Origin of the sequence: Enterobacter cloacae complex sp. P16RS2, from assembly GCF_014982155.1 — a bacterium.
Classification (GTDB): Bacteria; Pseudomonadota; Gammaproteobacteria; order Enterobacterales; family Enterobacteriaceae; genus Enterobacter; species Enterobacter cloacae_M.
Genome location: NZ_JADCKW010000023.1, coordinates 1 through 41,567, shown reverse-complemented (window position 1 = coordinate 41,567; position 41,567 = coordinate 1). Strand labels below are relative to the sequence as shown.

The following is a 41,567-nucleotide window of genomic DNA, read 5'->3' as shown; positions in this document are numbered from 1 at the left end:
CCCAAAAACAGTTTCCCACAGCTTTCCCCCTTCCCCCGCTCTACCCTATCCCCAACTCATAGCAGGACCCCTAAAAGTTTCCTGTTCTAAGACGAACTGCGACCTGTAAGAAGCGCCTTTGGCGGTCAGCCCGCCGGTCGATCAGGGAACGAAGCGTGGTCTGAAACTGACCTCCTGTCTCGATACAGGTGACCACCCCCTTTATCGCTACCCTGTTGCAAGCGTAGCGACAGACAGAACGCTGTAGAGAAGTCGGACGGCATTTCCGAAGGCTTTGCGTCCGTACTTCCTGCTGAATGTGCAAAACGCGGCGTCACTTTTAAGAGCGTAAGCGAGTGAAAGTGACGCCAGCGCGCAGATCAGCTTCAACCAAGCTACTGCCTGCAAATTCACTGCAACAAACAGGCTGACACTCAAACAGATGTTAGAAATTCACTTACCAGGAGGAGAAACCAGCACTACCGAACCGATACCGGAGGACAGGTCATTTTACCTTTGGGGATATACCTGCCTGAGCAGGCGGCTGCATTCGTGCATCACCGTACCCCGTCATACCTCATCCGCGCATTCTCCGGCGCACTGGTATCGTTCAGCACAGCACGCTGTTTCCAACCGCGCATCGGAGAATTGAGTGGAGAGCCGCTATGTCGAAACTAACAAAACGCATGGAAAAACTCGCCCTACTGGCTGGCGGCAGTTTTAAAACAATCCATGATAGCCTCCGTATCGACGGGCGTTTAAGCCAGCATATTATATTTTCATAGATCGCTAGCTACGAGGGGCAATCTTGCACACAATCATTGCTCAGACCGGACCTGAAAAATTAGCCCAATCGGAGCACATCAGAAATAAAACGTTATGGTGATTTCCTCCAAGGAAATCACCATTGTCCAAATGGCAACTCGCTTAATCCCTTTTCACCCCCTATCCTGCATGCCTGCATCTATGGGGGGTTTATGGCGCGTTTTTTGTTTTGTAGTTTCGCATTAGTTCTGCTTTATCCGTCCGGCATTGATATGTATCTGGTGGGATTGCCGCACATCGCCCGCGATCTGGGCGCCAGCGAGGCGCAGCTGCACATCGCGTTTTCGGCCTACCTCGCGGGGATGGCGTCGTCTATGGTCTTTGCCGGGAAGATCGCGGATAAGGCAGGCCGTCAACCCGTCGCGATAAGCGGCGCCATCATTTTTGCCCTGGCCTCTCTTCTCTGCTCACAGGCGCAAAGCAGCACCTTGTTCCTGGCCGGACGGTTTATCCAGGGCATTGGCGCCGGTGGCTGCTACGTCGTCGCTTTTGCCATTTTGCGCGATACCTTAAGCGCCCAGCGTCGCGCTAAGGTACTTTCGATGCTGAACGGTATTACCTGTATCATCCCGGTGCTGGCCCCGGTCGTGGGATATCTGATCATGCTGAAATTCCCTTGGCAGAGCCTGTTCTGGACCATGGCGGCGATGGGCGCGCTGGTGTTTATCCTGTCCATCGCCGTGCTGAAAGAGACCCACCCGGGCTCGCAGAATACCGGTCATACCGCAACCATTCACCCAGCCGAGAAGCTGCTTAACCGCTTTTTCCTCAGTCGTCTGGCCGTGACCACGTTAAGCGTGGCGGTGATCCTGACCTATGTAAACGTTTCCCCGGTTTTACTGATGGAAACCATGGGCTTCGATCGGGGTGAGTATTCAACAGTGATGGCATTAACCGCCATGGTCAGTATGGCAGTCTCGTTCTCCACCCCGTTTGCGCTAAATGTTTTCAGCCAGCGCACGCTGATGCTGACCTCACAGGTTTTATTCCTCACGGCTGGCGCGATCCTGGCAACCACCAGCTCGCATGCGGTGATGCTGGCGGGTATTACCCTTATTTGTGCCGGGTTCTCGGTTGGCTTTGGCGTGGCGATGAGCCAGGCGCTTGGCCCCTTCTCGCTGCGGGCAGGCGTGGCAAGCTCGGTGCTGGGAATTGCGCAGGTCTGCGGCTCGTCGCTGTGGATTTGGCTGGCGGCGGTCATCGGGCTTAACGCGCTGAATATGCTGATCGGGGTTCTGATTGGCTGTAGCATACTATGCATCACCTTACTTATGGTCATCCAGCCCGCGGCGCATTATGAAGAAGCCCATCAGCAGTCTCGATCTTAACCTGTTGCTTTGCCTGCAGCTTTTGCTGCAGGAGCGCAGCGTCACCAAAGCAGCTAAACGGATGAACGTGACGCCGTCTGCGGTGAGTAAATCGCTGGCCAAGCTGCGCGACTGGTTTGACGACCCGCTGTTTGTCAAAACGCCGCTGGGGCTGCTGCCGACCCCGCTGACGGTAAGCCTGGAGCAGGATCTGGCTGACTGGATGCAAATCGGCAACCAGATCCTCGATAAATTCCACCATGATTCCCCGGGCGGGCTAACGTTTGTGCTGGCCGCCGAAACGCCGTTGATGCTGATCCGCTTTAACGCCCTGCTGGAGCAGGTGAACCAGCGCTATCCGCAGGCTACGGTGAAGATGCGTCACTGGGATTATGACTCGCTGGACGCCATTACGCGCGGAGAGGTGGATCTGGGATTCACCGGACGCGAAACGCACCCGCGATCGCGTGAATTGCTGAAGCTAATGCCGTGGTTCATCGACTATGAGATCCTGTTCAGCGACCGTCCGTGCGTGTATCTGCGTGAGGATCACCCCGCGCTACAGGACGAATGGAATCTTGAGACCTTCCTGCGCTACCCGCACATCAGCATCTTCTGGGAACGCAGCGACACCTGGGCACTGGACGAAGTGCTAAAGGAGATGGGTCGGGAGAGAAACATTGCCATGAGCGTGCCGGGCTTTGAGCAGTCGATGTTTATGGCAGCGCAGCCCGGTCACAACTATATCGCCACGGCTCCGCACTACTGCCATCACTACAATCAACTCCACCAGCGGAAGCTGATCGCGCTGCCCATTCCCATTGACGAAGCGCAGGCTGAAAAGCTTACCGTTCCCTTCACGCTGATCTGGCATAAACGGAACAGCCATAATCCGAAAATCCTTTGGCTGCGGGAAACCATCAAGGCGCTGTACGGTGCCAGCGATCCAATTTTTGCCTAAGAAAATGTAAAGTTCGGTCCTGAGGCTTCTCTTACTCCCATTTACTGATTAAAACAGGAGTCAAGTTAAGCGATAATCATGTAACCGTTTAACCGATTACGACCATTATCAAGGAGCGAAAAATGGCTACGCACTTTGCAAGAGGGATACTTACGGAAGGACGTCTCGTATCGGGAAGAATTTCTTCAGCCTGTCACAGGGAAGCACTCACTCTCCCGGAACACCGCAGAACGCGGTTTTTAGCGTCCAGAGCGCTTCTCGCAGAACTGCTGTTTATGCTGTACGGCACCAGCGAGCTACCGGACATCATTACCCAACCCGAAGGCCGCCCGGTCTTTGCCGACCCGGACCTCCCTCGTTTTTCGATTGCCTACGCGGGCAATATCATTGGCGTCGCGCTGACCACTGAAGGGGATTGTGGGCTGGATATGGAACTCCAGCGCGCGACGCGCAGCTTCCATGGCGGTAATGCGCATGAAGACTATCCGCTCTCCAGCAATGAGAAGCTGTGGGTACGCAACCAGAACGATCCTGTCGAAGCCCGAGCTCAGCTCATTACCCTGCGCCAGAGCATTCGCAAGCTCTGTGGATGCGCCTCAGACGACGCCAGCCTGCTGCAGCTGCTGCCAGGCTCCGGACGTCTGCGTGCCGCTCAGGCCACGCTGGTAGAGGCGCTCAGCGACGCAGAGGATGTGCTCATTTGGTCCATTGCGGTTACCCCCGCCATCGAACGCATGAAAATCTGGGAATTTGACAGCCAACAGGGATGGCGTAGCCTTCCTGATGTGCCCGAGCGTGCCAACGAGCCCGCCGCACGCCTGATGCGTTTAACCAGTTTACCGGCAGAAAAAGCATTCACCCTTAGCTGATCCGATCAGGGTCATCATGATGAAACAGGAGTAATCATGTCTGATACGTTGAAAGTAGTTACGTTACTGGGAAGCCTGCGCAAAGGTTCATTTAACGGGATGGTTGCCCGCACGCTGCCACAGCTGGCACCGGCAGGAATGGAAATTAGCGCCCTGCCGTCTATTGGCGATATTCCGCTGTATGACGCTGACGTACAGCAGGAAGAGGGTTTTCCGCAGAGCGTTGAGGCGCTGGCAGAGCAGATCCGCCAGGCTGACGGCGTGGTCATCGTCACGCCGGAGTATAACTATTCGGTTCCGGGTGGCCTGAAGAATGCCATCGACTGGCTGTCCCGCTTACCTGAGCAGCCGCTGTCAGGCAAACCGGTGTTGATCCAGACCAGCTCAATGGGCGCGATTGGCGGCGCGCGCTGCCAGTATCATCTGCGCCAGATCCTGGTGTTCCTGGATGCGATGGTCATGAACAAGCCGGAATTTATGGGTGGTGTGATTCAGAACAAGGTCGACCCGCAAACGGGTGAAGTGGTGGATCAGAGCACGCGCGATCATCTGTCTGGCCAGCTGACGGCGTTTGGGGATTATATTAAGCGGGTGAAGGCGTAGACCGGAGCGGCCTGATGCCCTCACCCCAGCCCTCTCCCACGGGAGAGGGTGCAAACACTAAAGCCCTTTTCTTCGAAAAGGGCTTGCTGTTTATTTGGCATCAATAAACACAATCTTGAGCACAAACAGCAGCGCCACAACGATGACGCACGGGCTGAGGTCGCGGAAGCGGCCGGTACCGATCTTCATTACGCAGTAAGAGATAAAGCCCAGCGCGATGCCTTCGGTAATCGAGAAGCTGAACGGCATCATCACGGCGGTAATAAACGCTGGCACCGCTTCGGTTAAATCATCCCACTTCACGCGTGACAGGCTGGAGGTCATCAGCACACCCACATAGATCAGCGCGCCGGCTGCCGCATACGGTGGAACCATACCCGCCAGCGGAGAGAGGAAGATCACCAGCAGGAACAGAATACCCACGACCACCGCAGTCAGGCCGGTACGGCCGCCCACGGACACGCCGGAAGACGATTCAATGTACGCGGTAACGGACGAGGTTCCGATAAAAGCACCGGTCACAGAGGAGACGCTGTCCACAAACAGCGCCTGCTTCATGCGCGGGAATTTCCCTTTCTCATCCGCCAGACCCGCTTTGTCGGTCACGCCAATCAGCGTGCCGGAGGAGTCAAACAGGTTGACCAGCATGAAGGAGAAAATCACGCCCGCCAGGCCCAGGTTCAGGGAACCCGCCAGATCGACGTGACCAATCACGGTAGAAACGCTCGGTGGCGCTGAGACAATACCGTTATAGTGAACGTCGCCCAGCATCCAGCCCAGCAGGGTGGTGACCACGATGGAGACCAGTACCGCCGCGTGAATATTGCGGGAAGCCAGGATCGCGATGATAAAGAAGCCCAGCACGCCCAGCAGCACGTTATGAGAGGTCAGGTGACCGATGCTCACCAGCGTTTCCGGGTTCGCCACGATAACGCCGGCGTTTTTCAGCCCCATCATACCGATGAACAGACCGATACCGCTGGTGATGCCCACGCGCAGACTCACGGGAATGTTCGCAATCATCCAGTAACGTACGCGGAAAATGGTCAGCAGCAGCAGGCCAACCGCGCCCCAGAAGATGGCGCCCATGCCAACCTGCCACGGCAGACCCATCGCCTGAACCACCACGAATGCGAAGAACGCATTCAGGCCCATCGCCGGTGCCAGCGCAACCGGCAGGTTAGCGAACACGCCCATCAGAATGCTGCCAAGGGCCGCGATCAGACAGGTTGTTACGAAGACGGCGCTGGTATCCATGCCAGCAACGCCCAGAATTTGAGGGTTCACAAAAACGATATAGACCATCGTCAGGAAGGTGGTGAAACCAGCGATCACTTCGGTGCGTGCCGTTGTGCCGTGCTCGCGCAGTTTAAAAACGCGCTCAAGCAGACCCTGACCAGACGTCTGGGTAGTGTGTTGTTGACTCATCATCAATTTCCGAACAAGGAGGGAAAATTCGTCGCTATCCTATACCAAAATGCGACAATAGTGGCGGTTACGTGATACTTTTTTCATTGATTTTGCTTATACGGCAACGATTGCGTCCCGGTGAACTGCCGTACGTAAACGTTAAACTTGTTAAAAGGGAAAGGCATGTCCGGAATTGAAGCGGTATTTTTCGACTGCGACGGTACGCTGGTCGACAGTGAGGTCATTTGTTCCCGCGCGTATGTCACTATGTTCCAGGAATTTGGCATTACGCTGGAACTTGAAGAGGTGTTTAAACGCTTTAAGGGCGTGAAGCTCTACGAGATCATCGACATCATTAACGAAGAACACGGTGTGGAGCTGGCGAAAGCGGATCTGGAACCGGTGTACCGCGCCGAGGTCGCACGCCTGTTTGATTCGGAGCTGGAGGTCATTCCGGGCGCAAACGCGCTGCTGGATGCGATGACGGTGCCAGTCTGCGTCGTCTCTAACGGCCCGGTCAGCAAAATGCAGCACTCGCTGGGCAAGCTTGAGATGTTGCACCATTTCCCGGAAAAGCTGTTCAGCGGCTACGATATCCAGCGCTGGAAGCCAGACCCGGCGCTGATGTTTCATGCGGCAAAAGCAATGAACGTCAACGTAGAGAACTGCATTCTGGTGGATGACTCGTCTGCGGGCGCGCAGTCGGGGATTGATGCGGGGATGGAGGTGTTTTACTTCTGCGCCGATCCGCACAACAAGCCGATCGATCATCCGAACGTGACGACCTTTACCGATCTGGCGCAGCTGCCAGCGCTGTGGAAGGCACGCGGGTGGAATATTACTCGCTGAGTTTTCCCCCTCATCCCGACCCTCTCCCCAGGGGAGAGGGAGAAAACCGAATTGTCCTCTCTCCCTGTGGGAGAGGGTTAGGGTGAGGGTAAAATCACTCTTTCGGATCTTTACCCGCCAGCAGTTTGTCCAGCTCGTCGCCGCCCACGTGACGGAAGTCCTGACCTTTCACGAAGTAGAAGATGTATTCGCAAATATTCTGGCAGCGGTCGCCGATACGCTCAATAGAGCGCGCGCAGAACAGGGCGGTCAGTACGCTTGGGATCGTACGTGAATCTTCCATCATGTAGGTCATCAGCTGACGCACGATGCCTTCATACTCCTGGTCGACCTTCTTGTCTTCACGGTAGATGCGCACCGCTTCGTCCAGGTCCATACGCGCAAAGGCATCCAGCACATCGTGCAGCATCTGCACGGTGTGGCGGCCCAGCGACTCCAGGCTCACCAGCAGGGGCTGGTGCTGTTGAGAGAATTTCTCCAGCGCGGTGCGGCAGATTTTATCCGCAACGTCACCAATACGCTCCAGCTCGGCGATGGTTTTGATGATCGCCATCACCAGACGCAGGTCGCTCGCCGTTGGCTGGCGTTTCGCGATAATGCGCACGCAGGCCTCGTCGATAGCGACTTCCATCATGTTGACGTTTTTGTCGCCTTCAATGACGCGCTTCGCCAGCTCGCTGTCCTGGTTGTGCATTGCCGTAATCGCATCAGAAAGCTGCTGCTCGACCATGCCGCCCATGGTCATTACCTGGGTGCGAATGCTTTCCAGCTCTGCGTTGAACTGGCCGGAAATATGTTTATTAAGATTGAGGTTGTCCATGGTTTCTCCACATGCACTAAGGCAAATCAACCGTAGCGGCCAGTAATATAATCTTCGGTTTGTTTCTTCGCGGGCCTGGTGAACAGCGCGTCCGTATCGCTGAACTCAATCAACTCGCCCAGGTACATAAACGCCGTGTGATCGGAACAACGTGCAGCCTGCTGCATGTTATGGGTCACGATAACCACGGTGTAATCCTGCTTCAGCTCGGTGATAAGCTCTTCAATACGGCCGGTTGAGATCGGGTCCAGCGCTGAACACGGTTCATCCAGCAGCAACACTTCCGGGCGGATAGCGATACCGCGCGCAATGCACAGACGCTGCTGCTGACCACCGGAGAGAGAGTAACCGCTCTGGTGCAACTTATCTTTGGTTTCGTTCCATAATGCGGCCTTGGTCAACGCCCACTGCACGCGCTCGTCCATATCGGCACGGGAGAGCTTTTCAAACAGGCGAACGCCAAACGCGATGTTGTCGTAAATGGACATCGGGAACGGCGTTGGTTTCTGGAACACCATCCCCACTTTCGCGCGCAGCAGGGCGATATCCTGCGCCTGGGTCAGAATGTTTTCACCGTCCAGGATGATTTCACCTTCAGCGCGCTGCTCCGGATAGAGCGAATACATTTTGTTAAAGGTACGCAGCAGCGTGGATTTTCCGCAGCCGGACGGACCGATAAATGCCGTGACCTGGTTCTTCGCGATATCCAGGTTGATGTTCTTCAGGGCATGGAATTTGCCGTAGTAGAAGTTCAAATCACGAACCTGAATCTTACCCGGGGCAGTATCAACCATACTCATTGACTCATTTCCTCATTCGGCGCCGCGAGCTGCCGCGCCGTAAAAAATTAACCGTGTTTCTTCTTCGCGAAAATGACGCGCGCCAGAATGTTCAGCAACAGTACGCAAAGGGTAATGATCAGCACCCCGGCCCAGGCCAGCTGCTGCCATTCCGCGAATGGGCTCATCGCAAATTTAAAGATCGTCACCGGCAGGTTTGCGATCGGCTGCATCATGTCCGTGCTCCAGAACTGGTTGGAGAGAGACGTAAACAGCAGCGGCGCCGTTTCACCCGCGATACGCGCAACCGCCAGCAGGATACCGGTCATGATCCCGGAGACGGACGCCTTCAGCGTAATCGCAGAGATCATCTTCCATTTCGGCGTACCCAGCGCATAAGCCGCTTCGCGCAGGCTGTCCGGCACCAGTTTCAGCATGTTCTCGGTGGTTCGAATAACAATCGGCACCTGCAGCAGCGCCAGGGCAATCACGCCCGCCCAGCCGGAGAAGTGTTCCATCTGCGCCACCACCACGGTGTAAACAAACAGACCCACGACGATAGAAGGTGCAGACAGCAGAATGTCGTTGATGAAGCGAATGACTTCGGCCAGCCAGGATTTACGACCGTATTCTGCCAGGTAGATGCCCGCCATGATGCCCAGCGGGGTGCCGAAGACCGTCGCCCAGAGGATCAGCAGGCCGCTGCCCGCCAGGGCATTCGCCAGGCCACCACCCGCCGTGTTCGGCGGCGGCGTCATTTCGGTGAACAACGACAGTGACATCCCGTCAATCCCGCGAACGACCGTCGAGAAGAGGATCCAGACCAGCCAGAACAGGCCGAATGCCATCGTCGCCATAGAGAGCGACAGGGCAATACGGTTTTTCATGCGGCGTCTGGCCTGCATTTTACGGCGGGATTCCGCCAGTTCAGCGGTAGCTTGCATTTCGAGAGTTGCCATTAGCGTGCCCCCTCATTTTTAGCGAGGCGCATAATCATCAGCTTGGAAATCGCCAGAACAATGAAGGTGATAACGAACAGAATCAGACCCAGCTCCATCAGCGCCGCCACGTGCAGCCCCGATTCCGCTTCCGCAAATTCATTCGCCAGCGCCGAGGTAATACTGTTACCCGGCATGTAGAGCGACGCGCTGTCGAGCTGGTAGGTGTTACCGATGATAAAGGTGACCGCCATGGTTTCACCCAGCGCACGACCTAAACCCAGCATCACGCCCCCGATCACCCCATTTTTGGTGAACGGAAGGACAATGCGCCAGATAACTTCCCAGGTGGTGCAGCCGATGCCGTAGGCCGACTCTTTCATCATCACCGGCGTTTGTTCGAAGACATCGCGCATGACCGCCGCAATGTAAGGAATAATCATGATGGCGAGGATCACACCTGCCGCCAGAATGCCAATACCGAAAGCCGGGCCAGAGAACAGGGCCCCCACAAACGGAATAGCGGAAAGCACGTTACCGACCGGTTCCTGGAAATACGTTGCGAACAGCGGAGCAAAGATGAACAGACCCCACATGCCGTAAACGATACTTGGAATAGCCGCCAGCAGTTCGATGGCAATACCCAGCGGGCGTCGCAGCCAGCCCGGCGCCAGCTCCGTCAGGAACAGGGCAATACCAAAGCTCACCGGAACCGCAATCAGCAGGGCGATGAACGAGGTCACCAGCGTGCCGTAAATCGGCACCAGGGCACCGTAGATATCGTTCGGCGCGTCCCACTCTTTAGTCCACAGGAAGGAAAAACCGAATTTCTGGATGCTCGGCCATGAGGAGAAAATCAGAGACACGATAATGCCGCCCAGCAGCAATAGCACAATCAGCGCAGCCAGTTTGACCAGCGCGCTGAAAATCATGTCACCTTTTTTACCCGGAGGGTTAAATGCAGGCTTGGTTGCAGCCATAAATTACTCTTCTGTTTGAGACGTTTTTACGAATATGCCCGGTGGCGCTAACGCTTACCGGGCCTACAGCTTAAACCGTAGGGCGGGTAAGCGCAGCGCCACCCGCCATCTTCGTTAAATATATCCTGTTAGTACAGCGCTTTACCGCTGCTGTCTTTCACGTTGGTTTTCCATGCAGCACGAATCTGCTCAACCACGTTGTCCGGCAGGGTAGCGTAATCCAGGGCGTTAGCCTGTTTGCCGCCGTTTTTGTACGCCCAGTCGAAGAACTTCAGCACTTCGGCGCCCTGCTCAGGTTTCTTCTGCTCTTTGTGAACCAGGATGAAGGTGGTAGAGGTGATTGGCCACGCACCTTCGCCTTTCTGGTTAGTCAGATCCTGCGCGAAGGATTTGCTCCAGTCAGCGCCTTTCGCCGCGTTAGCAAAGTTCTCTTCGGTCGGGCTAACCGGTTTGCCGTCGGCTGAAACCAGTTTGGTGTAGGACAGGTTGTTCTGCTTGGCGTACGCATACTCTACGTAACCAATTGAGCCAGGCAGACGCTGTACGAACGCGGCTATACCGTCGTTACCCTTACCGCCCAGACCGGTTGGCCAGTTAACGGTAGAACCGGAGCCGACTTTAGATTTCCACTCTTCGTTCACTTTTGCCAGGTAGCTGGTGAACACGAAAGAGGTACCGGAACCATCCGCGCGGCGAACCACGGCGATGTTCTGAGAAGGCAGCTTCAGGCCTGGGTTGAGTTTAGCGATCGCTTCGTCATCCCATTTTTTGATTTTGCCCAGGTAGATGTCACCCAGAGTTTTGCCGTCCAGCACCAGCTCACCCGACTTCACGCCCGGCAGGTTGATGGCCAGGACCACGCCACCGATCACGGTAGGGAACTGGAACAGGCCTTCCTGAGCCAGTTTGTCATCAGACAGCGGAGCGTCTGATGCGCCGAAATCAACAGTGTTCGCGGTAATTTGTTTAACGCCACCGGAGGAGCCGATACCCTGATAGTTAACCTTGTTACCGGTTTCTTTCTGGTAGGTATCTGCCCATTTGGCATACACCGGCGCAGGGAAGGTTGCACCAGCGCCAGTCAGGCTTGCTTCTGCAAATACAGAGAACGCGCTCAGAGATAAGGTCGCGGCGACAACAGTTGCGACAGTGGTACGCATAACTTTCATAATGTCTCCTGCAAGATTTTCGTAAATCGTTGTTTAGTGGCTACGATGAGCAAAATAGGACAAACAGGTGACAGATAAATGTACGAATTATGACAGTTTTATGACAACGTTAATTTCACTTAAAAAAAAGCAAAAGAAAGCTTAATTTTCATCTAGTTAGCCACTTTTATGACAAGGCGTTTTCAGAAATATTTTCTTTATGTGACACTGAAAAAAGTAGCTGAAGATGACAAATTGTCATTATTAAAAACGAGAAAGGATTGATGAAAAACAAACCGGGCGGGATAAAAAAGCTCCACCCGAAGGTGGAGCCTGAAGGGATTATTCTACGGTAACCGATTTCGCCAGGTTACGCGGCTGGTCAACGTCGGTGCCTTTGATCAGGGCAACGTGATAGGCCAGCAGCTGCAGCGGAACGGTGTAGAAGATTGGTGCAATCACCTCTTCCACATGCGGCATCTCGATGATATGCATGTTGTCGTTGCTGACAAAACCGGCATCTTTGTCGGCGAAGACGTACAGAACACCGCCGCGGGCGCGCACTTCTTCGATGTTAGACTTCAGTTTTTCCAGCAGTTCGTTGTTTGGTGCCACAACGATGACCGGCATATCCGCGTCAATCAGCGCCAGCGGGCCGTGCTTCAGCTCGCCTGCCGCATAGGCTTCAGCGTGAATGTAGGAGATCTCTTTCAGCTTCAGCGCGCCTTCCAGCGCAATCGGATACTGATCGCCACGACCCAGGAACAGGGCGTGATGTTTGTCGGAGAAATCTTCCGCCAGAGCTTCTATGCGTTTGTCCTGAGACAGCATCTGCTCAATACGGCTCGGCAGCGCCTGCAGGCCGTGAACGATGTCGTGCTCAACGGACGCATCTTCACCTTTCAGACGCGCCAGCTTCGCCACCAGCATCAGCAGAACGGTCAGCTGAGTGGTAAACGCTTTGGTAGAGGCCACACCGATTTCGGTGCCCGCTTTGGTCATCAGCGCCAGATCGGACTCACGCACCAGCGATGAGCCAGGAACGTTACAGATAGCCAGAGAGCCCAGGTAACCCAGCTCTTTAGACAGACGCAGCGCTGCCAGGGTATCCGCCGTTTCGCCAGACTGGGAAAGGGTGATCATCAGGCTGTTACGACGCACCGCGGATTTGCGATAGCGGAATTCAGACGCGATTTCCACATCGCACGGCACGCCAGCCAGGGATTCAAACCAGTAGCGAGAGACCATACCGGAGTTGTAAGACGTGCCGCAGGCCACGATCTGAATGTGCTCAACCTTGCCGAGCAGTTCGTTCGCGTTTGCGCCCAGCTCGCTCAGATCCACTTCACCGTGGCTGATGCGCCCGGTCAGGGTGTTTTTGATGGCGTTTGGCTGCTCGTAAATCTCTTTCTGCATGTAGTGACGGTAAGCGCCTTTGTCGCCCGCGTCGTACTGCAGATTCGATTCGATCTCCTGACGTTTCACCTGCTCGCCTTTGGTATCGAAGACGGTCACGCTGCGACGGGTCACTTCCGCGATATCCCCCTCTTCGAGGAAGATAAAGCGACGGGTAACCGGCAGGAGCGCCAGCTGGTCAGAAGCGATGAAGTTTTCACCCATGCCCAGACCGATAACCATCGGGCTACCGGAACGCGCGGCCAGCAATGTGGACGGATCGCGGGAATCCATGATCACCGTACCGTACGCACCGCGCAGCTGAGGGATAGCACGCAGCACCGCATCACGCAGCGTGCCGCCCTGCTCCAGCTCCCAGTGCACCAGGTGAGCAATCACTTCGGTGTCAGTTTCAGAGACGAAGGTGTAGCCGCGCGCTTTCAGTTCTTCGCGCAGCGGTTCGTGGTTTTCGATAATGCCGTTGTGCACGACCACGATGTGTTCAGACACATGCGGGTGCGCGTTACCTTCAGACGGTTCGCCGTGCGTCGCCCAGCGGGTGTGAGCAATACCGGTCCCACCGTGCAGCGGATGTTCTTCCGCGGCCTGGGCCAGCATCTGCACTTTACCGAGACGACGCAGACGGGTCATATGACCTTCTGCATCGACGACAGCCAGACCGGCTGAGTCGTAACCACGGTATTCCAGACGACGTAAACCTTCGAGAAGGATTTCAGCAATATCACGCTGCGCAACTGCGCCAACAATTCCACACATAATTTTAGATTCCGAATTTAGGCATTATGCCTGCGTTGTCGCTGACCTGTATTTACCCTTTCCGGGCGCCCCGAGCCTTGTAGAGAGTGGGGTTATTTTTATGGGTACTGCTTGTGGGGGGAAATATATATTTATCTCCTCTCCCGGGTTTGCCTGATGACGGCTACGCCTATCAGGCCTACTCAATCGTAGGGCGGGTAAGCGTAGCGCCACCCGCCTTGTTGTTACTTTTTCTTCTCCGGGCGTTTCCAGCCCTGCTTGCTGACCTGCGGAACGCGGCTTAACACCAGCTCGTTCTCGGCCACATCGCGCGTAACGGTTGTTCCCGCGGCAATGGTCACCCCGTTACCCACGGTAACAGGCGCAACCAGCTGCGTATCGGAGCCAACAAACACGTCGTCACCGATGATGGTTTTAAACTTATTCGCGCCGTCATAGTTACAGGTAATAGTCCCTGCACCAATATTCACGTTATTGCCAATTTCCGCGTCGCCCAGATAGGTCAGATGACCGGCTTTCGAGCCTTTACCCAGACGCGCTTTTTTCATTTCCACGAAGTTACCCACGTGAGCGCCTTCCAGCAGCTCAGCGCCCGGGCGCAGACGCGCAAACGGGCCGATGGTACAGGCCGCATCCAGACGGGCATCTTCCACCACGCTGTACGGGCTGATTTCGCAGTCGTCGCCGATGACGCTGTTTTTAATCACGCAGCCGGCGCCAATTTTGACGCGATTGCCCAGCGTGACGTGACCTTCGAGGATAACGTTCGTATCAATTTCAACGTCACGCCCGTGAGATAACGAACCACGCAGATCGAAACGCGCCGGATCGCGCAGCATCACGCCCGCAAGCAGCAGTTTTTCGGCCTGCTCGGACTGATAAATACGCTCAAGACGGGAAAGCTGCAGGCGGTTGTTCACGCCGTCCGTTTCGCTGATGCGCGCCGGATGAACGGCGGCAATATCACGCCCTTCGTGGTACGCCATCGCAATGATGTCGGTGATGTAGTATTCACCCTGCGCGTTGTTATTGTCGAGTCTGGACAGCCAGCGCTTCATATCCGCGCCGTTGGCAATCAGAATACCGGTGTTGATCTCCTGAATCTGGCGCTGTTCGTCGCTGGCATCTTTATGCTCAACAATACCTGTGACGTTGCCGTTTTCACGGGTGATGCGGCCATAACCGCTTGGATCGTCCAGCACGACGGTCAACAAACCGATGCCGCCCTGCGGTTTGGCTTCACGCAGGCGAGTCAGGGTTTCAACGGAGATCAGCGGGACATCGCCGTAAAGCATTAAAATATCTTCGTCATCCGCAAAGAAAGGCGCAGCCTGCTGCATCGCATGGCCTGTGCCCAGCTGTTCGGCCTGAAGCACCCAGTTGAGCTTGTCATCGCTCAGCGTCTTTTTAAGCAGATCGCCGCCGTGGCCGTAGACCAGGTGGACCTGACTGGCACCCAGCTCGTTCGCTGCATCAATGACATGCTGCACCATTGGCTTTCCTGCAAGCGTGTGGAGCACCTTAGGCAGATCGGAATACATGCGGGTCCCTTTGCCAGCGGCAAGAATCACCACGCTCATCGCACTGTTTGACATACGCATCCTGACGGTAGTTTGAGTGTGAAGTAAAAACGTTTGAAGCTTAAAATTCTACATCTTTTTCATCATGAATTAAGGCCGAAAAAAAAAGCCAGCCTGGTATCCAGACTGGCTTTTGTGCTTTTCAAGCCGGTGTTACATCGCTTTTTTGGTCAACTCGATAACGCGCAGTTTCGCGATCGCTTTGGCCAGCTCCGCAGACGCCTGAGCGTAATCCACGTCACCATGAGAGCTGCTAATGTGCTCTTCAGCCTTACGCTTCGATTCCAGGGCTCGCGCTTCGTCGAGATCCTGTCCACGGATAGCGGTATCGGCCAGAACGGTCACACTGCCAGGCTGCACTTCAAGAATGCCGCCGGACAGATAGATAAACTCTTCGTGACCGAACTGTTTAACGATGCGGATCATACCAGGCTTAATGGCGGTGAGCAGCGGTGCGTGACCCGGGAAAATACCCAGTTCACCTTCACTACCCGTTACCTGGATTTTCTCGACCAGACCAGAGAACATTTGTTGCTCTGCGCTGACGACGTCCAGGTGGTAAGTCATTGCCATATCACCCTCCGATTAAGGCGTTAAAGTTTTTTGGCTTTTTCCACGGCTTCTTCGATGGAACCAACCATGTAGAACGCCTGCTCTGGCAGGTGGTCGTATTCGCCTTCCATAATGCCTTTAAAGCCACGGATGGTGTCTTTCAGGGAAACGTATTTACCCGGAGAACCGGTGAATACTTCCGCAACGAAGAACGGCTGGGACAGGAAGCGCTGAATCTTACGCGCACGTGCTACCACCAGTTTGTCTTCTTCAGACAGTTCATCCATACCCAGGATGGCGATGATGTCTTTCAGTTCCTGGTAACGCTGCAGCAGGGACTGTACGCCACGTGCGGTGTCGTAGTGTTCCTGACCAACAACCAGTGGATCCAGCTGACGGCTGGTGGAGTCCAGCGGGTCAACGGCCGGGTAGATACCCAGAGACGCGATCTGACGGCTCAGTACCACGGTTGCGTCTAAGTGCGCAAAGGTGGTTGCTGGAGATGGGTCAGTCAAGTCATCCGCAGGTACGTATACCGCCTGAACGGAGGTGATAGAACCGGTTTTGGTAGAGGTGATACGTTCCTGAAGAACACCCATCTCTTCCGCCAGCGTAGGCTGATAACCTACCGCTGAAGGCATACGACCCAGCAGTGCAGATACTTCCGTACCGGCCAGGGTGTAACGATAGATGTTATCAACGAACAGCAGAACGTCACGGCCTTCATCACGGAACTTCTCAGCCATCGTCAGACCGGTCAGCGCAACGCGCAGACGGTTTCCTGGTGGCTCGTTCATCTGGCCGTAAACCAAGGATACTTTGTCCAGTACGTTGGAGTCGGTCATTTCGTGGTAGAAATCGTTACCCTCACGAGTACGTTCACCTACGCCCGCAAACACGGAGTAACCGGAGTGCTCGATCGCGATGTTACGGATCAGCTCCATCATGTTTACGGTTTTACCAACACCCGCACCACCGAACAGACCGACTTTACCGCCCTTCGCGAACGGACACATCAGGTCGATAACTTTGATACCGGTTTCCAGCAGTTCCTGAGAGCTGGACAGCTCTTCGTAGGAAGGTGCTGCGCGGTGGATAGCCCAACGCTCTTCTTCACCGATGTCACCTTTCATGTCGATTGGCTGACCCAATACGTTCATGATACGACCCAGTGTTGCTTTACCTACCGGGACTTCGATCGGGTGCTCGAGGTCTTTGACTTCCAGACCACGACGCAGACCGTCGGAAGAACCCATCGCGATGGTACGCACGATACCGCCGCCGAGCTGCTGCTGAACTTCCAGCACCAGGCTCTCGTTACCATTCTGTACCTCAAGCGCGTCGTACACGCGTGGTACGGCGTCCTGAGGGAACTCGACGTCCACCACGGCGCCGATTACCTGGACAATCTTTCCAGTAGCCATCTTGAATCCTCTACGTAATTCGTAAACCTGGTTAAACCGCGGCGGCCCCCGAGACGATCTCGGTGAGTTCCTGAGTAATGCTGGCCTGACGAGCTTTGTTGTAAACCAACTGCAGCTCTTTAATCAGGCTGCCGCCATTATCGGTCGCGGCTTTCATCGCCACCATTCGTGCGGCCTGCTCGCTGGCCAGGTTTTCTACAACGCCCTGATAAACCTGAGATTCAACGTAACGACGCAGCAGGGTATCCAGCAGCGGTTTCGGATCGGGTTCATACAGGTAATCCCAGGCTTTTTGCTTCAGCTCGTCATCTTCTGATGCCGGTAACGGCAGCATCTGAGTGAGCGTTGGAACCTGAGACATGGTGTTAATGAATTTGTTGCTGACAACGTACAGTCTGTCCAGACGGCCTTCATCATAGGCCTGCAACATCACTTTAACCGGGCCGATCAGTTCGGACAGGGACGGGTTATCACCCATACCGGTCACCTGAGCGACAATGTTGCCACCAACGGAGTTAAAGAAAGAGACGCCTTTAGAGCCGATCATTGCGATATCGCACTGAACGCCTTTTTCAGACCATGCTTTCATATCCGCCAGCAGTTTTTTGAACAGGTTAATGTTCAAGCCGCCACACAGACCACGGTCGGTCGACACCACCAGGTAGCCCACGCGCTTAACGTCGCGTTCTTCCAGGTAAGGGTGCTTATATTCCAGATTACCGTTTGCAAGGTGACCAATCACTTTGCGCATGGTTTCTGCATAAGGACGGCTGGCCGCCATGCGATCCTGCGATTTACGCATTTTGGAAGCGGCGACCATCTCCATCGCTTTAGTGATCTTTTGCGTGTTCTGGACGCTTGCGATCTTACTACGTATCTCTTTTGCGCCGGCCATGAGCTTCTCCTCAATGCCAGGCGGCTTGTCCTGAGACAAGCCGCCGGACGATTACCAGGATTGGGTTGCTTTGAAGGAATCGAGGATAGCTTTCAGCTTGCCTTCGATTTCGTCGTTATAGCCACCGGTCTGGTTGATCTCTTGCATCAGCGGAGCGTGATCACGGTCGACGTAAGCCAGCAGAGCGGCTTCGAAGCTACCGATTTTCGCCAGTTCCACATCTTCGAGGTAACCGCGTTCAGCCGCGAACAGTACCAGGCCCTGCTGAGCAACAGACATTGGTGCGTACTGTTTCTGCTTCAGCAGCTCGGTCACTTTCTGACCGTGGCTCAGCTGTTTACGGGTTGCTTCGTCCAGATCGGATGCGAACTGAGAGAACGCAGCCAGTTCACGATACTGTGCCAGCGCGGTACGGATACCACCGGACAGTTTCTTGATGATCTTGGTCTGAGCAGCACCACCAACACGGGATACGGAGATACCCGGGTTAACCGCCGGACGAATACCGGAGTTAAACAGGTTGGTTTCCAGGAAGATCTGACCATCGGTAATGGAGATTACGTTGGTCGGAACGAACGCAGAAACGTCACCCGCCTGGGTTTCAATGATCGGCAGAGCAGTCAGAGAGCCCGTTTTACCTTTCACTTCACCTTTGGTGAAGTTCTCGACGTATTCCGCGTTAACGCGGGAAGCACGCTCCAGCAGACGAGAGTGGAGGTAGAATACGTCGCCAGGGAACGCTTCACGTCCAGGTGGACGACGGAGCAGCAGGGAAACCTGACGATAAGCAACAGCCTGTTTAGACAGGTCATCGTATACAATCAGCGCATCTTCACCGCGGTCACGGAAGTATTCGCCCATTGCGCAACCGGCGTATGGCGCCAGGTATTGCAGTGCAGCAGATTCAGACGCGGTAGCTACCACAACGATGGTGTTAGACAGTGCGCCGTGCTCTTCCAGTTTACGAACCACGTTAGAAATGGTGGACGCTTTCTGGCCGATGGCCACGTACACGCATTTGATGCCGGAGTCACGCTGGTTGATGATGGCGTCGATAGCCATCGCGGTTTTACCGGTCTGACGGTCACCGATGATCAGTTCACGCTGACCACGACCGATTGGGATCATGGCATCAACGGACTTATAACCTGTCTGAACAGGCTGATCTACGGACTGACGGTCGATAACGCCTGGTGCGATAACTTCGATTGGAGAGAAGCCATCGTGCTCAACCGGACCTTTACCGTCGATTGGCGCACCCAGGGTGTTAACAACGCGACCCAGCAGGCCACGGCCAACCGGCACTTCCAGAATACGGCCAGTACACTTAACCTTCATGCCTTCGGCGAGGTCAGCGTATGGACCCATCACAACTGCACCTACGGAGTCGCGCTCCAGGTTCAGTGCGATAGCGTAACGGTTACCCGGCAGGGAAATCATCTCACCCTGCATACAATCGGCCAGGCCGTGGATGCGGATAACACCGTCACTTACAGAAACAATAGTACCTTCGTTGTGAGCTTCACTCACAACACTGAACTGAGCAATGCGCTGCTTGATCAGTTCGCTGATTTCGGTGGAATTCAGTTGCATGCTCCAGTCCCCTTAAGACTGCAAGACGTCTGCAAGGCGTTCAAGACGGCCGCGTACGCTGCCATCAATGACCATATCACCCGAACGGATGATTACGCCTGCCATTACAGACTTATCGATTTTGCAATTCAGCTTAACTTTGCGTGACAGACGTTTTTCCATCGCGGCGGTGATTTTCGCAAGCTGTTCATTACTCAGTTCAGTCGCAGAAGTCACTTCAACTTCAGCGGTTGCTTCACTAAGGGCACGTAAGTGCTCAAACTGCTCGAGAACATCCGGGAGCACACGGAGACGACCATTTTCTGCCATCACCTTAATCAGGTTCTGGCCGTTGGCATCCAGTTGCTCTCCGCACACGGCGATAAACGACGCGGCGAGAGTTTCAGGTGCTAACGCACCGGAAAGCAACTCAGCCATTTGTTCGTTTTTCGTCACCTCAGCGGCAAACGCCAGCATATCCTGCCAGCGATCGACATTTTGGTGTTCGACAGCAAAGTCAAAAGCTGCTTTGGCGTAGGGGCGAGCTACCGTAACAAATTCAGACATCAGCCCCTCCCTCCTTACAGTTCAGCGACAAGTTTGTCCACGATGTCGCTGTTAGCAGCTTCATCCACGGAACGTTCGATGATCTTCTCGGCGCCAGCAACAGCCAGAATCGCAACCTGCTTACGCAGTTCTTCACGAGCACGTTTACGCTCAGCATCAATTTCTGCCTGAGCCTGTGTCACGATCTTAGTACGTTCCTGTTCTGCTTCAGCTTTGGCTTCGTCCAGGATCTGAGAACGGCGTTTGTTAGCCTGTTCAATGATTACCTGAGCTTCAGCTTTCGCTTTTTTCAGCTGGTCTGTCGCGTTGGCCTGTGCAAGGTCCAAATCTTTCTTAGCGCGTTCTGCGGAAGCCAGACCGTCAGCAATTTCTTTCTGACGTTTTTCGATGGCAGCCATTAAAGGCGGCCATACATACTTCATGCAGAACCAGACAAAGAGAATAAACGCGATGGCCTGGCCGAGGATTGTTGCGTTCATGTTCACAGCACAATACCTCTTTAATTTCTGTGGCTTAGGGTTTTAAAACTACTACTACGCGACAGCAAACATCACGTACAGACCCAGACCTACAGCGATCATTGGGATAGCATCCACCAGACCCATAACGATAAAGAACTGAGTACGCAGCAGAGGAATCAGATCAGGTTGACGCGCTGCGCCTTCCAGGAATTTGCCCCCGAGGATGCCGATACCGATCGCAGCACCGATAGCCGCCAGACCCATCATCACAGCGGCAGCCATGTACAGCAGATCCATATTCAGGTTTTCCATGACAGTCTCCAGTTTGTTTCAATTAAAACGTAGTAGTGTTGGTAAAAAATCAGTGCTCTTCAGACGCCATCGACAGATAGACGATCGTCAGAACCATGAAGATAAAGGCTTGCAGCGTAATGATCAGGATGTGGAAAATGGCCCAAGGCACATTCAGAACCCACTGTGACCACCACGGCAGAAGACCCGCGATCAGAATGAAAATCAGCTCACCCGCATACATGTTGCCGAACAGTCGCAGACCCAGTGAAACAGGTTTGGACAGCAGGCTAACGCCTTCCAGGATCAGGTTGACCGGAATAAACGCCCAGTGGTTGAACGGCTGCAAGGTAAGCTCTTTCACAAAGCCGCTTACGCCTTTCATTTTGATGCTGTAGAAAAGAATCAGGATAAATACGCCCAGCGCCATCGACAGGGTGATGTTCACGTCCGCAGACGGTACAACACGCAGCGCTGGCAGGCCGAAGATGTGCTCGCCGATAAACGGCAGCAGATCGATTGGCAGCAGGTCCATCAGGTTCATCAGGAAGACCCAAACGAACACGGTCAGGGCCAGCGGAGCAATCAGTTTGCTCTTACCATGGTACATGTCTTTGACGCTACCATGGACGAAGCCGATGATCATTTCGATGAAGGTCTGGAATTTCCCTGGTACACCGCTGGTCGCTCGTTTAGCAACACCGCGGAACATGGCCAGGAACAGAAGACCCAAAACCACCGAGAAGAACATGGAGTCGATGTTGATCGTCCAGAAGGTGGCCGGGGGGTTATGTGGATCCACCAGCGAGAATGTACGCAGGTCCAGCTGAAGGTTATTCAGATGGTGACCTATGTAATCCTGCGGCGTCATATTTTCTGAAGCCATGATGCCTTTTACCCTTTGTTATTGATTACAGCTGGAGCCAGAACTTGTACCACCAGCACCAAAACCCACGTTGCTATCAGCGGCATGAAGACCACTTTCAAAACCGCCAGCGCCATCACCAGTAGAGCAAAGGTCAGCAACACCTTACACACTTCGCCGAGGGCGAAGGACCAGGCCACGCGGCCTTTGGCGGGTGTATGCGCCTGATGACGCCAGGCAAAAATCATAAACAACACGTTTGGCAGCACAACCGCCAAACCCCCGCACACGGCGGAGATGCCCCAGAAGGGGTCTTTGAGGCTAAACAGCAGTCCACTTGCTATCACAGCCAGAAACTGAATGAACAGAAGCTTACGAGCAACGTTTCTACTCAAGAGCGACACAGACATCACGTTTTTACTCCTGCTCCCTTCGAGGTATGCCGCGTGTCGTATAAAACGTCCTTTAAGGCTCAGAGTCAAGCATCAAAAAGCGGTCAAATTATACGGTGCGCACCCGTGATTTCAAACATTAAGTAGCGAAAAGGTGAATAAATGTTTAAATATTTTTCCCCACCGCTATTTTTTAACTTTCGCTGAAAGCGTCAACCTTCGACCAAAACTGCAAACAGCGCGAAAACGTTGGCGATAAAGCGTGCACGAGATCACAAAACACACATTTGCGATAAGGTTGTATTTATCAAAGGCGCAAATCGCATAAATTTATCTTTATGAAATTAAAAGCAAAACACCGTAACTATTTTCAAAACAGCCCAGTACACAATAAAAACGTTTTATTGACATTCTTAATAAACAATTAACATTACGTTCTGGTTACCGCCTCCCACTTTTAGCAGACTTATATTTTCACAGATGACTATCTTCTCGGTAAATAAAAGAGGCCAGGTTAACCAGAAGAAAAACCTTAGTGAAAAAGAGGTTAAAGGCTCACCGGTAAATCCCCTGTAGTTGTGCTGTTTTTTAACATGCGAAGAACAGCACAAATTCCACATTTTTTATTAATTTTTTAAAAATTGTTTGGCTTAATTATCACCAGATGACGCTCCCCATCGAGCTGAGGAATGTGTAATTTCTCGATGGATTCAACAGCAAAACCGTCCGGGAGCTGTTCAATCTCATCGCCTGGTAACTGCCCTTTCAGCGCATAAAAGCGGCCATTCTCTGCCGGCAAGTGCTTACACCAGCTAACCATATCATTGAGCGAAGCAAACGCGCGGCTGATAACACCGTCAAATGGCGGCTCTGCCGGGAACTCCTCTACCCTGCTCTGCACGGGCGTGATGTTTTCAAGCTTCAGCTCATGCTGTACCTGACGTAAAAAGCGCACGCGCTTGCCAAGGCTGTCCAGAAGCGTGAAGTGGCTCTCAGGGCGAACAATCGACAGCGGAACGCCCGGTAAACCAGGTCCCGTACCCACGTCGATAAAACGCTCACCTTTCAGCCACGGGGCAACCACGATGCTATCGAGAATATGGCGTACCAGCATCTCGTTGGGGTCACGTACTGAGGTCAGGTTGTACGCTTTGTTCCATTTGTTCAGCATATCGACATAGGCCACCAGCTGATTTTTCTGGTGATCGGTGAGCGAAATACCTGCCTGATCCAGCAGACGAGAGAGTTTGTTAAGCACGGTGAATACCTGTTGGAAAACTTAGGTGGCGGGGGGCGCTTCGCTTACCCGCCCTACGGGTTCATCAGGCCCGGTAAGCGCAGCGCCACCGGGCAATGTTCTGGGCATTACGCGCTGCGGCGCAGCATGCCCTGCTTTTTCAGCCAGACCAGCAGGATCGAAATCGCTGCAGGCGTGACGCCGGAGATACGGGATGCCTGGCCGATCGATACCGGTTTGTGATCGTTCAGCTTGGCGATCACTTCGTTGGAAAGGCCCGTCACCTGGCGGTAGTCCAGCATTTCCGGCAGCAGCGTGTTTTCGTTACGCTGCTGTTTTTCGATCTCATCCTGCTGACGCGCGATGTAACCTTCATACTTCACCTGGATCTCAACCTGCTCTGCCGCTTCAGCGTCTTCGAGCCCCGGCGCGAACGCGGTCAGTTTGACCAGGTTCTCGTAGGTGACTTCAGGACGGCGCAGCAGATCTTCCCCGCTGGCTTCACGCGACAGCGGCGCGGTTAAGTGAGCGTTTACTTCGGCGGCGGTTTCCGCCTGCGGATTCACCCAGGTGGTTTTCAGGCGCTGACGTTCCTGCTCAATGCGCTCCAGCTTTTCGTTGAACCGCGCCCAGCGTTCGTCATCGACCAGACCCAGCTCGCGGCCCATTTCGGTCAGACGCAGGTCGGCGTTATCTTCACGCAGCATCAGGCGATATTCAGCGCGAGAGGTAAACATACGATACGGCTCTTTGGTACCCAGCGTGCAGAGATCGTCAACCAGCACGCCCAGATACGCCTGAGAACGGCCTGGTGCCCAGCCCTCTTTCTCAGCGGAGAAGCGCGCGGCGTTCAGACCGGCAAGCAGGCCCTGCGCAGCCGCTTCTTCGTAGCCGGTAGTGCCGTTAATCTGCCCCGCGAAGAACAGACCGTGGATGAATTTGCTTTCCAGGGTTGGCTTCAGGTCGCGCGGATCGAAGAAATCGTACTCAATAGCGTAGCCGGGACGAACGATTTTCGCATTCTCCATCCCCTGCATTGAGCGAACAATTTGCATCTGTACATCGAACGGCAGACTGGTGGAGATGCCGTTCGGATAAATTTCATTTGAGGTCAGCCCTTCCGGCTCCAGGAAGATCTGGTGCTGGTTACGATCGGCGAAGCGCATCACTTTGTCTTCGATCGACGGACAGTAGCGTGGGCCGATCCCTTCGATCACGCCGGCATACATGGGGCTGCGATCGAGGTTATTGCGGATCACGTCATGGGTTTTCTCGTTGGTATGCGTGATGTAGCACGGTACCTGCTGCGGATGCTGAGCCGCATTGCCCATGAACGAGAACACCGGCATCGGATTATCACCGTGCTGTTGCGCCAGCACGCTGAAATCAATGGTGCGCGCATCAATACGCGGCGGCGTACCGGTTTTCAGGCGGCTGACGCGCAGCGGCAGTTCACGCAGACGGCGAGACAGGGGAATAGACGGCGGATCGCCGGCACGGCCACCGCTGTAGTTATCCAGACCGATATGAATTTTACCGTCCAGGAATGTGCCCACGGTCAGCACCACGGCTTTCGCACGGAATTTGAGACCCATCTGGGTCACGGCACCTACGACGCGATCGTTCTCAACGATAAGATCTTCAACCGCCTGCTGGAAGATCATCAGGTTCGGCTGGTTCTCCAGGGCGGTACGCACAGCCTGACGGTAAAGCACGCGGTCTGCCTGGGCACGGGTCGCACGCACAGCGGGACCTTTACTCGCGTTTAGTATCCTAAACTGGATGCCAGCATGATCGATTGCTTTCGCCATCAGGCCGCCAAGTGCATCCACTTCTTTTACCAGGTGTCCTTTCCCAATGCCGCCAATCGCCGGATTACAGGACATTTGTCCCAGCGTGTCGATATTGTGTGTCAAAAGCAGGGTCTGCTGACCCATACGCGCTGCGGCCATTGCGGCCTCAGTGCCTGCATGACCCCCGCCAATGATGATGACGTCAAAAGGATCCTGATAAAACATGGTGGTCTGCCTCGCGTAAAGCGGTATGAAAATGGATTGAAGCCCGGGCCGTGGATTCTACTCAACTTTAGTCTTTCGAGAAAGCATTGGGATCCTGGGCTATTAAAAAGAAGATCTTTTTATTTAGAGATCTGTTCTATTGTGATCTCTTATTAGGATCGCGAACCTGTGTGGATAAGTCCGATCACATAAAGAAGATCATGCAGTTAGAAAGGATCGTTTGCTGTGAATGATCGGTGATCCTGGACAGTATAAGCTGGGATCAGATCGCGACTTTATACACAGGTCAAAAACGATACAACAGCTGTTCTTTGGATAACTACGGGTTAATACGAGCTTTTAACCAGAGTTATCCACATCTGTTCGCGCAATCTTTAATCGCTTTTGAGTAAATTTTTCCATTCCGCGAGCCAGATCTCGGCTGGATCCTCCGGAATGTCATGATCGAGGATGTTGATCTTGAGCGTTTCACCCAGCTGTTTTGCTCCACAGGAGGTTACAGCGGCTTCAACTTTCTCTATTGCCCCGCAAAAGGTGTCATATTCACGACTGCCGATCCCCACCGCGCCAAAACGGACGTTTGACAGGTCGGGCTGCTGTTCCAGCAGTTCGTCATATAAAGGTTGCAGGTTATCCGGCAGATCGCCCGCGCCGTGCGTGGAGGTGATCAGCAGCCAGACCCCGTCAGTCGGGAGATCTTCAAGCAACGGACCGTGCAGGGTTTCCGTGGAAAAGCCCGCATCTTCCAGCTTTTCAGCCAGGTGTTCCGCTACGTATTCCGCACCACCAAGGGTGCTGCCGCTGATAAGGGTAATGTCCGCCATTGATCGCTCGCCCAGATAAAGAGACGGTCATTGTACGCTGTGAACGAGCTGGGATCTACCTGTGGAAAATGTGGGAATGAATTTGCCCGATCACGGGCGGATGGTACGCATGATCGGGTTTTGCAGGGAGATCAGCGTCTCGGTGGACTGAATTTCATCGATTGTTTGGATCTTGTTGATAAGTACCTGCTGGAGGGCGTCGATGGATCGGCACATGACTTTAATAAAGATGCTGTAATGCCCGGTGGTGTAATACGCCTCGGTGACTTCATCCAGCGCGTTCAGCTTCGCCAGGGCGGAAGGGTAGTCTTTGGCGCTTTTAAGAATGATGCCGATGAAGCAGCAGACGTCGTAACCCAGATGTTTAGGACTGACGTCAATGCGTGCGCCGGTAATGATCCCCGCCTGCTTCATCTTCTCTACGCGGACGTGAATGGTTCCCGGGCTGACGCCAAACTGTTTTGCCAACTCGGCGTAGGCGGTACGGGCATTGGCCATTAACGCCTCCAGAATGCCGCGGTCGAGATTGTCGATCTGATAATTTTCCATAGTTTTTTCTTATGAGGATTAATGAATCACCCTATTCTAGCGTTTAATTTTATCGAATCAAAAGTGAAGGTGGCTTTTTGTTGATGAGTTATTGAATATGATGCCATTTCTGTTGCTTAATCAATATCAACAGGACGCAGGAGTATAAATAATGAAAACCGCTTACATCGCAAAACAACGCCAGATCAGTTTCGTAAAATCCCATTTTTCCCGCCAGCTGGAAGAGAAGCTTGGCCTTATTGAAGTTCAGGCGCCGATTCTGAGCCGCGTGGGTGACGGGACGCAGGATAACCTCTCTGGATGCGAAAAAGCGGTACAGGTAAAAGTGAAAACGCTGCCAGACGCTCAGTTCGAAGTGGTTCATTCCCTGGCGAAGTGGAAGCGTCAAACTCTGGGACAACACGACTTCAGCGCGGGCGAAGGGCTCTACACGCACATGAAAGCCCTTCGTCCCGATGAAGACCGCCTTTCTCCGATTCATTCCGTTTACGTTGACCAGTGGGACTGGGAGCGCGTAATGGGTGATGGTGAACGCCACGTCGGTACGCTGAAATCCACCGTTGAGGCGATCTACGCCGGGATCAAAGCAACCGAAGCGGCCGTGAGCAAAGAGTTTGGTCTGGCACCGTTCCTGCCGGATACGATCCACTTTGTCCACAGCCAGGAGCTGCTGAGCCGCTTCCCGGATCTCGATGCTAAAGGTCGCGAGCGTGCGATCGCTAAAGAATTAGGTGCAGTATTCCTGATCGGTATCGGCGGCAAACTGTCTGATGGCAAACGCCACGACGTTCGCGCACCGGATTATGATGACTGGAGCACTGTAGGTGAGGGCGAATTTGCCGGGCTGAACGGCGATATTCTGGTGTGGAACCCGGTACTGGAAGACGCATTCGAGATTTCATCTATGGGGATCCGCGTGGATGCCGACGCGCTGAAGCGCCAGCTGGCGGTCACCGGTGATGAAGATCGTCTCAAACTCGAGTGGCACCAGGCGCTGCTGCGCGGTCAAATGCCTCAGACGATCGGCGGCGGTATCGGCCAGTCCCGTTTAACCATGCTGCTGCTGCAATTACCCCATATCGGTCAGGTTCAGTGTGGCGTCTGGCCGCAGCAGGTACGTGAAAGCGTCGGTTCTCTTCTGTAATTAACGCTGCCAGCGTCTGAGCAGGCGGCTACGCAACCCGGTATCAAAGCGCCAGATATGATCGAAGATGCGCATGATGCCGGGTTTTCCATGGGCTGACATCGCCACCGCGTGAAAACGGTGCTGGTGCACCCGCTGTAATTCCTTCACCTTATTCACCACGTCATCCGGCAGCCGCTGGGCAATAAAATCGGAAATCACCACCGCGTCAGCGTCGTACCAGTCGCCGCCCTGCATACGCTCCACAATACTGCGGAAGCAGCTGGCCAGATCCGTGCCGCCGCGAAAGCGCTGGCTCAGAAAGCGGATTGCCTGCTCGATCCCCTGCTGGTTCGTCAGCTCATAGCCCACCACCTCGCTGGAGAAGAGCATGATGAAGCAGCGACGGCGATCGGCCAGCGCCACGCGCATCAGTGCCAGACAGAACGCCTTCGCGCACTGCTCGTTAAACCCGCCCATCGAACCGGACGTATCTACGCAAACAATGAATGGCCCGCGCGGCTGTTCATCAAAATCCTGATGGACGACCGGCCGTTGGCTGACTTTCTCGCGCCAGGCTTCACCGTGCAGTCGGTAGGTGAGAAGCTGTTTTTCAACCAGCCGACGATAAAACTCATACTCCAGCTCGGTCATCCCCAGCGTGCTCAGCTCCGTGGGCAGCAGGCGTAAAATGTCATCGCTCTGCTGGAGCCCGTCGACCTGCTCCGGCACGGTAGCCGGTTCGCGCACCAGGGTGCGGAAGGTTTCCATCGGGGCATCTTTCTTTGGGACCGATTTTGCCTCCCTTGAGCGACCCAGCTGTTCTGCAAGCTTCATCAGCTCCGGCTGCTGCGCCAGAAAATCGCCGTATTTGACGATCAGCTGATAATCCCCGCGTCGGAGCTGACCGGCGCTCATATCCCAGAGACGTCCGGCGGCGTTTTCATTCTCCACCAGCACCTGTTCTAGCTGGCCGCTCAGCGTCATCCGTTCCTGAACTTCACTGAGCAGCTGTTCACGCTCTTCGTCCAGCAGCTGCTGGTTCAGCGTTGTGGCCTGGACCACCAGGCTGAGGCGCCAGCGCTGTAAGAAGAGGGTATGCAGTGCGGGTGTAAAGGTGGCGTTATCCGTGACCAGCGCCCGGGCCTGGCTGGCAAACGGAGAATGGACGTTATCGAGCAACGCCAGGGTTTGTGGGAGCTGGACGATAAACTGTGACGTGGAGAGCCGCTGGCACTGCTGATAGCAGGCCACCTCTTCCGTTAACTCAGGCGGAACTTCGGTCTCCCTGAACCGTTGACGCAAATTTTCTCGCCAGCGCGGAAGATCGTCCGTCATCGCCTTTTTAAGCTTTGGAAATTTTTCAAAAAACGCCGCCAGCTGCGGCGACGCCAGAAGGGTGATGACCACTTCTTCGATCAACCCCTCCTCGCTGACGGCCAGCATGACGTTAAGCGTATCCAGCGTTAGCATTGACGCGCCTGTTTGATCTGCGCGCTGACATCCTGCAGGCTGGCTTCGATGCGACCTAACCAGTCGCTATGAATAAAGAGGCATTTTTGCTGCTCGCTAAAGCGGGTGTGCTGCTGATGCCATTCGGTATCCAGCGCTTCCAGCTGCTGCTTGATCTCTTCCGGCACGCTATCCGAAGCGGTTCCCGGCAGCGCAAGACGCGATCCCTGGAGGCTGACGTCGCGGATCACCAGGTGCTGGCTGCTGTCCACTTCCATATTCAGCGGCTGCGCGAAACCAATGCCGTTGAGTTTTCCCCGGATCTCTCCGCCCTTATCCAGCCACTGCGCCAGCGCCTCGCGCTCAATCGTAATGTGCACCACCTGCATATCATGCAGTTTAAGCGGCTGCTGAAGCAGCAACGTTAGCGTTGCGCCGGTCAGATCCGCGGGAAGCTCGTAGTGCGGTTTGCGGGCGAACATGCCCCCAAGGCGATTCACTTTCAGCGCGGTTTTATCACTTTGCTGCTGCTGGAGCTGGATGCGCCGCTGGGCAATCGCCCCCAGCTGGTTGAGCATTGCCTGCTGTCCCCAGGCGTGCCCGGTCATCAAAACGTCAAGCTGTTGCTGCATCAGGTTCATGCCTTCTGCATCGTGCCAGAGACAATCTTTCAGCAGGATCAGATCGATTGGCGCGACGGCATCACGCCCGCTGAACAGGGCGCTCGCCTGCAGCAGGCGGATCGCTTTTTTCCACCGGCGATCGGAGACATAGGGCGCTGAAGGGATGAGATCAAGCTGCTGGCGCAGCAGATAGATCAGCTCGAAGACGGCGTCTGGCAGTTTGATTTTGCCGATATCCTGCTGCCACTGGTGATACTCCTCATCCGTCACCTGCAGCGAAGCGGATACCGGGTTTTCACTTTCATCCTGCTGGCTGACCAGCATGGAGCGGAAGTTGGACTTATCCTGCACTTTGTCCAGCCACAGACGGATAAGCATACGGTCATACAGCGCTTCCAGACTGCTGTCGGCTTCAGGCAGTTCGTTAGAGGCGGCCACCAGCAGGCGCATCGGGATTTTCTCTTCACTGGCGCCGTTACGGAATCGACGTTCGTTTATCGCCGTGAGGAGGGTGTTAAGAATAGCCGGCCCCGCTTTCCAGATCTCATCGAGAAAAACAATCTCAGCCTCCGGAAGATACCCTTCTGTCAGGCGCTGATAGCGCCCCTCGTCTTTCAATGCCTGAATGGAGAGCGGACCAAAAACTTCTTCTGGGGTGGAAAACCGGGTCATGAGATATTCGAAGGCGCGGGCGTTCTGAAAAGCAAATTTTAGCCTGCGGGCAATCAGGCTTTTGGCAATGCCCGGCGGTCCCAGCAAAAACACGCTCTCACCGCTCAGCGCCGCCAGTAAGCAGAGGCGGATGGCGTGGCTACGCTCGAAAAGGCCTTTCTCCAGCGCGCTGCTGAGGCGGGAAATTCTTTCTGCTAATAAATGTGAGTGAGCCATAATAGTTTTGCATCCTTTCGCCGTCGTGGCGGCCAATTGAAGCGAGTATAGACGTTTCAGTCAGGGCTGGTAATAGACTGAAGTGCGGCGCAATTTTCTTTGCGCTACATTAATGCGGTTGCATTTAGGGGTACGATTTTGCAATGAATCGTGCATACTGTGCGCTTTTTGTGGGCCAAGGGACCGGGAACACATTTGTTATTTAAACGAAAAGACTAGTCTATGAGCACTGATAATAAGCAATCATTACCCGCAATAACGCTTGCGGCGATCGGGGTTGTCTACGGTGATATCGGCACCAGCCCGCTTTATACGCTTCGTGAATGTCTGTCCGGCCAGTTTGGTTTTGGTGTTGAACGCGATGCCGTGTTTGGCTTCCTGTCCCTCATTTTCTGGCTGCTGATCCTGGTGGTTTCCGTTAAATATCTCTCCTTCGTTATGCGTGCTGATAACGCAGGTGAAGGTGGGATCCTGACCCTGATGTCTCTTGCCGGGCGTAATACCTCGGCCAGGATGACCTCTGTGCTGGTCATTATCGGCCTGATTGGCGGCAGTTTCTTCTACGGGGAAGTGGTGATAACGCCAGCTATCTCGGTGCTGTCGGCGATTGAGGGGCTGGAGATTATCGCTCCGCAGCTTGATTCATGGGTGGTTCCGCTGGCCATTATTGTCCTGACGCTGCTGTTCATGATCCAGAAGCACGGTACAGGGCTGGTGGGTAAACTGTTCGCGCCGATTATGCTGGCCTGGTTCCTGATCCTGGCGGCGCTTGGTTTACGCAGCATTATCGCGAACCCGGAAGTGCTGCATGCGCTGAACCCTTACTGGGCGGTGCATTTCTTCCTCGAATACAAAGTGGTTTCCTTCGTGGCGCTGGGGGCCGTCGTGCTCTCCATCACCGGTGTGGAAGCGCTGTATGCTGACATGGGCCACTTCGGGAAACTGCCTATCCGCGTGGCATGGTTTATTGTGGTGCTGCCGTCGCTGGTGCTGAACTACTTCGGTCAGGGCGCGCTGTTGCTCAAAAACCCGGAAGCGATCAAGAACCCGTTCTTCCTGCTGGCGCCCGACTGGGCGCTGGTGCCGATGCTTATCCTGGCGACGCTGGCGACCGTCATTGCCTCCCAGGCGGTGATTTCCGGCGTGTTTTCACTGACGCGTCAGGCCGTGCGTCTGGGGTATCTCTCGCCAATGCGCATCATCCATACCTCAGAGATGGAGTCGGGCCAGATCTACATCCCGTTCGTTAACTGGCTCCTCTATTTCGCTGTTGTTATTGTTATCGTCAGCTTCGAGCACTCCAGTAACCTGGCGGCGGCGTACGGTATTGCGGTAACCGGTACGATGGTGCTGACATCGCTGCTCTCCACCACGGTGGCGTACCGAAACTGGCACTGGAATAAATTCCTCGTGGCGATGATTCTGGTGGGCTTCCTGTGTATCGACGTGCCGCTGTTCTCTGCGAACCTCGACAAAATAGTCTCCGGTGGCTGGCTGCCGCTGACGCTGGGTCTGGTGATGTTCATTGTCATGACCACCTGGAAAAGCGAGCGCTTCCGCCTGCTGCGCCGCATGCACGAGCACGGGAACTCTCTTGAGGCAATGATCGCCTCTCTGGAGAAATCCCCGCCGGTCCGCGTGCCGGGCACGGCGGTGTATATGTCTCGTGCTCTGAACGTCATCCCGTTCGCGCTGATGCATAATCTCAAGCACAACAAAGTGCTGCACGAGCGCGTGATCCTGCTGACGCTGCGCACCGAAGATGCGCCTTACGTTCACAACGTGCGTCGCGTGCAGATCGAGCAGCTGTCGCCGACATTCTGGCGCGTTGTGGCGAGCTACGGCTGGCGCGAAACGCCAAACGTGGAAGAGGTGTTCCACCGCTGCGGTCTGGAAGGGCTGAGCTGCCGGATGATGGAGACGTCGTTCTTTATGTCGCACGAGTCGCTGATCATCGGCAAGCGTCCGTGGTATCTGCGCCTGCGCGGCAAGCTGTACCTCATCCTGCAGCGTAACGCCCTGCGCGCGCCTGACCAGTTTGAGATCCCGCCTAACCGCGTGATTGAGCTGGGAACGCAGGTCGAGATCTAATCCCTTCTGAAAATGCCGGGTGGCGCTTCGCTTACCCGGCCTACCAAACCCCTCGCCAACCCACAATAATTGTCTCTGCATTTCACTTAGCGAAACGTTTCGACGTCGATCACAAATCTGTTACGTCATGATGGTTTTCTGAACATTCTTGAGATTAAACTGACGTCAGCGAAACGTTTCGCTAGTGGAGCAAGAAAATGAAGAAAGGCACGGTACTCAACTCAGAAATCTCATCGGCTATTTCCCGTCTTGGGCATACCGATACGCTGGTGGTTTGCGATGCAGGCTTACCGGTTCCACGCAGCACAACCCGTATCGATATGGCGTTAACGCAGGGTGTACCCTCGTTTATGCAGGTACTGGAAGTCGTGACGGCGGAGATGCAGGTTGAGGCAGCCATTCTCGCGGCGGAAATTAAACAACATAATCCGCAACTCCACGAAACGTTGCTCAGCCATATTGAGCAACTGCAACAACACCAGGGAAACACCATAGAAATTCGTTACACGACGCACGAACAGTTTAAACAACAAACCGCAGACAGTCAGGCGGTGATTCGCAGCGGGGAGTGTTCCCCGTATGCGAATATCATTCTCTGTGCTGGCGTCACATTCTGAGGCCATCATGGACGCATTACTGCAACTCAAAGGGATCGATAAGTCGTTCCCGGGCGTAAAAGCCCTCTCCGGCGCGGCGCTGAACGTCTACCCCGGGCGCGTGATGGCGCTGGTGGGCGAAAACGGTGCCGGCAAATCCACCATGATGAAAGTGCTGACCGGTATCTATCAACGCGATGCCGGTTCACTCGTCTGGCTGGGGAAAGAGACCACCTTCAACGGTCCGAAATCCTCTCAGGAAGCCGGGATCGGTATTATTCACCAGGAGCTGAACCTGATCCCGCAGCTCACCATTGCGGAGAACATCTTCCTCGGCCGCGAGTTTGTTAACCGGTTCGGCAAAATCGACTGGAAAACCATGTATGCCGAAGCGGACAAGCTGCTGGCGAAGCTGAACCTGCGCTTTAAGAGCGACCGACTGGTAGGCGATCTGTCCATTGGCGATCAGCAGATGGTGGAAATTGCGAAGGTGCTGAGCTTTGAGTCGAAGGTCATCATTATGGATGAACCCACCGACGCTCTGACCGACACCGAAACCGAATCCTTGTTCCGCGTGATCCGCGAGCTGAAATCGCAGGGGCGCGGGATTGTCTATATCTCTCACCGCATGAAAGAGATCTTCGAAATCTGCGATGACGTCACCGTTTTCCGCGACGGGCAGTTTATTGCCGAGCGCGAAGTCGCCACGCTGACCGAAGATACGCTCATCGAAATGATGGTGGGACGCAAGCTCGAAGATCAGTACCCGCATCTGGATAAAGCGCCGGGTGAGATCCGCCTGAAGGTGGACAACCTCTGCGGTCCGGGTGTGAACGACGTGACCTTTACCCTGCGCCAGGGCGAGATCCTGGGCGTGGCGGGCCTGATGGGGGCCGGGCGTACCGAACTGATGAAAGTGTTGTACGGCGCACTGCCGCGCACCAGCGGTTATGTCACCCTCGACGGTCATGAAGTGGTCACCCGCTCTCCGCAGGATGGCCTGGCGAACGGCATCGTTTATATCTCCGAAGACCGCAAACGCGACGGCCTGGTGCTGGGGATGTCAGTTAAAGAGAACATGTCCCTGACCGCGCTGCGCTATTTCAGCCATAGCGGCGGTAGCCTGAAGCATAAAGATGAGCAGCAGGCGGTGAGCGATTTTATCCGCCTCTTTAACGTCAAAACCCCGTCGATGGAGCAGGCGATTGGCCTGTTGTCCGGCGGTAATCAGCAGAAAGTGGCGATTGCGCGCGGGCTGATGACGCGCCCGAAAGTGTTGATCCTCGACGAGCCAACCCGCGGCGTGGACGTGGGCGCGAAGAAAGAGATCTATCAGCTGATTAACCAGTTCAAGGCCGACGGTCTGAGCATCATTCTGGTCTCTTCCGAGATGCCAGAAGTATTAGGCATGAGCGATCGCATTATCGTCATGCATGAAGGGCATCTCGGCGGTGAATTCACTCGCGAGCAGGCCACCCAGGAAGTTCTGATGGCTGCCGCTGTGGGCAAGCTTAATCGCGTGAATCAGGAGTAAGAAGATGACTACCCAGGCTGTTTCTGGTCGCCGCTATTTCACAAAGGCATGGCTGATGGAACAAAAATCGCTGATTGCCCTGCTGGTGCTGATCGCGATTGTATCGACCATGAGCCCGAACTTTTTCACCGTTAATAACCTGTTCAACATTCTGCAGCAGACGTCGGTGAACGCCATTATGGCGGTCGGCATGACGCTGGTGATTTTGACCTCAGGTATCGATCTGTCCGTCGGTTCCCTGCTGGCGCTCACCGGCGCGATCGCCGCTTCGATTGTCGGCATTGAAGTCAACGCGCTGGTGGCCGTGGCCGCTGCCCTGGCGGCAGGCGCGGCGATTGGTGCCGTAACCGGCGTGATTGTCGCAAAAGGCCGCGTTCAGGCATTCATCGCCACGCTGGTGATGATGCTGCTGCTGCGCGGTGTCACCATGGTGTACACCAACGGCAGCCCGGTTAATACCGGCTTTACCGATAACGCGGATCTGTTTGGCTGGTTCGGTATCGGTCGCCCGCTGGGTGTTCCGACCCCGGTCTGGATCATGGCTATCGTCTTCCTGGCGGCGTGGTACATGCTGCACCACACCCGTCTGGGTCGTTATATCTACGCGCTGGGCGGTAACGAAGCGGCAACACGCCTGTCCGGTATCAGCGTTAATAAAGTCAAAATTATCGTTTACTCCCTGTGCGGTCTGCTGGCATCGCTGGCTGGTATCATCGAAGTGGCGCGCCTCTCTTCTGCGCAGCCGACGGCGGGTACGGGGTATGAGCTGGATGCTATCGCGGCAGTGGTTCTGGGCGGTACGAGTCTTGCGGGCGGTAAAGGTCGCATTGTTGGGACATTGATCGGCGCACTGATTCTTGGTTTCCTGAATAATGGTTTGAATTTGTTAGGTGTTTCCTCCTATTACCAGATGATCGTTAAGGCAGTGGTGATTTTGCTGGCGGTACTGGTAGACAACAAAAAACAGTAACTGACGACACTACAGGACATCTTAGATATGAACATGAAAAAACTGGCTACCCTGGTTTCTGCTGTCGCGCTGAGCGCAACCGTAAGTGCTAAAGCCATGGCGAAAGACACCATCGCGCTGGTTGTCTCTACCCTGAACAACCCGTTCTTTGTCTCCCTGAAGGACGGTGCGCAGAAAGAAGCGGATAAACTGGGTTACAACCTGGTGGTGCTGGATTCACAGAACAACCCGGCGAAAGAGCTGGCTAACGTTCAGGACTTAACCGTTCGCGGCACCAAAATTCTGCTGATCAACCCAACCGATTCTGATGCCGTCGGTAACGCCGTTAAAATGGCAAACCAGGCGAAGATCCCGGTAATCACCCTGGACCGTCAGGCGTCTAAAGGTGAAGTGGTCAGCCACATTGCGTCTGATAACGTGCTAGGTGGCAAAATCGCGGGTGATTACATCGCGAAGAAAGCCGGCGAAGGCGCGAAAGTTATCGAACTGCAGGGGATTGCCGGAACTTCCGCAGCTCGCGAGCGTGGTGAAGGCTTCCAGCAGGCTGTGGCTGCACACAAATTCAACGTGCTGGCCAGCCAGCCGGCAGACTTCGACCGTACTAAAGGTCTGAACGTTATGCAGAACCTGCTGACCGCGCATCCTGACGTGCAGGCCGTGTTCGCACAGAACGACGAAATGGCGCTCGGCGCGCTGCGTGCCCTGCAGACCGCAGGTAAATCTGATGTGATGGTTGTCGGATTTGACGGCACGCCGGATGGTGAAAAAGCAGTAAACGATGGCAAACTGGCTGCGACCATCGCTCAGCTGCCTGAGCAGATTGGCGCAACTGGCGTTGAAACTGCCGACAAAGTGCTGAAGGGCGAAAAAGTTCAGGCTAAATACCCAGTTGACCTGAAGCTGGTCATCAAGCAGTAAAAGGCGAATCAGGCAGTCGCTGGCTGCCTGAGGGACACCAATAAAGAAAAGTGTGGCATACGCCACCGGGTAACACCGGTGGCGCTCTCAGATGGACAACCCAACCATGAAAACCGCAGGCAACCTCGTCGTCCTTGGCAGTATCAATGCCGATCACATTCTTAACCTTGAATCGTTCCCTGCACCGGGCGAAACCGTCACGGGTAACCAGTATCAGGTGGCATTTGGCGGTAAAGGCGCCAACCAGGCCGTCGCTGCCGGTCGCAGCGGGGCGAATATTGCGTTTATCGCCTGCACGGGTGATGACGATACCGGTGAGCGAGTACGCAAACAGCTGGCGAGCGACAACATTGATATCTCACCGGTCAGCGTGGTTGCAGGGGAATCGACCGGCGTGGCGCTGATTTTCGTCAATGCTGAAGGTGAGAATGTCATCGGTATTCATGCGGGTGCTAACGCTGCGCTGACGACAGAACGCGTCGAAGAACAACACGGAATTATTGCCGGAGCGGAAGCCCTGCTCATGCAACTGGAGTCACCGGTTGAAAGCGTGCTGGCCGCCGCGAAAATTGCGCATGAAAATCATACCACTGTCGTACTTAACCCGGCCCCAGCCCGTGTATTATCAGACGAGCTGCTGGCGCTGGTGGACATCATTACGCCGAACGAAACCGAAGCCGAAAAGCTGACGGGCATTCGCGTAGAAAATGATGACGATGCCGCGCGAGCCGCGCGTGCACTGCATGATAAGGGCATCGGCACCGTGATTATCACCCTTGGTAGCCGTGGCGTGTGGGCAAGCGTCAATGGCGAAGGCCGTCGCGTGCCGGGCTTTAAGGTCAAAGCGATTGATACCATCGCAGCGGGAGATACCTTTAACGGTGCACTGGTCACCGCGCTGCTGGAAGGCAAGAGAATGGATGACGCTATTCGCTTCGCACACGCAGCTGCCGCGATTGCGGTGACGCGCAAAGGCGCCCAGCCTTCCGTTCCGTGGCGTAAAGAGATCGATGAATTCTTAAGTCAGCAGGGGTAACGCTTGGCCACAATGAAAGATGTCGCCCGCATGGCGGGCGTTTCTACCTCGACGGTCTCCCACGTTATAAACAACGATCGCTTCGTCAGCGAGGCGATTCGGGAGAAAGTTGAAGCTGCGGTAAAAGAACTCAACTATGCGCCGTCTGCGCTGGCGCGCAGCCTTAAGCTCAACCAGACGCGCACCATCGGTATGCTGATCACCGCCAGTACCAACCCCTTTTATTCAGAACTGGTTCGCGGCGTGGAGCGTAGCTGCTTCGAGCGCGGCTACAGCCTGGTGCTGTGCAATACCGAGGGTGACGAGCAGCGCATGAATCGTAACCTGGAAACGCTGATGCAAAAACGCGTCGACGGACTATTGCTGCTCTGCACCGAAACGCACCAGCCCTCGAAAGAGATCATCCAGCGTTATCCTTCAATTCCCACCGTGATGATGGACTGGGCGCCGTTCGACGGAACCAGCGATCTCATTCAGGATAACTCCCTGCTGGGCGGTGATATGGCGACTCAGCACCTGATTGATAAAGGACACACTCGCATTGCCTGTATTACGGGGCCGCTGGATAAAACTCCGGCGCGTTTGCGTCTGGAAGGGTATCTCTCCGCCATGGAACGAGCGGGGCTTGCCATTCCTGATTGCTATCGAATCACCGGTGATTTTGAATTTAACGGCGGTTTCGAGGCGATGCAGAAACTGCTGGCGCTAAAGCCGCGTCCGCAGGCGGTGTTTATTGGTAACGACGCGATGGCGTTTGGTGCCTACCAGGCGTTGTATCAGGCGGGGCTACGCGTGCCTGATGATATGGCGGTGATTGGCTATGACGATATCGAACTGGCCAGCTACATGACGCCGCCGCTGACCACGATCCATCAACCAAAAGATGAACTGGGCGAGCTGGCCATCGATGTGTTGATCCACCGTATGGCGCAGCCCACGCTGCAACAGCAACGCCTGCAGCTTACTCCTGTTCTGATGGAACGCGGTTCGGTTTAGCTTTCTCTTTGTGACGCTCTTTAATCAGGTTTCGGCCGTCTTTCGGTTTTAACAGCATAAAGACCAGCGCCGATACCACGGTAAGTGCGCCCATGGTGATAAAGGTATAGTGGAACTGCTCAACGGTATTTGCGCTGTCAAAACCTTCATAAAACCGCAGCACCGCTGCACTCACGGCAACCCCTAAACTGATCGACAGCTGTTGCGTTACCGCCAGCACGCTGTTGCCGCTGCTGGCGTTCTCGTCAGTCAGGTCGGCGAGGGTGATGGTGTTCATCGACGTGAACTGCGTCGACATCGCCATGCCCAACACAAACAGCGGCAGGATCAGCATCCAGACGGGTAACGCGGCGGATTGCAGCGAGAACTGCGCAATCATCAGACCGATAAAGACCGTCACGCCAACCAGCGTCTTACGATAGCCAAACCAGCGCAGCACCTGTGTCACGGTTGATTTTGCCAGAATCGAGCCCATTGCCGTGGGCGCCATCATGCAGCCAGCAATCAGGGCCGGGTAGCCGAAACCCACCTGCAGCATCAATGGCATCAGGAACGGTACGCAACCCGTCCCCAGACGAGACGCAATGTTTCCTGCAATCCCAACGGAAAACGTTCGGGTGTTAAAGAGCCCCAGGGAAATTAACGGCGTCGGGTGACGGCGCGCGTGACGTATATAAAGAAGGAATAACAGAATACCGCCGAGGATAACGGAGAGCGCTAACCACGTCGCGACGATCTTCTCGCCAAACAGCTCCATTCCGCTGGAGAATAACACCAGGCTCAGGCCAAACAGGAAAAAGCCTCCCATGTCGAAGCTGCGCCTCGGCGTGGTGAAGTTCGGCATATATTTGCGGGCATACAGCAGCCCCGCAACGCCAATTGGAATATTAATCAGGAAAATCCAGTGCCAGCTTGCCCAGGTGACAAATATGCCACCGAGTACCGGGCCAAGAATCGGGCCAACCAGGCCCGGCATGGTGACGAAGTTGAGCACGGGAAGCAGTTCGCTCCTGGGGTAGGCTCGCAGCAGGGCAAGACGCGCCACCGGCATCATCATCGCGCCGCCAATGCCCTGCAATACGCGGAAGATAACCAGCTCCGTTAAGGATGAGGAGAGCGCACAGGCCAGCGAACCGAGCGTAAAGAGCGTTACGGCCAGCATGAAAACTCTGCGGGTGCCAAAGCGGTCGGCCAGCCAGCCGCTGACCGGAATTAACATTGCGACCGTCAGGGTGTAGCTGATGATGGCGGACTGCATCGCCAGCGGGGAGCGATTAAGGCTTTGCGCTATAGCGGGAAGCGCTGTGTTGAGGATGGTGGCATCCAGTGCCTGCATAAAAAACGCCATGGCTGCAATCCACGGCAATCCGGCCATGCTGCGCGCTTTTTTCGTTGTCATTCATTTACCTGCTGGTGGGTTGGCGCGGCCAGCAATGCCTGGCACGCACTCAGGGCTCGCTGCCCGTCGCTTTCCTGGATGGCATCAACTATCGCCTGGTGCAAATCCAGTTTTACCACTTCGTTTTGTGTAATAGAGGTAAAGTAGATGTGATACACCGAATGAAATAAAGAGGCAAAAGAGGTGAGAAACGGATTGGCGCTCATCATATAGATGTGTTCATGCCAGGCCATATCAACCTCAACCCAGCGTTCGCGGTTGAAGTGCTTTTTCAGGAACACCATCTCTTCCATCAGCACGTTAAGCTGTGCTTTCTGCTCTGCAGTTCCTAGCGTGGCGGCAAGCAGACATGCCTGAGGTTCAAGGCTGCTGCGCATCACCAGAAAGTGATCGACGACCTGGTGAAAGTTATCTTCCGTCATCCACCAGGAGAGCAGCTCCTGATCGAGAAAATTCCAGTTACTCTGTGGCATCACGCGTGTGCCAATGCGAGGGCGTGGAAGCACCATGCCTTTTGCCGTCAGGGTTTTCACCGCTTCGCGAACGGCGGTACGGCTCACCCCAAACTGCTCACCCAGCTCCATCTCACCCGGCAGGATGCTGCCCGGGGCATATTTACCCGCTAAAATCCGCTGAGCCAGCTTTTCTGCCAGCACGTACGACAGGTTTTTTTGGGCGGCCAGCTGTTGTGCGCTTAATGGCATCGCTTTTATTCCTTAAAGATTCATGCTGATAATTATGCCACCTCGAATGTGATTGTGGTTGCAGATACATCAAATAGAACAATTTGTAGCTCGATTTCACCTCTGTTGGTGAAAAAAAACGCGGATGGAAACTTTTTTTAAATTTCCTCTTGTCACGTCGGAATAACTCCCTATAATGCGCCTCCACTGACACGGAACAACGGCACACACGCCGCCGGGTCAGCAGAGAAAAGCGAAAATAAACGCTTGACTCTGAAGCGGGAAAGCGTAATATGCACACCCCGCGCCGCAGCGAAAAGCGAAGCGGCACTGCTCTTTAACAATTTATCAGACAATCTGTGTGGGCACTCAAAGTGACATGGATTCTTAA

Annotated in this window: 39 protein-coding genes; 14 read left to right on the top strand and 25 right to left on the bottom strand. The window is 54.7% G+C overall.

Translation table 11 applies throughout. The annotated features are described in order from the left end of the window. Positions 1-644 precede the first annotated feature (644 nt). The 5 genes from INF68_RS23255 (at position 645) to INF68_RS15890 (ending at position 4,544) form a co-directional block, all read left to right on the top strand. Positions 645-764 carry a phage integrase N-terminal domain-containing protein gene (locus INF68_RS23255; RefSeq protein WP_227412882.1) on the top strand — a complete coding sequence of 40 codons (120 nt, stop codon included), beginning with the start codon at positions 645-647 and terminating at the stop codon, positions 762-764. 192 nt (positions 765-956) lie between these two features. After that, positions 957-2,132 (top strand): MFS transporter, encoded by a 1,176-nt coding sequence (locus tag INF68_RS15905; RefSeq protein ID WP_023309801.1) that lies wholly within the window; start codon positions 957-959, stop codon positions 2,130-2,132. Beyond that, positions 2,101-3,072, top strand: a complete 972-nt coding sequence (gene yidZ / locus INF68_RS15900) for an HTH-type transcriptional regulator YidZ (protein WP_029741480.1) — start codon at positions 2,101-2,103, stop codon at positions 3,070-3,072. Before INF68_RS15905 ends, yidZ begins: the two co-directional genes overlap by 32 nt. Positions 3,073-3,194: 122 nt before the next feature. Further along, positions 3,195-3,941: a 4'-phosphopantetheinyl transferase superfamily protein gene (locus INF68_RS15895; RefSeq protein WP_126786543.1), complete on the top strand. Its 747-nt coding sequence runs from the start codon at positions 3,195-3,197 to the stop codon at positions 3,939-3,941. Positions 3,942-3,977: 36 nt separating this feature from the next. Then, complete coding sequence (locus INF68_RS15890) at positions 3,978-4,544, top strand: NADPH-dependent FMN reductase (RefSeq protein ID WP_014833835.1); 567 nt, start codon at positions 3,978-3,980, stop codon at positions 4,542-4,544. Between the two features lie 90 nt (positions 4,545-4,634). Here the strand turns inward: INF68_RS15890 and adeP are convergent, their stop codons facing one another. Further along, a complete protein-coding gene (adeP, locus tag INF68_RS15885) occupies positions 4,635-5,972 on the bottom strand; it encodes an adenine permease AdeP (protein WP_146198332.1) in 1,338 nt (445 codons plus the stop codon). A gap of 165 nt (positions 5,973-6,137) precedes the next feature. Here adeP and yieH point away from each other — a divergent pair, with 165 nt between their 5' ends. After that, complete coding sequence (gene yieH / locus INF68_RS15880) at positions 6,138-6,803, top strand: 6-phosphogluconate phosphatase (RefSeq protein WP_126786544.1); 666 nt, start codon at positions 6,138-6,140, stop codon at positions 6,801-6,803. 94 nt (positions 6,804-6,897) lie between these two features. Here yieH and phoU read toward each other — a convergent pair whose 3' ends face one another. The 20 genes from phoU to asnC all read right to left on the bottom strand — a co-directional run bounded on the left by phoU (position 6,898) and on the right by asnC (position 26,867). Next, positions 6,898-7,623 (bottom strand): phosphate signaling complex protein PhoU, encoded by a 726-nt coding sequence (gene phoU / locus INF68_RS15875; protein WP_008500182.1) that lies wholly within the window; start codon positions 7,621-7,623, stop codon positions 6,898-6,900. Positions 7,624-7,649: 26 nt separating this feature from the next. Continuing rightward, complete coding sequence (gene pstB / locus INF68_RS15870; RefSeq protein ID WP_010426574.1) at positions 7,650-8,423, bottom strand: phosphate ABC transporter ATP-binding protein PstB; 774 nt, start codon at positions 8,421-8,423, stop codon at positions 7,650-7,652. 47 nt (positions 8,424-8,470) lie between these two features. Then, entirely contained in the window at positions 8,471-9,361 is an 891-nt protein-coding gene (gene pstA / locus INF68_RS15865; protein WP_023309794.1) for a phosphate ABC transporter permease PstA, read from the bottom strand. Beyond that, the gene (gene pstC / locus INF68_RS15860; protein WP_023309793.1) at positions 9,361-10,320 is read right to left on the bottom strand and encodes a phosphate ABC transporter permease PstC; all 960 of its coding nucleotides are present in this window, start codon (positions 10,318-10,320) and stop codon (positions 9,361-9,363) included. Before pstC ends, pstA begins: the two co-directional genes overlap by 1 nt. 128 nt (positions 10,321-10,448) lie before the next feature. Further along, entirely contained in the window at positions 10,449-11,489 is a 1,041-nt protein-coding gene (pstS, locus tag INF68_RS15855) for a phosphate ABC transporter substrate-binding protein PstS (RefSeq protein ID WP_008500186.1), read from the bottom strand. A gap of 321 nt (positions 11,490-11,810) precedes the next feature. Further along, positions 11,811-13,640, bottom strand: a complete 1,830-nt coding sequence (glmS, locus tag INF68_RS15850) for a glutamine--fructose-6-phosphate transaminase (isomerizing) (RefSeq protein ID WP_023309792.1) — start codon at positions 13,638-13,640, stop codon at positions 11,811-11,813. 224 nt (positions 13,641-13,864) lie between these two features. Beyond that, positions 13,865-15,235, bottom strand: a complete 1,371-nt coding sequence (gene glmU, locus INF68_RS15845) for a bifunctional UDP-N-acetylglucosamine diphosphorylase/glucosamine-1-phosphate N-acetyltransferase GlmU (RefSeq protein WP_109846533.1) — start codon at positions 15,233-15,235, stop codon at positions 13,865-13,867. A gap of 138 nt (positions 15,236-15,373) precedes the next feature. Beyond that, positions 15,374-15,793: a F0F1 ATP synthase subunit epsilon gene (locus INF68_RS15840; protein ID WP_006177560.1), complete on the bottom strand. Its 420-nt coding sequence runs from the start codon at positions 15,791-15,793 to the stop codon at positions 15,374-15,376. Positions 15,794-15,813: 20 nt separating this feature from the next. Continuing rightward, positions 15,814-17,196, bottom strand: a complete 1,383-nt coding sequence (gene atpD, locus INF68_RS15835) for a F0F1 ATP synthase subunit beta (RefSeq protein WP_003862362.1) — start codon at positions 17,194-17,196, stop codon at positions 15,814-15,816. Positions 17,197-17,227: 31 nt separating this feature from the next. Further along, positions 17,228-18,091 carry a F0F1 ATP synthase subunit gamma gene (gene atpG / locus INF68_RS15830; protein WP_008500191.1) on the bottom strand — a complete coding sequence of 288 codons (864 nt, stop codon included), beginning with the start codon at positions 18,089-18,091 and terminating at the stop codon, positions 17,228-17,230. A gap of 51 nt (positions 18,092-18,142) precedes the next feature. Next, positions 18,143-19,684 (bottom strand): F0F1 ATP synthase subunit alpha, encoded by a 1,542-nt coding sequence (gene atpA / locus INF68_RS15825; RefSeq protein ID WP_006808751.1) that lies wholly within the window; start codon positions 19,682-19,684, stop codon positions 18,143-18,145. A 12-nt stretch (positions 19,685-19,696) separates the two neighbouring features. Then, positions 19,697-20,230 (bottom strand): F0F1 ATP synthase subunit delta, encoded by a 534-nt coding sequence (atpH, locus tag INF68_RS15820; protein ID WP_023309790.1) that lies wholly within the window; start codon positions 20,228-20,230, stop codon positions 19,697-19,699. A gap of 14 nt (positions 20,231-20,244) precedes the next feature. Then, positions 20,245-20,715, bottom strand: coding sequence for a F0F1 ATP synthase subunit B (atpF, locus tag INF68_RS15815; RefSeq protein ID WP_014072436.1), 471 nt, complete (start codon positions 20,713-20,715; stop codon positions 20,245-20,247). A 48-nt stretch (positions 20,716-20,763) separates the two neighbouring features. Beyond that, complete coding sequence (gene atpE / locus INF68_RS15810) at positions 20,764-21,003, bottom strand: F0F1 ATP synthase subunit C (RefSeq protein WP_000429386.1); 240 nt, start codon at positions 21,001-21,003, stop codon at positions 20,764-20,766. Between the two features lie 49 nt (positions 21,004-21,052). Beyond that, positions 21,053-21,868 carry a F0F1 ATP synthase subunit A gene (atpB, locus tag INF68_RS15805; RefSeq protein ID WP_008500193.1) on the bottom strand — a complete coding sequence of 272 codons (816 nt, stop codon included), beginning with the start codon at positions 21,866-21,868 and terminating at the stop codon, positions 21,053-21,055. 8 nt (positions 21,869-21,876) lie between these two features. Beyond that, positions 21,877-22,257: a F0F1 ATP synthase subunit I gene (atpI, locus tag INF68_RS15800; protein ID WP_008500194.1), complete on the bottom strand. Its 381-nt coding sequence runs from the start codon at positions 22,255-22,257 to the stop codon at positions 21,877-21,879. 616 nt (positions 22,258-22,873) lie between these two features. Continuing rightward, on the bottom strand, positions 22,874-23,497 hold the full coding sequence (gene rsmG / locus INF68_RS15795; protein ID WP_023309787.1) for a 16S rRNA (guanine(527)-N(7))-methyltransferase RsmG: 624 nt from the start codon (positions 23,495-23,497) through the stop codon (positions 22,874-22,876). 107 nt (positions 23,498-23,604) lie between these two features. Continuing rightward, entirely contained in the window at positions 23,605-25,494 is a 1,890-nt protein-coding gene (gene mnmG / locus INF68_RS15790) for a tRNA uridine-5-carboxymethylaminomethyl(34) synthesis enzyme MnmG (RefSeq protein WP_014072433.1), read from the bottom strand. 374 nt (positions 25,495-25,868) lie between these two features. Then, positions 25,869-26,318: an FMN-binding protein MioC gene (mioC, locus tag INF68_RS15785; protein ID WP_109846532.1), complete on the bottom strand. Its 450-nt coding sequence runs from the start codon at positions 26,316-26,318 to the stop codon at positions 25,869-25,871. Between the two features lie 90 nt (positions 26,319-26,408). Beyond that, entirely contained in the window at positions 26,409-26,867 is a 459-nt protein-coding gene (gene asnC / locus INF68_RS15780) for a transcriptional regulator AsnC (RefSeq protein WP_023333916.1), read from the bottom strand. A 151-nt stretch (positions 26,868-27,018) separates the two neighbouring features. Here asnC and asnA point away from each other — a divergent pair, with 151 nt between their 5' ends. Further along, complete coding sequence (gene asnA / locus INF68_RS15775) at positions 27,019-28,011, top strand: aspartate--ammonia ligase (protein ID WP_126786545.1); 993 nt, start codon at positions 27,019-27,021, stop codon at positions 28,009-28,011. Here asnA and viaA read toward each other — a convergent pair whose 3' ends face one another. Together viaA and ravA are read right to left on the bottom strand one after the other, a co-directional pair. Further along, the gene (viaA, locus tag INF68_RS15770; RefSeq protein ID WP_126786546.1) at positions 28,012-29,463 is read right to left on the bottom strand and encodes an ATPase RavA stimulator ViaA; all 1,452 of its coding nucleotides are present in this window, start codon (positions 29,461-29,463) and stop codon (positions 28,012-28,014) included. Further along, a complete protein-coding gene (gene ravA, locus INF68_RS15765) occupies positions 29,457-30,953 on the bottom strand; it encodes an ATPase RavA (RefSeq protein ID WP_023309782.1) in 1,497 nt (498 codons plus the stop codon). Before ravA ends, viaA begins: the two co-directional genes overlap by 7 nt. Positions 30,954-31,175: 222 nt before the next feature. On the opposite strand from ravA, the gene kup reads away from it, so the two are divergent. The 7 genes from kup (at position 31,176) to rbsR (ending at position 39,094) form a co-directional block, all read left to right on the top strand. After that, complete coding sequence (gene kup / locus INF68_RS15760) at positions 31,176-33,044, top strand: low affinity potassium transporter Kup (RefSeq protein ID WP_023309781.1); 1,869 nt, start codon at positions 31,176-31,178, stop codon at positions 33,042-33,044. A 197-nt stretch (positions 33,045-33,241) separates the two neighbouring features. Beyond that, on the top strand, positions 33,242-33,661 hold the full coding sequence (rbsD, locus tag INF68_RS15755) for a D-ribose pyranase (RefSeq protein WP_126786547.1): 420 nt from the start codon (positions 33,242-33,244) through the stop codon (positions 33,659-33,661). Positions 33,662-33,668: 7 nt separating this feature from the next. Beyond that, positions 33,669-35,174 (top strand): ribose ABC transporter ATP-binding protein RbsA, encoded by a 1,506-nt coding sequence (gene rbsA, locus INF68_RS15750; RefSeq protein ID WP_045354605.1) that lies wholly within the window; start codon positions 33,669-33,671, stop codon positions 35,172-35,174. A 4-nt stretch (positions 35,175-35,178) separates the two neighbouring features. Beyond that, positions 35,179-36,144, top strand: a complete 966-nt coding sequence (gene rbsC, locus INF68_RS15745; RefSeq protein ID WP_006808742.1) for a ribose ABC transporter permease — start codon at positions 35,179-35,181, stop codon at positions 36,142-36,144. A 27-nt stretch (positions 36,145-36,171) separates the two neighbouring features. Next, a complete protein-coding gene (gene rbsB / locus INF68_RS15740; protein ID WP_193525357.1) occupies positions 36,172-37,062 on the top strand; it encodes a ribose ABC transporter substrate-binding protein RbsB in 891 nt (296 codons plus the stop codon). 106 nt (positions 37,063-37,168) lie between these two features. Then, positions 37,169-38,098: a ribokinase gene (gene rbsK / locus INF68_RS15735; protein WP_126786554.1), complete on the top strand. Its 930-nt coding sequence runs from the start codon at positions 37,169-37,171 to the stop codon at positions 38,096-38,098. A 3-nt stretch (positions 38,099-38,101) separates the two neighbouring features. Further along, positions 38,102-39,094 (top strand): ribose operon transcriptional repressor RbsR, encoded by a 993-nt coding sequence (gene rbsR / locus INF68_RS15730; protein WP_126786548.1) that lies wholly within the window; start codon positions 38,102-38,104, stop codon positions 39,092-39,094. Here the strand turns inward: rbsR and mdtD are convergent. Next, positions 39,060-40,493, bottom strand: coding sequence for a multidrug transporter subunit MdtD (gene mdtD / locus INF68_RS15725; protein ID WP_126786549.1), 1,434 nt, complete (start codon positions 40,491-40,493; stop codon positions 39,060-39,062). The genes rbsR and mdtD overlap by 35 nt on opposite strands. Beyond that, positions 40,490-41,197: a FadR/GntR family transcriptional regulator gene (locus INF68_RS15720; protein WP_126786550.1), complete on the bottom strand. Its 708-nt coding sequence runs from the start codon at positions 41,195-41,197 to the stop codon at positions 40,490-40,492. Before INF68_RS15720 ends, mdtD begins: the two co-directional genes overlap by 4 nt. Positions 41,198-41,567: the final 370 nt, after the last annotated feature.

What these genes read in the sequence shown, in the direction of transcription:
- atpB (WP_008500193.1), bottom strand. Translation starts at nt 21,868, where the DNA reads ATGGCTTCAGAAAATATGACGCCGCAGGATTACATAGGTCACCATCTG.
- INF68_RS23255 (WP_227412882.1), top strand. Translation starts at nt 645, where the DNA reads ATGTCGAAACTAACAAAACGCATGGAAAAACTCGCCCTACTGGCTGGC.
- rbsK (WP_126786554.1), top strand. Translation starts at nt 37,169, where the DNA reads ATGAAAACCGCAGGCAACCTCGTCGTCCTTGGCAGTATCAATGCCGAT.
- atpG (WP_008500191.1), bottom strand. Translation starts at nt 18,091, where the DNA reads ATGGCCGGCGCAAAAGAGATACGTAGTAAGATCGCAAGCGTCCAGAAC.
- rbsC (WP_006808742.1), top strand. Translation starts at nt 35,179, where the DNA reads ATGACTACCCAGGCTGTTTCTGGTCGCCGCTATTTCACAAAGGCATGG.
- INF68_RS15890 (WP_014833835.1), top strand. Translation starts at nt 3,978, where the DNA reads ATGTCTGATACGTTGAAAGTAGTTACGTTACTGGGAAGCCTGCGCAAA.
- INF68_RS15720 (WP_126786550.1), bottom strand. Translation starts at nt 41,197, where the DNA reads ATGCCATTAAGCGCACAACAGCTGGCCGCCCAAAAAAACCTGTCGTAC.
- asnA (WP_126786545.1), top strand. Translation starts at nt 27,019, where the DNA reads ATGAAAACCGCTTACATCGCAAAACAACGCCAGATCAGTTTCGTAAAA.
- rbsA (WP_045354605.1), top strand. Translation starts at nt 33,669, where the DNA reads ATGGACGCATTACTGCAACTCAAAGGGATCGATAAGTCGTTCCCGGGC.
- ravA (WP_023309782.1), bottom strand. Translation starts at nt 30,953, where the DNA reads ATGGCTCACTCACATTTATTAGCAGAAAGAATTTCCCGCCTCAGCAGC.
- glmS (WP_023309792.1), bottom strand. Translation starts at nt 13,640, where the DNA reads ATGTGTGGAATTGTTGGCGCAGTTGCGCAGCGTGATATTGCTGAAATC.
- adeP (WP_146198332.1), bottom strand. Translation starts at nt 5,972, where the DNA reads ATGAGTCAACAACACACTACCCAGACGTCTGGTCAGGGTCTGCTTGAG.
- pstB (WP_010426574.1), bottom strand. Translation starts at nt 8,423, where the DNA reads ATGAGTATGGTTGATACTGCCCCGGGTAAGATTCAGGTTCGTGATTTG.
- asnC (WP_023333916.1), bottom strand. Translation starts at nt 26,867, where the DNA reads ATGGAAAATTATCAGATCGACAATCTCGACCGCGGCATTCTGGAGGCG.
- atpA (WP_006808751.1), bottom strand. Translation starts at nt 19,684, where the DNA reads ATGCAACTGAATTCCACCGAAATCAGCGAACTGATCAAGCAGCGCATT.
- INF68_RS15895 (WP_126786543.1), top strand. Translation starts at nt 3,195, where the DNA reads ATGGCTACGCACTTTGCAAGAGGGATACTTACGGAAGGACGTCTCGTA.
- phoU (WP_008500182.1), bottom strand. Translation starts at nt 7,623, where the DNA reads ATGGACAACCTCAATCTTAATAAACATATTTCCGGCCAGTTCAACGCA.
- rbsD (WP_126786547.1), top strand. Translation starts at nt 33,242, where the DNA reads ATGAAGAAAGGCACGGTACTCAACTCAGAAATCTCATCGGCTATTTCC.
- INF68_RS15840 (WP_006177560.1), bottom strand. Translation starts at nt 15,793, where the DNA reads ATGGCAATGACTTACCACCTGGACGTCGTCAGCGCAGAGCAACAAATG.
- pstC (WP_023309793.1), bottom strand. Translation starts at nt 10,320, where the DNA reads ATGGCTGCAACCAAGCCTGCATTTAACCCTCCGGGTAAAAAAGGTGAC.
- mdtD (WP_126786549.1), bottom strand. Translation starts at nt 40,493, where the DNA reads ATGACAACGAAAAAAGCGCGCAGCATGGCCGGATTGCCGTGGATTGCA.
- atpE (WP_000429386.1), bottom strand. Translation starts at nt 21,003, where the DNA reads ATGGAAAACCTGAATATGGATCTGCTGTACATGGCTGCCGCTGTGATG.
- viaA (WP_126786546.1), bottom strand. Translation starts at nt 29,463, where the DNA reads ATGCTAACGCTGGATACGCTTAACGTCATGCTGGCCGTCAGCGAGGAG.
- glmU (WP_109846533.1), bottom strand. Translation starts at nt 15,235, where the DNA reads ATGTCAAACAGTGCGATGAGCGTGGTGATTCTTGCCGCTGGCAAAGGG.
- kup (WP_023309781.1), top strand. Translation starts at nt 31,176, where the DNA reads ATGAGCACTGATAATAAGCAATCATTACCCGCAATAACGCTTGCGGCG.
- INF68_RS15905 (WP_023309801.1), top strand. Translation starts at nt 957, where the DNA reads ATGGCGCGTTTTTTGTTTTGTAGTTTCGCATTAGTTCTGCTTTATCCG.
- atpD (WP_003862362.1), bottom strand. Translation starts at nt 17,196, where the DNA reads ATGGCTACTGGAAAGATTGTCCAGGTAATCGGCGCCGTGGTGGACGTC.
- yidZ (WP_029741480.1), top strand. Translation starts at nt 2,101, where the DNA reads ATGAAGAAGCCCATCAGCAGTCTCGATCTTAACCTGTTGCTTTGCCTG.
- pstS (WP_008500186.1), bottom strand. Translation starts at nt 11,489, where the DNA reads ATGAAAGTTATGCGTACCACTGTCGCAACTGTTGTCGCCGCGACCTTA.
- pstA (WP_023309794.1), bottom strand. Translation starts at nt 9,361, where the DNA reads ATGGCAACTCTCGAAATGCAAGCTACCGCTGAACTGGCGGAATCCCGC.
- rbsB (WP_193525357.1), top strand. Translation starts at nt 36,172, where the DNA reads ATGAACATGAAAAAACTGGCTACCCTGGTTTCTGCTGTCGCGCTGAGC.
- mnmG (WP_014072433.1), bottom strand. Translation starts at nt 25,494, where the DNA reads ATGTTTTATCAGGATCCTTTTGACGTCATCATCATTGGCGGGGGTCAT.
- atpI (WP_008500194.1), bottom strand. Translation starts at nt 22,257, where the DNA reads ATGTCTGTGTCGCTCTTGAGTAGAAACGTTGCTCGTAAGCTTCTGTTC.
- yieH (WP_126786544.1), top strand. Translation starts at nt 6,138, where the DNA reads ATGTCCGGAATTGAAGCGGTATTTTTCGACTGCGACGGTACGCTGGTC.
- atpH (WP_023309790.1), bottom strand. Translation starts at nt 20,230, where the DNA reads ATGTCTGAATTTGTTACGGTAGCTCGCCCCTACGCCAAAGCAGCTTTT.
- mioC (WP_109846532.1), bottom strand. Translation starts at nt 26,318, where the DNA reads ATGGCGGACATTACCCTTATCAGCGGCAGCACCCTTGGTGGTGCGGAA.